Source organism: Actinomycetaceae bacterium MB13-C1-2, from assembly GCA_035621235.1.
GTDB lineage: Bacteria > Actinomycetota > Actinomycetes > Actinomycetales > Actinomycetaceae > Scrofimicrobium.
This window is the reverse complement of sequence record CP141731.1, coordinates 57,672-115,342: the sequence shown is the minus strand read 5'-3', so window position 1 is coordinate 115,342 and position 57,671 is coordinate 57,672. Positions and strand designations below refer to the sequence as shown.

The 57,671-nt window shown below is 57.3% G+C and carries 51 protein-coding genes and 1 tRNA gene (2 of these 52 cut by a window edge); 35 read left to right on the top strand and 17 right to left on the bottom strand.

Annotated elements, in window-relative coordinates; genetic code table 11:
* Nucleotides 1-573, bottom strand: the beginning of a protein-coding gene (locus U6G28_00485; protein ID WRS30205.1) for a LysM domain-containing protein. 606 nt of this gene lie to the left of the window's left edge; only the first 573 of its 1,179 coding nucleotides appear in the window; the start codon lies at nucleotides 571-573; the stop codon falls past the left edge of the window.
* 205 nt (nucleotides 574-778) lie between these two features.
* On the opposite strand from U6G28_00485, the gene U6G28_00480 reads away from it, so the two are divergent.
* Nucleotides 779-1,213 carry a hypothetical protein gene (locus U6G28_00480; protein ID WRS30204.1) on the top strand — a complete coding sequence of 145 codons (435 nt, stop codon included), beginning with the start codon at nucleotides 779-781 and terminating at the stop codon, nucleotides 1,211-1,213.
* A 6-nt stretch (nucleotides 1,214-1,219) separates the two neighbouring features.
* Here U6G28_00480 and U6G28_00475 read toward each other — a convergent pair whose 3' ends face one another.
* The gene (locus U6G28_00475; protein WRS30203.1) at nucleotides 1,220-1,951 is read right to left on the bottom strand and encodes a gamma-glutamyl-gamma-aminobutyrate hydrolase family protein; all 732 of its coding nucleotides are present in this window, start codon (nucleotides 1,949-1,951) and stop codon (nucleotides 1,220-1,222) included.
* Nucleotides 1,952-2,066: 115 nt separating this feature from the next.
* On the opposite strand from U6G28_00475, the gene hisN reads away from it, so the two are divergent.
* Nucleotides 2,067-2,885, top strand: coding sequence for a histidinol-phosphatase (gene hisN / locus U6G28_00470; protein WRS30202.1), 819 nt, complete (start codon nucleotides 2,067-2,069; stop codon nucleotides 2,883-2,885).
* 1 nt (nucleotide 2,886) lies between these two features.
* On the opposite strand, the gene rsgA is transcribed toward hisN, so the two are convergent.
* Nucleotides 2,887-3,921 carry a ribosome small subunit-dependent GTPase A gene (gene rsgA, locus U6G28_00465; protein WRS30201.1) on the bottom strand — a complete coding sequence of 345 codons (1,035 nt, stop codon included), beginning with the start codon at nucleotides 3,919-3,921 and terminating at the stop codon, nucleotides 2,887-2,889.
* A gap of 191 nt (nucleotides 3,922-4,112) precedes the next feature.
* Entirely contained in the window at nucleotides 4,113-5,513 is a 1,401-nt protein-coding gene (gene aroA, locus U6G28_00460) for a 3-phosphoshikimate 1-carboxyvinyltransferase (GenBank protein ID WRS30200.1), read from the bottom strand.
* A gap of 110 nt (nucleotides 5,514-5,623) precedes the next feature.
* On the opposite strand from aroA, the gene U6G28_00455 reads away from it, so the two are divergent.
* Nucleotides 5,624-6,250: a sigma-70 family RNA polymerase sigma factor gene (locus tag U6G28_00455; protein WRS30199.1), complete on the top strand. Its 627-nt coding sequence runs from the start codon at nucleotides 5,624-5,626 to the stop codon at nucleotides 6,248-6,250.
* Nucleotides 6,251-6,827: 577 nt separating this feature from the next.
* On the opposite strand, the gene U6G28_00450 is transcribed toward U6G28_00455, so the two are convergent.
* Nucleotides 6,828-10,718: a multifunctional oxoglutarate decarboxylase/oxoglutarate dehydrogenase thiamine pyrophosphate-binding subunit/dihydrolipoyllysine-residue succinyltransferase subunit gene (locus U6G28_00450; protein WRS30198.1), complete on the bottom strand. Its 3,891-nt coding sequence runs from the start codon at nucleotides 10,716-10,718 to the stop codon at nucleotides 6,828-6,830.
* A 391-nt stretch (nucleotides 10,719-11,109) separates the two neighbouring features.
* On the opposite strand from U6G28_00450, the gene U6G28_00445 reads away from it, so the two are divergent.
* The 5 genes from U6G28_00445 to U6G28_00425 all read left to right on the top strand — a co-directional run bounded on the left by U6G28_00445 (nucleotide 11,110) and on the right by U6G28_00425 (nucleotide 15,451).
* The gene (locus tag U6G28_00445; GenBank protein ID WRS30197.1) at nucleotides 11,110-12,465 is read left to right on the top strand and encodes a hemolysin family protein; all 1,356 of its coding nucleotides are present in this window, start codon (nucleotides 11,110-11,112) and stop codon (nucleotides 12,463-12,465) included.
* Nucleotides 12,462-13,520: a hemolysin family protein gene (locus U6G28_00440; GenBank protein WRS30196.1), complete on the top strand. Its 1,059-nt coding sequence runs from the start codon at nucleotides 12,462-12,464 to the stop codon at nucleotides 13,518-13,520. The genes U6G28_00445 and U6G28_00440 overlap by 4 nt, the downstream gene beginning before the upstream one ends.
* Nucleotides 13,521-13,663: 143 nt before the next feature.
* Nucleotides 13,664-14,521, top strand: a complete 858-nt coding sequence (locus U6G28_00435) for a M23 family metallopeptidase (GenBank protein ID WRS30195.1) — start codon at nucleotides 13,664-13,666, stop codon at nucleotides 14,519-14,521.
* Nucleotides 14,518-15,303, top strand: coding sequence for a glycerophosphodiester phosphodiesterase (locus U6G28_00430; GenBank protein ID WRS30194.1), 786 nt, complete (start codon nucleotides 14,518-14,520; stop codon nucleotides 15,301-15,303). Before U6G28_00435 ends, U6G28_00430 begins: the two co-directional genes overlap by 4 nt.
* Before the next feature lie 75 nt (nucleotides 15,304-15,378).
* Nucleotides 15,379-15,451: transfer RNA gene (locus U6G28_00425), tRNA-Arg, on the top strand.
* Here U6G28_00425 and U6G28_00420 read toward each other — a convergent pair.
* The gene (locus U6G28_00420; protein ID WRS30193.1) at nucleotides 15,444-15,644 is read right to left on the bottom strand and encodes a hypothetical protein; all 201 of its coding nucleotides are present in this window, start codon (nucleotides 15,642-15,644) and stop codon (nucleotides 15,444-15,446) included. The two genes, U6G28_00425 and U6G28_00420, sit on opposite strands and share 8 nt — an antisense overlap.
* Nucleotides 15,645-16,672: 1,028 nt before the next feature.
* On the opposite strand from U6G28_00420, the gene U6G28_00415 reads away from it, so the two are divergent.
* Genes U6G28_00415 through U6G28_00400 form a run of 4 tightly spaced genes read left to right on the top strand, consistent with a single transcriptional unit; the run spans nucleotide 16,673 to nucleotide 18,955 of the window.
* Nucleotides 16,673-17,002: a PadR family transcriptional regulator gene (locus U6G28_00415; GenBank protein ID WRS30192.1), complete on the top strand. Its 330-nt coding sequence runs from the start codon at nucleotides 16,673-16,675 to the stop codon at nucleotides 17,000-17,002.
* A gap of 2 nt (nucleotides 17,003-17,004) precedes the next feature.
* Nucleotides 17,005-17,388, top strand: coding sequence for a DUF1048 domain-containing protein (locus U6G28_00410; protein ID WRS30191.1), 384 nt, complete (start codon nucleotides 17,005-17,007; stop codon nucleotides 17,386-17,388).
* Between the two features lie 8 nt (nucleotides 17,389-17,396).
* Complete coding sequence (locus U6G28_00405; protein WRS30190.1) at nucleotides 17,397-18,185, top strand: ATP-binding cassette domain-containing protein; 789 nt, start codon at nucleotides 17,397-17,399, stop codon at nucleotides 18,183-18,185.
* On the top strand, nucleotides 18,182-18,955 hold the full coding sequence (locus U6G28_00400) for an ABC transporter permease (protein WRS30189.1): 774 nt from the start codon (nucleotides 18,182-18,184) through the stop codon (nucleotides 18,953-18,955). Before U6G28_00405 ends, U6G28_00400 begins: the two co-directional genes overlap by 4 nt.
* A 756-nt stretch (nucleotides 18,956-19,711) precedes the next feature.
* Here U6G28_00400 and U6G28_00395 read toward each other — a convergent pair.
* Nucleotides 19,712-20,056: a hypothetical protein gene (locus U6G28_00395; protein ID WRS30188.1), complete on the bottom strand. Its 345-nt coding sequence runs from the start codon at nucleotides 20,054-20,056 to the stop codon at nucleotides 19,712-19,714.
* 151 nt (nucleotides 20,057-20,207) lie between these two features.
* Between U6G28_00395 and argS the strand changes: the two genes are divergently transcribed.
* A complete protein-coding gene (gene argS / locus U6G28_00390; GenBank protein ID WRS30187.1) occupies nucleotides 20,208-21,887 on the top strand; it encodes an arginine--tRNA ligase in 1,680 nt (559 codons plus the stop codon).
* 11 nt (nucleotides 21,888-21,898) lie between these two features.
* On the opposite strand, the gene U6G28_00385 is transcribed toward argS, so the two are convergent.
* On the bottom strand, nucleotides 21,899-22,531 hold the full coding sequence (locus U6G28_00385; protein ID WRS30186.1) for an adenylate cyclase: 633 nt from the start codon (nucleotides 22,529-22,531) through the stop codon (nucleotides 21,899-21,901).
* Nucleotides 22,532-22,660: 129 nt separating this feature from the next.
* On the opposite strand from U6G28_00385, the gene U6G28_00380 reads away from it, so the two are divergent.
* From U6G28_00380 to U6G28_00275, 22 genes are all read left to right on the top strand, one after another.
* A complete protein-coding gene (locus U6G28_00380) occupies nucleotides 22,661-23,557 on the top strand; it encodes a hypothetical protein (protein ID WRS30185.1) in 897 nt (298 codons plus the stop codon).
* A gap of 261 nt (nucleotides 23,558-23,818) precedes the next feature.
* Nucleotides 23,819-25,558 (top strand): transcription termination factor Rho, encoded by a 1,740-nt coding sequence (rho, locus tag U6G28_00375; protein WRS30184.1) that lies wholly within the window; start codon nucleotides 23,819-23,821, stop codon nucleotides 25,556-25,558.
* A 158-nt stretch (nucleotides 25,559-25,716) separates the two neighbouring features.
* Complete coding sequence (gene rpmE / locus U6G28_00370) at nucleotides 25,717-25,935, top strand: 50S ribosomal protein L31 (protein WRS30183.1); 219 nt, start codon at nucleotides 25,717-25,719, stop codon at nucleotides 25,933-25,935.
* Nucleotides 25,936-26,013: 78 nt separating this feature from the next.
* Complete coding sequence (gene prfA, locus U6G28_00365; protein ID WRS31253.1) at nucleotides 26,014-27,105, top strand: peptide chain release factor 1; 1,092 nt, start codon at nucleotides 26,014-26,016, stop codon at nucleotides 27,103-27,105.
* A 37-nt stretch (nucleotides 27,106-27,142) separates the two neighbouring features.
* Nucleotides 27,143-28,066: a peptide chain release factor N(5)-glutamine methyltransferase gene (gene prmC / locus U6G28_00360; GenBank protein WRS30182.1), complete on the top strand. Its 924-nt coding sequence runs from the start codon at nucleotides 27,143-27,145 to the stop codon at nucleotides 28,064-28,066.
* Complete coding sequence (locus tag U6G28_00355; protein WRS30181.1) at nucleotides 28,066-28,689, top strand: L-threonylcarbamoyladenylate synthase; 624 nt, start codon at nucleotides 28,066-28,068, stop codon at nucleotides 28,687-28,689. Before prmC ends, U6G28_00355 begins: the two co-directional genes overlap by 1 nt.
* Nucleotides 28,690-28,693: 4 nt before the next feature.
* Nucleotides 28,694-29,938, top strand: coding sequence for an MraY family glycosyltransferase (locus U6G28_00350; GenBank protein WRS30180.1), 1,245 nt, complete (start codon nucleotides 28,694-28,696; stop codon nucleotides 29,936-29,938).
* Nucleotides 29,935-30,351: a hypothetical protein gene (locus tag U6G28_00345; GenBank protein ID WRS30179.1), complete on the top strand. Its 417-nt coding sequence runs from the start codon at nucleotides 29,935-29,937 to the stop codon at nucleotides 30,349-30,351. The genes U6G28_00350 and U6G28_00345 overlap by 4 nt, the downstream gene beginning before the upstream one ends.
* A 95-nt stretch (nucleotides 30,352-30,446) precedes the next feature.
* Nucleotides 30,447-31,424, top strand: coding sequence for a F0F1 ATP synthase subunit A (gene atpB, locus U6G28_00340; protein ID WRS30178.1), 978 nt, complete (start codon nucleotides 30,447-30,449; stop codon nucleotides 31,422-31,424).
* 28 nt (nucleotides 31,425-31,452) lie between these two features.
* A complete protein-coding gene (gene atpE / locus U6G28_00335; protein ID WRS30177.1) occupies nucleotides 31,453-31,656 on the top strand; it encodes an ATP synthase F0 subunit C in 204 nt (67 codons plus the stop codon).
* Nucleotides 31,656-32,237 carry a F0F1 ATP synthase subunit B gene (locus tag U6G28_00330; GenBank protein ID WRS30176.1) on the top strand — a complete coding sequence of 194 codons (582 nt, stop codon included), beginning with the start codon at nucleotides 31,656-31,658 and terminating at the stop codon, nucleotides 32,235-32,237. The genes atpE and U6G28_00330 overlap by 1 nt, the downstream gene beginning before the upstream one ends.
* Nucleotides 32,237-33,052: a F0F1 ATP synthase subunit delta gene (locus U6G28_00325; GenBank protein ID WRS30175.1), complete on the top strand. Its 816-nt coding sequence runs from the start codon at nucleotides 32,237-32,239 to the stop codon at nucleotides 33,050-33,052. Before U6G28_00330 ends, U6G28_00325 begins: the two co-directional genes overlap by 1 nt.
* A 55-nt stretch (nucleotides 33,053-33,107) precedes the next feature.
* Nucleotides 33,108-34,739 (top strand): F0F1 ATP synthase subunit alpha, encoded by a 1,632-nt coding sequence (atpA, locus tag U6G28_00320; protein WRS30174.1) that lies wholly within the window; start codon nucleotides 33,108-33,110, stop codon nucleotides 34,737-34,739.
* Between the two features lie 5 nt (nucleotides 34,740-34,744).
* Nucleotides 34,745-35,674 carry a F0F1 ATP synthase subunit gamma gene (locus tag U6G28_00315; GenBank protein WRS30173.1) on the top strand — a complete coding sequence of 310 codons (930 nt, stop codon included), beginning with the start codon at nucleotides 34,745-34,747 and terminating at the stop codon, nucleotides 35,672-35,674.
* A 38-nt stretch (nucleotides 35,675-35,712) separates the two neighbouring features.
* Complete coding sequence (gene atpD / locus U6G28_00310; protein WRS30172.1) at nucleotides 35,713-37,164, top strand: F0F1 ATP synthase subunit beta; 1,452 nt, start codon at nucleotides 35,713-35,715, stop codon at nucleotides 37,162-37,164.
* A complete protein-coding gene (locus U6G28_00305; protein ID WRS30171.1) occupies nucleotides 37,161-37,430 on the top strand; it encodes a F0F1 ATP synthase subunit epsilon in 270 nt (89 codons plus the stop codon). The genes atpD and U6G28_00305 overlap by 4 nt, the downstream gene beginning before the upstream one ends.
* A gap of 34 nt (nucleotides 37,431-37,464) precedes the next feature.
* The gene (locus tag U6G28_00300) at nucleotides 37,465-37,860 is read left to right on the top strand and encodes a DUF2550 family protein (GenBank protein WRS30170.1); all 396 of its coding nucleotides are present in this window, start codon (nucleotides 37,465-37,467) and stop codon (nucleotides 37,858-37,860) included.
* A gap of 84 nt (nucleotides 37,861-37,944) precedes the next feature.
* Nucleotides 37,945-38,643 (top strand): endonuclease NucS, encoded by a 699-nt coding sequence (gene nucS / locus U6G28_00295; GenBank protein WRS30169.1) that lies wholly within the window; start codon nucleotides 37,945-37,947, stop codon nucleotides 38,641-38,643.
* A complete protein-coding gene (locus U6G28_00290; protein ID WRS30168.1) occupies nucleotides 38,643-39,863 on the top strand; it encodes an amidohydrolase family protein in 1,221 nt (406 codons plus the stop codon). Before nucS ends, U6G28_00290 begins: the two co-directional genes overlap by 1 nt.
* A 468-nt stretch (nucleotides 39,864-40,331) precedes the next feature.
* The gene (locus tag U6G28_00285; GenBank protein ID WRS30167.1) at nucleotides 40,332-41,933 is read left to right on the top strand and encodes a hypothetical protein; all 1,602 of its coding nucleotides are present in this window, start codon (nucleotides 40,332-40,334) and stop codon (nucleotides 41,931-41,933) included.
* Nucleotides 41,934-41,936: 3 nt separating this feature from the next.
* The gene (locus U6G28_00280; GenBank protein ID WRS30166.1) at nucleotides 41,937-42,965 is read left to right on the top strand and encodes a hypothetical protein; all 1,029 of its coding nucleotides are present in this window, start codon (nucleotides 41,937-41,939) and stop codon (nucleotides 42,963-42,965) included.
* 25 nt (nucleotides 42,966-42,990) lie between these two features.
* Nucleotides 42,991-43,938: a tetratricopeptide repeat protein gene (locus U6G28_00275; GenBank protein WRS30165.1), complete on the top strand. Its 948-nt coding sequence runs from the start codon at nucleotides 42,991-42,993 to the stop codon at nucleotides 43,936-43,938.
* 275 nt (nucleotides 43,939-44,213) lie between these two features.
* Here the strand turns inward: U6G28_00275 and glgB are convergent, their stop codons facing one another.
* From glgB to U6G28_00230, 9 genes are all read right to left on the bottom strand, one after another.
* The gene (gene glgB / locus U6G28_00270; protein ID WRS30164.1) at nucleotides 44,214-46,403 is read right to left on the bottom strand and encodes a 1,4-alpha-glucan branching protein GlgB; all 2,190 of its coding nucleotides are present in this window, start codon (nucleotides 46,401-46,403) and stop codon (nucleotides 44,214-44,216) included.
* 34 nt (nucleotides 46,404-46,437) lie between these two features.
* Nucleotides 46,438-47,508, bottom strand: coding sequence for a LacI family DNA-binding transcriptional regulator (locus U6G28_00265; GenBank protein WRS30163.1), 1,071 nt, complete (start codon nucleotides 47,506-47,508; stop codon nucleotides 46,438-46,440).
* A gap of 75 nt (nucleotides 47,509-47,583) precedes the next feature.
* Nucleotides 47,584-48,417 (bottom strand): carbohydrate ABC transporter permease, encoded by an 834-nt coding sequence (locus U6G28_00260; protein ID WRS30162.1) that lies wholly within the window; start codon nucleotides 48,415-48,417, stop codon nucleotides 47,584-47,586.
* On the bottom strand, nucleotides 48,410-49,255 hold the full coding sequence (locus U6G28_00255; protein ID WRS30161.1) for a sugar ABC transporter permease: 846 nt from the start codon (nucleotides 49,253-49,255) through the stop codon (nucleotides 48,410-48,412). Before U6G28_00255 ends, U6G28_00260 begins: the two co-directional genes overlap by 8 nt.
* Nucleotides 49,256-49,342: 87 nt before the next feature.
* Nucleotides 49,343-50,842: an ABC transporter substrate-binding protein gene (locus U6G28_00250; protein WRS30160.1), complete on the bottom strand. Its 1,500-nt coding sequence runs from the start codon at nucleotides 50,840-50,842 to the stop codon at nucleotides 49,343-49,345.
* Nucleotides 50,843-50,993: 151 nt separating this feature from the next.
* A complete protein-coding gene (locus U6G28_00245; GenBank protein WRS30159.1) occupies nucleotides 50,994-51,617 on the bottom strand; it encodes a DUF624 domain-containing protein in 624 nt (207 codons plus the stop codon).
* A gap of 3 nt (nucleotides 51,618-51,620) precedes the next feature.
* Nucleotides 51,621-52,976: a phosphotransferase gene (locus U6G28_00240; protein ID WRS30158.1), complete on the bottom strand. Its 1,356-nt coding sequence runs from the start codon at nucleotides 52,974-52,976 to the stop codon at nucleotides 51,621-51,623.
* Nucleotides 52,969-55,071, bottom strand: a complete 2,103-nt coding sequence (locus U6G28_00235; GenBank protein ID WRS30157.1) for a maltotransferase domain-containing protein — start codon at nucleotides 55,069-55,071, stop codon at nucleotides 52,969-52,971. Before U6G28_00235 ends, U6G28_00240 begins: the two co-directional genes overlap by 8 nt.
* Nucleotides 55,072-55,231: 160 nt before the next feature.
* Nucleotides 55,232-57,671 carry the 3' portion of a glycosyl hydrolase family 65 protein gene (locus U6G28_00230; GenBank protein ID WRS30156.1) on the bottom strand. 203 nt of this gene lie beyond the right edge of the window, so the window shows 2,440 of its 2,643 coding nt (coding positions 204-2,643); the start codon falls outside the window, past its right edge; the stop codon is at nucleotides 55,232-55,234.

The following is a 57,671-nucleotide window of genomic DNA, read 5'->3' as shown; positions in this document are numbered from 1 at the left end:
CCACACTTCTTGCATGTCACTGGACGCTACCTCTAAAGTCTTGGTTGCCACCGGAGCACTGTCCCACAACAGATCATCGACCCCAGAGCCTAGGTCCTCGGCAAACGCGGTTGGACCCACTAGAGCTGAACCCGCGATCGCAGTTGAGACGAGCGCCCGAGAGGCAATGGTTCTCGCGGCGGCCGGCGCGTAGGAAATGACTGAGCCGGCTAGTTTTGAACGAAATCTGGTGGGGAGTTGGGGAACAGTAGAGAGCAATGCCAAGACACTCCACACCAGGAACCACAGGGCAATCGCTTCAATTACGACGGTAAAAATTAGCGCCAAACCCACAGGGCCATAAAACCCACCAACCGCGATGGCAGACAGCAGATGATTGCTGGCGAAAACTGTTAGTGACAGAGCCAGGGCCGGAGTTAGTAGTGCCCGGAGGCCCCCGAGGGATCTGCATCGGTTTTGAGTCGACGACTTCTGATGCAGTGGCGAGTATCGCCGTTCGGGAGGTGGCGTTGTCTTCCTTGATGCTAAAGAACTATGCTGCACGACCGCCATTGCCTTAGTTCTTGCGTCCATGGCTCACTCCTGTCACTGTCATTTGACCAGCATTTGGTCGGGGTTCTCGGTCCCCTGAGCGTGCCGTGTTTTCTTGGCAGACAGTGACAATAGCAACGTACCCGGGGGAGGAAGTTCAATCTGCAAGCCTGTGGAAAAAGTACCTAACTGGAGTCACCTGGAGAGGACTTCTCGGACCTCTAAATAGACGTGGCACACTGGTTCCATGCGCGCCTATCTTCCTCTCGCCCCTGACGAACTCTCGGATGTCAAGCCGCCGAAACGCCAGGTAATCAAAGCTGTTGTTCCCTTGGAAGCGAGGCCTGACGACCGTGAGACCATATTGGAGGATGCTCTAGACGAAGCTTCGTTCGCCTCGCTTCAGCTGATGCAGGAGGCGGTTATCGCGGGTCCTCGAGTAGTTGCAGTGGGAGACTTGCCGGACAATGCTGCGTTCTTTGAGGCATGGGAGCAAATAGATTCCTTGATGGCAGACGGGAGAGAAGGACTCGAGATCGTGCGTCAGGTCTTGAACTCCCGGGGTGAAGAAGATGCCAATGCCCTGGTGGAGACTCTGTTTGATGAACCTCTGGAGTGGTACGACATAACGGAGAGAACCCGGTTGTCCGAACCAATGACGCCAAACGCGACCGAAAATTAGCTCGATTTAAGCGGCGTATCGATCTGAGGAAAAGCGCTCCACAAAGTTGGTCAGAATCTTGTGTGCGTGGCTGACATCGACTCCGGTGACGCGAGCCTCCACCAGTGCTCGCTCCTCTGGCGGGTAGTAGCCGTAATCAGCGAAACTGTCGATCCGAACATTGATTCCGGCGAAGTCGAGCTCGGGATGGAACTGGGTTAGATATACGTTTCTCCCCACACGGGCCATCTGTAGCGGGGCAACCGCCCCGGTCACAAGTGGAACCATCTCTGATGGTGGAACAACCACGGACTCATGGTGTCCGACGTAAGCGTGGAACCGTTCCGGCACGCCCTCAAGAATGGGGTCTCGACGCCCTTCTGCAGTTACCTGCAGCACCGGGGCAGAGATGTCCTCGTGAATGTCGGAGCCGACGATGCCACCAAGGTTCTGAGCGACAATACCTAATCCGTAGCAGATTCCAAGCACCGGAAAATCCTGCTCAATGGCGCGCGTCGTTAACTCGCGCATGTTCCTCTCGATGTCGCGCTGGCGCAGAGACTTATCGTCTTCGCGCGCCGAGACATCAAATGAGGACCCACAGAGGATTACCCCATCCCAGTATCGGAAGTCGATCTGCGGAAATGGCTCACGTTCGAGGCGAACATTTACCAGATCGTCTTCGCCCATTCCGGTCAACCTAAGCATCGCTTCGCGTTCCGATTCGGCAACTGTTTCGATCGTTCGCGTAGTCATCATTAAGAAACGCCCGGCCATATGACCGATGGTAGTGCAGGTACCAAAAGCGCCGTCAACCTACTTGCGGGATTGGTCTGGCGACTCACACTGGAAAGGATCGAAGTAACCTGGATCCATGAGTCTTTCCCCACATTCCCCCGCCCACTCCCTCGAAGACGATCTGTCGCTGGCTCTGTCCCTGGCGGACGCAGCCGATCGGGTCTCAACCGAGCGATTCAGAGCCCTTGACCTGAAGATTCAAACCAAGGCAGACATGACCCTGGTATCGGACGCCGATAGGGCATGCGAAGCAGCGATCCGGCAAATCTTGCACAAGCAACGCCCGAGCGATGCGGTTCTTGGCGAGGAAGGGGGGCTAGAGGAGGGGTCGAGTTCGCGCCAGTGGGTCATCGATCCGATTGATGGAACCCACAACTACGTCAGGGGTGTACCGGTGTGGGCGACCCTCATCGGTCTGATCGAAGACGGCTCTCCGGTTCTGGGAGTCGTCTCCGCTCCGGCACTGGGGCGACGCTGGTGGGCAAGGCACGGAGGCGGCGCGTTTGCGTCCGCCTCATACGACCTATCTGGACCCAGGCCGATCCATGTTTCGGACGTTAGTGAACTGGATCATGCATTCATCTCTTACTCCTCGTACGAGGGATGGAGTGCGAAGGGCTTCGGAACCCAGTTTCAGCGGCTGATCGACGAATGCTGGCGCTCCCGCGGGTTCGGGGATTTTTGGAGCTATATGTTGGTCGCCGAGGGAGTGGTCGACCTCGCCGCAGAACCGGAACTTGCACTTCACGATATGGCGGCGTTGGCACCGATCGTGACCGAAGCGGGCGGCACATTCACCAACCTGCAGGGTGTCCCTGGTCCCTGGGGTCCGGGCGCAGTTGTCACTAATGGTCAATTGGAAGAGGCGGTCCTGAAGATTTTGGCTCAGGATTGAGTTACTCCCAGTGACTGCTGGGAAGTGCTTCTAACAGACTTCTGGCACGTTCGGCGCGTTCTTTCCGCGGTACCGGTCCCTCGTCTGGAGCTTCATGAACCCAGGCGTCAATGGCACACGAGGGCTCCGTTTCCAAGTGGCTGCAGTTCGGTAGACACAGTTCAGTAGCCTCGGTAACCCCCGGAAAAACCCCAAGTACGTCGGCTTCACTGACGTGTCCCAACCCGAACGACCTGACACCAGGGGTGTCGACTATCCAGCCTCCATCTTCCAGGGGAAGAGCGATGGCGCTGGTCGAGGTATGGCGACCTTTCCCAGTGTGTTGATTCACCTCACCCACCGTCCGATCGGCGCCTCGAACCAGAGCATTGATTAGCGTGGACTTTCCAACGCCCGAGTGGCCAATCAGTACAGAAAAACGACCTGTGACCAGCTCCTCGACTTCGTCGACGCCCGCAACTTCATCACCGGCAACCCTGGTCCGCACGGTAGTCAGGCCGAAGCCCTCGAAGTGCCTAACAAAGTCGTCGGAGCTGGCCAGGTCGGTTTTTGTCAGACACAGGACTGCCGGGATCTCTGCTTCCCGAGCTGCGACCAAGCAGCGGTCAACCATTCCGACACGCGGAGAAGGTGTGGCTGCCGCGACCACGATCACCATCAGGTCGGCGTTCGAGACGATTATCTTTTCCCCCCGCCCTTCGGCGGCTTCTTCTAGGCTCCGACGGAGAACGTTCTTACGTTCCTCAACCTGAGCAATGCGGGCGAGGGTACCCTCCCGGCCCGTGATATCCCCGGTCAATCTAACCCGGTCACCGATGACGACCGAGGCGCGAGGAAGCTCACGCGCCTTTACCGCTGAGACGATCAGTTCTTGGTCTGAGTCGAGGGAGACGGCAAAGCGACCACGATCAACGGCCACCACCCGGCCGGAGGGCCGGTCGGAATAGTCTGGGCGGCGTTTTGTGCGTGGACGCGAAGACTTCGGGGGCCTTACGCGTACCCTCCCGTCGTCCGTTCCGGTGTCGTATTTCGCCAAGAGTGCCTCTCGCTACTTAGTTGTTGCCCTCTAGTGTCTCGCGTTGCAACTTCGCTCCCGATCTGACGCACCGAGCCAGCGCTTCTCAGCGGCATCCTTGCTTGGCTTGCCCCCGAGAAGCTCTCGCTCGCCTGTCTTGGTAGGCGCACACTCCGGACTCGATCTAGGAAATGTATTTGCGACAGGGGACACTAGGGCTTGCTTCCAACGATAGACGGATCTTCTACGACCTGGGAGAGCCATAGCGGCTCGGGGGAAGCGGTCCCGTCAAGCATCGATCCCCATCTGCTCGGAAATTCAGGGAGGGTTTTCGCGGTCGTCTCAATATTCTGGACGGTACAGCCGGGAACACGTAGTCCCACCAGTGCTGCAAAGGTTGCCATGCGGTGGTCATCATAGGTGTCAATGAGCGTTGGCCTGAGAGGTGCGGGAATAATCCGAATTCCGTCGCGCAGAATCTTTGCCTGGCCACCGAGCTTACTGATCTGTTCGGCGAGTGCCGCAAGACGATCTGTCTCGTGTCCCCGAAGATGACCGATTCCGATGATGGTTGAGGCAGACGTGGCAAAAAGACACAGTGCTGCCACGGTGGGGGCGAGCTCTCCGCAAGGGGCCAGGTCGAACTCCATCCCCGGCCACTCAAGTCCTCGCGGGGCATGAGCTGTCAACCCCAACTCCGATAGTGCCACGGTGGCGCCGAAGCGAGGCAGAAGATCCAACCAGTACTTCCCAACCTGATCGGTGCTTTGCGGCCAGTCCGCCACGGTGACATTTCCCCCGCTCAGCAGCGCCGCCGCTAGGAAGGGACCGGCATTTGAGAGGTCGGGTTCGATGTTGATTGGGTTGCCATAAGGGCGAACCGAGTCGGTGAGCCAACTCGACGATGAGGTCCGCTTGATATCCACACCCTGATCAGCCAGCATGTCAATACTCATCTGCACGTAGGGCCAAGAGGGAATCCGTCCCTCGGCCCGGAGCACCGTCGGCACCGGGAACAGAGGGGAGGCTAACAGAAGGGCAGAAAGGTACTGCGATGAACTGGTGGTATCAACGGCAACGTCTGGGGCCGAGGGAGCGTCCCACTGGCCGTGCCCCAGTTCCTCGAAGGCCGAGGTGGGTCGTGTCGCGCAACCGCGAACCCGCAGAGGAAGGTAGCCCTCTTCCCCCTGATACTTCACCTTCGCCCCGAGGGAGATCAGCGCATTCATCAGAGGGGCGAGCGGGCGCTTTTGAGCAGCCTGGTCACCAATGAACTGGGTCTTTCCGTTTGCGAACGCTGCGAGAGCGGGAGCAAAGCGCATCACCGTTCCCGCGAGCCCGCAGTCGATGGTGCCGCCTCCCTTTAGCTCTGCGGGAGGGTGCACGGTGATCTCATTCGATAACCGGCTGTACTCGAACCGAGCCCCAAACTGCTCCATCGCTCTTGATGCAAGATAGCTGTCGCGTGATGCCAGGGCCCCTCGAATAACCGTGGGGTGGCGAGCAATAGTTCCAATGACCAGGGCGCGGCTGGTCTGAGACTTGGAGCCGGGCAATACGACCTCGGCGCTGAGTGGCGCAAGGGGTGTCGGGGCGGGCCAGTTGGTAGTCACCCTCCCATTGTGGGACCTGCTCCAAGTTACGTCTACAGTGCCCGCCCGCTTAGGTATCCAATGTCAATCGCGGAACAATAAGGAATCCTGTTGGCTGTAGCCTTGAGGTGATGAATGCACCACCAAGCGCGGCGGAGACGTTGCGACTCGAAGAGCTTGAGGCCAGGTTTGAGGCAGAGGCGTTGCCCTTCCTCGACCAGATGTACGCTGCCGCGCTGGGCCTGACGCGCAACCCAAGTGACGCAGAGGATCTAGTACAGGACGTGTACCTGCGGGCGTTTTCTAACTTCGCGTCATTTGAAGAGGGAACCAACGTCCGAGCGTGGCTTTACCGAATTCTCACCAACACATTCATATCGGACTATCGCAGCAAGAGACGAGACCTCGGAAGGATCGGTGATCCGCTCCCGGCTGACTGGCAACTCAGTAGCGCCGCTCAAGAATCCGGTGGTCCCGAGCAGTCAACGATTGCAAATGCTCCCGTTTCTCCATCCGCCGAGAGTGAAGCGATAATCCAGCTTGAGAGCGCTGAAGTGCTACGGATGCTTGAAGAGCTGCCGGATGATCAGCGTCGGGTCGTCTACCTTTCTGATGTCATGGGGTTCAGCTACAAGGAAATCGCAGAGCTACTTGAGGTTCCGATGGGTACTGTGACTAGTCGGATTCACAGGGGCCGCGAGAAGCTGAGAAGGTCACTGCGGACAGAAGCTGAAGCGCGCGGATGGGAGGTGGACTGATGCTTGAAGACAACTCGAGAAGCGAGTCTGTGGACCGCGGAGAAAGTCTGCCAGAGGAACACAGTAAAGACTGCCCCATTTGTTCGGACCACGCACCAAGGGAAGTGATTCAGTTGAGGGCACTGCTCCGAGCGTGCAGACCCTCCGTTTGTCCACCAACGCTCAGGGCGAGGATTGTCAGCGAGGTACGGTTTGTTGCACTGACGTTTGAAGAGCTGAACGAGGACTCTAGCGACAGCTAGCGTTCGGCGGCCAAGATGGACGGACGACGGAATCTTTTTCGAATCTCACACAGCCTCAGGTTCCGCTTAGACCCGCGATCCTGATAGTTTTCACTGGTAGCAGTACAAAGACTCGCGGATTGCGGGCGATACGGAGGCAGTAATGAGCACACGCGGACGCAAGAAGCGGGCACGTCGCAAGAACAAGGCAAACCACGGCAAGCGACCCAACACCTAAGCCGCGCGGGTAATCCGCGCAGGACCAGATTGGCCAAAAGCCAAGTAGTAAGAGCCCCAGACCAAGTTCGGCAACGTAACCGACAGGTCCGGGGCTCTTCCAATTGATGGACCTGGGTCTACATGAAGGAGCGGTCAAGGATTGAGGCTGCCTCTTCGCGATGGCGCCAACCTAAGCCGGTTGCAGGTGAGGCGGCGGCGTCGCGAGATACGACTGAGACCGTCGGGCACCTAGGTATTTTTCCGCTGGCGATAGCCGCTGAGGTCAGCGGAACCTTACCTAGTAGCGGGAACAGGTTCAGGGCCATGAACGGCCAGGCGCCCTGGTTCTCGGGCTCGTCCTGCACCCAAACCCACTCAGCGTTACTGAAGGGTTCCAGCGCCAAGATGAGTTCCTCAACGGGAAGAGGATAAAGCCGTTCAACGCGTACGATCGCCACGTCGCTGGCCCCCAACTTTTCCCGCTGCTTCGCTAGGTCGTAGTACACACGGCCGGTGCAGATCAGAACTTTGCGCACTGAGTTAGCGTTCGCCGTAACGTCAGGGTTCGTCTCACCGATAACGGGGAGGAACTCGCCTCGAATGAATTCTTCCCGGGAAGAACTTGCGGCGGACAGCCGCAGAAGCTGCTTCGGCGTGATCTCGATGAGCGGACTTCTCGGCCTGCGGTACGCCTGAGTGCGGAGCAAGTGGAAATGATTCGCGGGAGTTGAAGGCTGAGCTACCCAGAAGTTTTCCTCGGCCGCAAGCTGAAGATAACGCTCCATACGGCTTGAGCTGTGATCGGGTCCTTGTCCCTCATACCCGTGTGGCAGCATCATGACCATCGAGGTGGCTTGGCCCCACTTTTGTCCAGCGGACGAAATGAACTCATCGACAACCGTCTGAGCCCCGTTCACGAAGTCGCCGAACTGTGCCTCCCAGGCAACGAACATATCGGGACGTTCGACCGAGTAACCATACTCGAAGGCAAGCGGAGCATACTCGGACAGGGGAGAGTCATAAATCTGGAAACCGGCCTGGTCTTCTGTGAGGAAGTTAAGCGGAGTGAACTCTCGCCCGTCGACCTGATCATGCAGAACTGCGTGACGCTGAACGAACGTCGCGCGGCGGGAATCCTGCCCACTGATCCGTACAGGGGTGCCATCCATGAGCATGGTCCCCCAAGCGAGGAGCTCAGCAAAACCCCAGTCGATGGGAGTCTCTCCACGAGACATCGCAAGACGACGCTGCGAGAGCTGTTCAAGCTTTCTGTGGGGGGTAAAACCCTCGGGAAGTGAGGTATATGCCTCGCCGATTCGCTCTAGTTCCTGAGGTGAAACGGCCGAGGTCCAGCCGATCATCATTCCTGAACCCGGTAGTTGTGACTCAGGGACCTCCAGGCCGTGTCGCTCTGCCACGGGGTAGTGAGGGTCGGTGCTAGAAGCTTGACTTGCAGCTGTCTGGCGGTCGGGGATACCTCCTCGTTCGCGAGTCTCTTCAAGGATCTTTGCCAGTTGTACCTCGTAGTCCTGAAGGAACTGGTTTGCCTCGTCCTGGCTGATATCGCCGCGACCGATCAGGTTGCTGGTATAGACGGCGCGGGTTGAGGGAAGCTCGTCGATTAACCGATACATCAAAGGTTGGGTCATTGAGGGGTCGTCGCCCTCGTTGTGTCCGCGACGCCTGTAGCAGACCAGGTCGATGATGACATCCTTGTTGAATTCTTCGCGATAGCGGAAAGCGAGTCGGGCTGCTCGGACCACCGCCTCGGGATCATCGGCGTTGACGTGGAATATCGGAACCTGCATTCCCTTCGCAAGGTCGGTCGGATACCTGGTCGATCTTCCAGCGGTGGGAGCGGTGGTGAAGCCAATCTGGTTGTTAATGATCACGTGAAGAGTGCCGCCGGTACGGAAGCCCTCAAGTTGACTCATGTTCAGGCACTCATAGACAACGCCCTGGCCGATAAAGGCAGCATCGCCGTGAACTAGCACCGGAAGGACCGGCCAGGTCGGATCGCCCAACAGGTCGTCCTTGGCGCGGGTGATACCCAGTAGGACCCCATCAACCGCTTCAAGGTGCGAGGGATTTGCAGCCAAGTAGACCTTGGTTGCCAGGCCGTCTCCTGCTGAGTAAACCCCCTCGGTTCCTAGGTGGTATTTGACATCGCCCGATCCCCGGGTGCCGCGCATGTGCTCACTACCCTCAAACTCTGAGAAAATCTGCGAGTACGACTTCCCGGCAATGTTTGCAAGAACGTTGAGCCTGCCGCGGTGTGCCATCCCGATGGTGACTTCTGCAAGGCCCGCCTCAGCCGCGTCGTACATAACCGTGTCCAGGAGCGGGATCAGTGATTCTCCGCCCTCAAGCGAGAAGCGTTTCTGTCCGACGAACTTGGTCTGTAGGAACTCCTCGAATGCCTCGGCGTGAACGAGGGTTGAGAGGATCTGCTTTTGCTCTTCCGAACTGGGTTTTTGGTAGGGCGCTTCAATCTGTTCTTGAACCCAGAGACGCTGTGCCGGATCTTGGATGTGCATGTATTCGATCCCGACGCTACGGGTGTAGGTATCACGAAGACGCTGCAGCAGGTCACGCAAAACCATCTGAGACGAACCGCCGAATCCACCGGTTGGGAATGTGCGATCTAGATCCCATACTGTCAGACCGTAACGACCCAGTTCCAGGTCGGGATGGCGTCGCACCCTGTAGGCAAGCGGGTCGGTGTCGGCCGCTAGGTGGCCGCGGGAGCGGTAAGCATGGATCAGTTCAGTCGTTCTGGACTGTTTGCCCTTCTCCTGGGAAATGTCATAAACGCGGTCCGCCTCCCACCGGTACGGCGGGTAGGGAATTTCGAGGGCGTCAAAGACCCGGTCGTAGAAGTCGTCCTTTCCACCTAGTTTGTCAGCGAACTTCCGCAGAAGCGTTCCCGAGTCTGCCCCCTGAATCACCCGATGGTCGTACGTCGAAGTTGCGTACATAGTTTTGCCTACACCAAGTTCCGCAAGACGCTTGGGGGAGACTCCTGCCCACTCGGCGGGGTAGTCAGTGGCGCCGATACCGATGATGACGCCCTGTCCTGACATCAGACGAGGAACGGAGTGGGTGGTCCCCAGGGTTCCCGGATTTGTTAGGGAAACCGTTGCCCCCTGGAAGTCCTCGGCCGTGAGTTGGCCCTCGCGGGCGCGAGAAATCAGGTCGTTCATGGCGGCGACGAACTCAAGGAATGTGAGAGTGTCTGCGTTTCGTACTACGGGCACCAGAAGGGAACGACTTCCGTCGTCCTTGGGAATATCGACGGCGATGCCCAGGCCAACGTGAGCCAGTTCCTCGACCGCTGGCTTGCCGTCTTTCTGCGTATAGCGGACGTTTAGTTTGGGGAGTTCTGCCAGGGCCTCAACCAGGGCGTAGCCGAGCAGATGAGTGAACGAAACCTTGCCACCAACGGTATGTGCCAAATGGCTGTTAATGACGTATCGGTTCTCGATCATCAACTTCGCAGGGATGTCTCGTGCTGATGTCGCGGTCGGTACCGCCAGCGATGCTTCCATGTTTTTTGCAACCGCCCGACCGGCCCCGCGAAGAACTATTGTCTCGTCTTCTTCGTTCGAGGTGGTGCGCCTGGAGAGTCGAAGGCTCTGCTGGTGGGCGCGCACGTATGGCGAGGTTGCCTCGTTGATTTTCGGCGTGGGGGCCGGTGGTAGATCAGAGCGGGTAACCAGTTCGTCATGCGGCCTCACCGCCGGGGTTGCAGTGGGAACGGGAGAGGACGGATCAAGGTCCGAAGCGTTGAAAGCTAGTTCTGTCGAAGGCACTGCTTCGGAGGTCTGTCCCGCTTCGCTAAGTGTGCCTGAGAGTCCCCGATCCAGGGACTCAAGCGATTTAGGTCCGACCTGCGGGTTTGCCTCGAAGTACTCTCGCCATGAATCATCCACACTGCGCGGATCGGCAGTGAACATCTCAAACATATGCGCGATGTACCAGTCGTTTGGCCCAAGCTCTGCGTATGCAGACTGACCTTCTTCGCTCACGGAAGCTCCCTTGACTCCAGGACGGCCAGGCGGCCATCGATCCCGACTCAGTCTAGGTACATCCAGGCCCTAAGTCTCAGTTTGTTTCACAAGAATCGCCGGGTTTTACCTGCTTTTGTCCCGACGTTTACCAAGCAGATTCCGCTCCATCAGAGATCGGTGGTAATCGAGACTGAACTCGCTGGGCGCGTGGGTCCGCAGTCTCGGTATAGTTGGCTCACTATGGCTCGCGCACAGGATGACCCTCCACATTTACGCTCCCGTTGCGTCTGGCGCAGCGGGAGACAGAATCAAGTGGCCCTGGAACGTTGCATTTGGGGCGTTTCGACAGCATTAGACAGACCCGGATACAGGGGAACAATCAGTTCCGTCCCAAGGGGTTGGTACCGCCATGGGTGACATCCTTATGATTTTGCTGGGGATAGTCCTGACCTTTGGAACTGCGATATTCGTCGCAGCAGAGTTCTCTTTTGTTGCGCTTGATCAGGCGTCCGTTGAACGCAAGGCTCAGGAGGGGCAGCGTGGTGCCGCAGGAGTACTAAAGGCACTAAAACACCTCTCTACCCAACTTTCAGGCGCGCAGGTGGGAATCACACTAACCACCATCCTGCTCGGATACACCACTCAGGTGGCGCTTTCTGAGTTGTTCGCGGACCTCATGACTAGCGCAGGGGTAAGAACGGCGCTGTCGACGACCATTGGCGTGGTTGTGGCGCTGATTGTCGTGAACGCGTTCTCAATGCTCTTTGGCGAGCTGGTTCCAAAGAACATGGCCCTGTCTGATCCGATGGCTACCGCGAAACTAACCGCTCCGTTTCAGATGGGATTCACCTGGCTGTTTCGGCCGATCATCGCGGTACTGAACGGAACTGCGAACTGGATACTGCGTCTTTTTGGAATAGAACCGAAGGAAGAGATCTCCTCTGCTCGATCCGCCTCGGAACTGGCGTTCCTCGTACGACATTCCGCGGAAGAAGGAACCCTGGCCGAGGAGACAGCGGATCTGTTCACTCGCTCAATACTCATGGGCGAACTGACGGCGGTGGACGTAATGACTGACCGCGGGCGGGTGCGAGCGCTTCCAAGCGACGCGACTGCGGCGGACCTGGTTGATCTGGCGAGGGAGACGGGACACTCTCGATTTCCGATCCTTGACCACAGTGGCGAGGCTGTGGCGGCAATCGCTTCGCTTCGTAAAGCGGTCGCGATTCCCTATGATCGACGCGGCGAGGTTCCCGCGACCTCAAGTTCGCTGAGTGTCGAACCAGTATTTGTCCCAGAGACAGTCGGGCTTGCACCGCTGCTGGTTGATCTGCGTGGGGGGTTGCAGATGGCCGTGGTCGTGGACGAATACGGATCGACGGCTGGCATCGTCACACTTGAGGACGTCGTTGAGGAGTTGGTGGGCGAGGTTTCTGACGAGCACGACCGCAGACGAATGGGAATCAAGTCGACGCCCGGTGGTGGGTACATGGTTCCCGGGACTCTGCGTCCCGATGAGTTGCGCGCACAGACCGGGGTTTACGTCGGCGACGATGGTCCATACGAGACGCTCGCGGGTTTTGTGATGGATGAACTCGGGAGTATTCCAGAAGTCGGGGACGAGGTCGTCACGGACGAGGCGCGGATCGACGTTGTCGCCATGCGAGGTCGGCGAATCACGCGCCTGCATGTTGAGGCATTGAGCGAGGACGATTCAGCCTCGGACACCGATGCCGAATCAAGTCAGGCGGGGGAGAGACCATGAATCCCGTACTGGGTCTCGGAATCACCGTCCTGCTACTGCTGGTCAATGCGTTCTTTGTGGCTGCTGAGTTCGCGGTGACATCGTCGCGGCGCTCAGCCGTCGAGCCCCTGGTCCATGAGCAACGCCGCGGCGCCAAGCAGGCTTTCTACGCGCTTGAACATGTCTCCGTGATGCTGGCAATTTGTCAGCTCGGGATCACTGTGATGTCCACTTCGCTGGGCGTCATCGCCGAACCTGCTATCGCACACCTCATTGAGGGTCCACTCCTCGCCGTTGGTGCTCCGGCAGGGGCGGCACACGGAGTGGCGTTCGTTATCGCTCTGCTTCTAGTGCTTTTCCTTCACGTTGTTTTCGGTGAGATGGTTCCAAAGAACATTTCTATCTCCTCACCCGAGAAAGCGTTGCTACTGCTCGCTCCGATCCTTGTCGCTTTCGGGAAGATACTGCGCCCAATAGTCGTGGGACTCGACCATACGGCGAACTGGTTCTTACGGATCTTCGGAATGGAACCCAAGTCAGAGATTTCGGCAACGTTCACGGTGGAGGAGGTTGCATCAATCGTCGAGCTGTCCCGAGAGGAAGGCAAGCTCGTTGACGACTTGGGGCTACTGACTGGAACCCTTGAATTCACTGAAGAAACCGCTGGTTCTTTGATGGTTCCCCTCGATCAACTAACTGTCCTCACTGAGCCGGTTACTCCCGACTCGGTTGAAGCTCTGGTTACGAAAACGGGTTTCTCAAGGTTTCCCGTGGCAAATGATGAGGGGAAACTGGTAGGCTACGTGCACCTAAAGGATGTGCTGTACGCGACCGGCGACCAGAGAGATAGACCTCTTGAACCTTGGCGTATTCGTGAACTGGAGTCGGTGGACGAGAATGTTGAGGCGGAGTCCGCTCTCCGATCTATGCAAAAGGGTGCCAAACACATGGAGGCCGTTACGAGGTCTGACACCACCAGTGCAAAAGAGTCTGTGATAGGTGTGCTTTTTCTCGAAGATTTGCTCGAAGAGCTCGTTGGTCAGGTCAAAGACTCGTTGCAACGAGGTATTCAGTGATGCATTTTCTGTGAGATAAAAAATCTCTGTTGCCAAGCGCACTGTCCAATCCGTTTACGGGGCGTACAATCATTTTCATAGCGTGTTCTCGGGCCAATGATGGAGCGCGCTTAAAGAAAATTCGAGCAGGAAAGTTGGGATGGATGTCGCGGGAGAACGTGGGTGTACCGTTCCCTAGTCGGACGGAGCTTCGTGGCTCCCCTAAGACCCAAGTTCCTACCGCAAATGAGCCCAGTCGTGCTCAGTGGATCGGAGCGGGCGGAGTCGCTGCGCTGACCGGCGTGCTGGTAACCCTGCTTGTGAGCCCTTCGACGACCGCCACGGCGGCGGCAGATTCTTCGAATGAGCCCTCAACGGCGACAGGGAGCGTTCCTTTGTCGGGTGAGGATTCATGGGCCGATCTCGCGTCTGACAGTCTTCAGGACACGGGAGATTTCGCGGGCACTATGACTGCCGCATCTAGAGCCCGGGTCCGAGCCTCGGTTGTCGTGGATAGTTGTCTGGCGTTGCCCACCGCTGCGAACGGTTCGCGTAGTTTCACCGAAGCGGAGCGGGTCTATTTTCCTCTTCGTGAGGGAACGTACACGACATCCTCTCCCTACGGATACCGTTTCAGTCCGTTTACCGGAGCGTACGAACTTCATCAGGGTGACGACTATGCGGCACCCTTTGGAACGCCTATTCATGCCGTTGCGGACGGGACCGTGTCATTTGCTGGACCTCGTGAGACCTACGGGTATCTGACCATTATCGACCACATCGACACGGACGGGACAATGATCCAGTCCTGGTACCTGCACCAAGCTGAGGGAACTCAACTGGTCACTGTGGGCCAGAAGGTTGAGGCAGGAGAACAGATCGGTTCTGTGGGAAGCACCGGAAACTCAACCGGCCCTCACCTGCACCTTGAACTGCACCCAGCCGGTGGCACTGAAACAATAGATCCCAGCCCTTGGCTTCAAGCTCACGACGCCGTGTTCCTTGGCCAGGAGTGCTCGTGATACCCGTAGCCGCGAGTCCGTATCCAATTATCTTTGCGCATCGAGGTGGGGGCTTTGAAGCCCCCGAGAACTCGATGGCGGCCTTCCGGAGGCTCTCTGAGATCGGCATCAGATATCTTGAGACGGACGTACAGCTAACCGCTGACGGTCAGGTCGTCGTCTGCCATGACGAAACTCTCGACCGAAGTTACGGTGGCGAGGGCAAGATTTTCGATCACACCTACGAAGAGATCTCGCAGCTTCGTAACGAGGCGGGCGAAAAGATGCCACTGCTCTCTGAAGTGCTGACCGAGTTCCCAGATCTCTACCTCAACATCGACGCCAAGACGAACGAGGTGGCAGAGCCGCTGGTGGAGTTGCTCAAGGAGCACGACGCGATCGGGCGCACCATGATTGCGTCGTTCTCGGAACGTCGGCTTGAGCACATTCGCCTTATTGGCGGCCCGGAAGTCTCGACCTCCCTGGGAGTTAAGGCGATAGTGAATCTCCTGCTTGCGTCAGAGACCGTCTCGAACGCTGAGACATGGCGCGTCCCCGGTCCTAGACATCATGCGAGAGCGGCCCAGGTTCCCGAGAAGACGCGGGGAATCCGAGTGGTTAGTCCGCGTTTTGTTGCTACTGCTCACACTGCCGGTCTGGCTGTTCACGTATGGACGATCAACGATCCAGAGCAGATGGTCAAGTTGGTGAACATAGGCGTGGACGGCATCGTTACTGATGTGCCGGAACTGGCGAAACAGGTCTTCCAGGAAGAGGGGCTGTGGGACCCGGAGATGGGATGACCCGGCAAGCCTGGTAGAGTTTTTCTGCTTCCGTAAAGCTGGGACCGAGCGTCCAAAGACAGGTTTACGAAGAATGCCTTAGTAGCTCAGTGGATAGAGCGTCCGCCTCCGGAGCGGAAGGTCGCAGGTTCGAGTCCTGTCTAGGGCACGTTTGTGGTCGTAGTTGAACCTGAGCCGGGGGCATTGTTACTCACCAGCCCTGCGAATGGTTCGCCGAGACTTATTTCGGTGGTTTCCTCTTCGGTGATGTAGATCCGTTTGAGGAACGCCTGGTTTGCTAGGCGTTTTTCTTTATCGTCGGTGGCACGGTACGTGAGTTCGCCCTCGGTCAGGATCCGCAACGCTTGGTCGAGAAATCGTTCAGGCGCGGTCGAGTTGGTGAATGCTAACGAACACTACACCCGCTTGCGTGCATCGCTGAGCGCATGACGCTAGTGCACTGGGAGCATCCCGAAGCCATTAGTGGGTTCGATGATGCTGTCTACTGGTACGTTGCGTAGGAACCAGGTATCGGGCACAAGCTCATTGATCGCGCCCAGCAAACTAGGCGCGATATGTCCAAGTGGCCAGATGCAGGCCAACCGTTCACTACAGTCGATGATGGAACGGTGATTCGTAGCCGGTCAGTCGCGGCTACCCGTATCGCATCGTCTACATTGTCGAACCCGAACGGGTCGTGATTCTCGCCTACGCGCACGAGCGCCGAAAACCAGGGTATTGGCTCCACCGGCTCCACAACTAAGCACCTAGAAATCGGGCGTGTCTCGCGGTGGTGGTGAATCACCACCACCGTGCACTTTGGCTTGTTTTTAGGGGTGTGTGATTAACGCACCCCTGAAACTACGCGGATTTTACAAACTGCGGCCTGCCAATAATTGGCATCCTGTATTGCTTCTATACGGCCCCCAAAGAATCAGGATGCCGTGCTGCTCTACCCTGCGTCTCATGTTCGGGTGGATTTTAGACGGGGCACCGCAGACCTGTTCGAGCACGCGGGGTTCATGGCAAGATTCCGGTGTTCTAGCCAGTATTTCTCGTGTGCACTCACTGACTCTCTGGGCCTGAGACTGTGGATGGTCACCTGCCTACGCCGGGTTTAGAACTTCGCTCTCTATCCTAAAAACCCTCTATCCTCCCTGCGGGATTCGGACCTCTCTCAGATGTCGAGTGGTTATTCCGAGGTGAGGGTTGGATCGTATGAGAGACCTGATCGCCAGAAGCTGGCCTGGGAGGCTATGCGAAGTCTTGAGCTGATCTGCGAGTCCCGAAAGCTCGAAGCCGTCAGCTCACTATTCATTATTGCTATCTACTGGTATTCAGTGTTACTTTGTACCGGTAGTCAATGTCACTGAATAGTTGAGGTGGTGCTATGGGTCGTCAGATGACTGAGATGCTCAAGGGCACACTGGAAGGGATCGTCTTGGCGATCCTGGCTGCGAGTCCAGCCTATGGGTACCAGATCACTGCCCGGTTGCGGGAGCAGGGATTCTCCGACATCGCTGAGGGCACGATCTATGCCCTGCTGCTGCGCATAGAGCAGAGAGGGTTGGTCGATGTGGAGAAGGTGCCCTCGGAGAAAGGGCCGCCCCGCAAGGTCTACACGCTCAATGCGCAGGGGCACCGCGATCTCGACGAGTTCTGGGGAACGTGGAGTTTTCTCGCAGGACGGCTGGAACAGCTCTATACGGAAGGAAAATGATCATGCGCAACCCGATCGAACTGATCGTCGGTGATTTTGCCGACAAGAAGAAGTGGCGTGATTACAAAGCCCGCATCAAGCAACTGCCTCCTGGATACCGGGAAGCAGCGAGGGGGCTTGAGCGATACACGATGAACTTCGGCGCAGTTGATGATGGCTCGACGCTGGTGAGGATGTTCGAAGATCTCGCCGAGATACTCGAGCGCGCCGCCGCTGACGGACTGCCGATCCGCGAACTTGTGGGCGAGAACCCCGCCGATTTCATGGAGACGTTTCTCGACACCTACCGCGGAGGTGGTAAGAGTTGGGTCGAGCGGGAGCAGGATCGACTCTCCACCACGATCGACAAGGCGATCGCGGAGCAGGATCTCGAACAGGCGCAATGAGTGCCGTGATGAGCGAGCGTGGTGCGGCTATTCGCCTCAGAGGGGTGGAGAAATCATACAAGGAACTTCATGTTCTTCGGGGTGTCGATCTCGAGGTGGAGTGGGGGACCATCTTCGCTTTACTCGGGTCAAACGGTGCTGGTAAGACGACTGTCGTAAAGATCCTCGCTACTCTGTTGCAGGCTGACGCGGGCACCGCCATGGTCGCTGGCTTTGACGTCGGCGCGCAGGCGCTGAAGGTGCGAGAATCGATCAGCCTCACCGGGCAGTTTGCGGCCGTAGATGGAATTCTCACAGGTCGGGAGAACCTCATGATGATCGCGCAGCTGCGGCATCTAGCGGATCCCGGCGGGATCGCGGACGAGCTGCTCACACGGTTCTCGCTGATCGGCGCGGGCGATCGCAAGGTTGCGACGTACTCGGGCGGGATGCGCCGTCGACTCGACATTGCCATGAGCCTGATCGGAGAGCCGTCCGTGATCTTCCTCGATGAGCCGACTACGGGCCTCGATCCCGAAGCGCGCATCGAGGTGTGGCAGGCGATCAAGACCCTCGTAGAGGGTGGGACAACTGTGCTGTTAACCACACAGTATCTCGAGGAGGCAGAGAAACTCGCCGATCGCATCGCAATCCTGCACGAAGGCCGCATCATCGCCGACGGTACCCTGGACGAGCTCAAGAGGCTACTCCCGCGGGCGAAGGTCGAGTACGTCGAGAAGCAGCCCGGGCTTGAGGAAGTGTTCCTTGCCGTGGTCGCGGCAGATAACGCTAACCAAAGTGGAAGGAAGCTCGGATGAGCGTCCATGTCGTCGGCGATACCGCCGTACTCACCGGTCGCTCGCTGCGCCACATACTGCGCAGCCCCGACACCATCATCACCACGGCGCTCATGCCGGTCGCAATGATGATGCTGTTCGTCTATGTCTTCGGCGGAGCGGTCGATCTTGGGAGCGGGGCCGGTAACGAGTCATATGTGAACTACCTACTTCCCGGCATCCTGCTCATCACGATCGCCTCGGGGATCTCTTACACCGCGTACCGGCTCTTCCTTGATATGAGTGGTGGAATCATTGAGCGGTTCCGCTCGATGCCTATCGCGCGTTCAAGTGTGCTCTGGGCGCACGTGCTTACCTCGCTCGTCGCGATCCTCGTCTCGCTCCTAGTGGTCGTGGGTGTCGCACTGGTGATGGGTTTCCGATCGAGCGCCGGGCCGCTCGAATGGCTCGCGGTCGCCGGCATACTGATCCTGTTCACCCTTGCGCTGACATGGATCGCGGTGATCCCGGGACTCACGGCCAATTCGGGCGACGGAGCGAGCGCTTTCTCATACCCGCTGATTTTCCTCCCGTTCCTGAGTTCGGCGTTCGTGCCCACAGAGTCGATGCCGGGGCTGGTGCGATCGTTCGCGGAGCATCAGCCAGCCACGGCGATCGTCGACACGATCCGCAGTCTGCTGACGGGGAAGCCCGTCGGAGGTGAGATCTGGATCGCGTTGGCTTGGTGCTTCGGTATCTTACTCGCCGCCTATGCCATCGCCACGACTGTCTACCGGCGTAAGACGCGATGAAACACGGTCCCTCACCGATAGAGGCGTTTGCGCGGGAGTTAGGTCGCGATGTCGGACGCTCAACGTACTGATCAGGATGAGCAGACCTTGACACGTCTGACGATTATGGCAATACCGGTTACCAGGAAAAACAGAATGCGGACGCGGTCAGCCCCGACGGCCGATACTCGTACGCAACAATCACTACATGCCCTAATCCATATCGATAACTCAATCACAACACGACAATTTCGATGGCTATAGGTGGAGATACGTGCAGATAAGTATTGGGCAAATGCGCCTTTTGTTGCCGGATATCTCCGCCTATAGCCGATCCGCTTACGGTCTTGATAAACACCTTGACCGCATCGGTGACCATCAAAATGGCATTCCGACGACCTCAGTCGAGCACCTGTAGCTTTAAAGTGGCGTGATATAGGAGGTCGAAACCAGGTCGCATCAGGCCCAATAGTTCTTGCATGGCAGGTCGTGAACACACAAAGGGCTGGGAGCGTTTCACTAGAGAACTCGGAGACAACATAACCCGTGTTCGCGAAAGTAAGGGGTTGTCTCAGGAACATGTGGCGTTCGCTGCTGGCCTGTCAAGGCACACATACCAAAGGCTCGAAAAAGGCCTGAAGTCGCCCGACACTCCTACGAATCCCACGCTCTACACTCTTCTTGCTGTCTGCCGCGTGCTTGGGGTTCACCTGGAAGACATTCTTCCCTCGTACTCTGGATCGATCTTCACGCCCGCCAAAGAGATGGGAGTGGTGTTCAATATGGATCCGCTCCCGCTAGAACCGCGCCCAGGGCACGATATATACGGGAAGCGCTTTCGATAGTCACACACCAGCCGATGTCATCGTCACCTATGAAGACCCACTCTTCTTTGTCACCATGCCCCTGGTAACGGAGCACGTCGAACTCAGTTGGGTAGGCCTCCATCGGATCGCCTGAAGTGACCGCCCCGGCGATCACAGGCTGCAATCCGGCGCTCAGCGCGTGCGTGCGATCGCTGCCCTGCAACTTTCCGTTGAGGTCACGGTGCCTTCCCTCGCACCAGGGAGGACAATCATTGTCGGGGCGGGGGTTGGCGTCACCTGCTTGAATAGTTGGCATTATGCTTCCTTCGAACGATTCGACTCGGCACTTTAGCTAAGGATGTCGAAACCCCTCGTCATTAGCACCTCGCAGATCAGAGACCTGTGGGTCCGACCACGAAGCGGGATCTGTGTATAGAAGTGGGGTGTCTGGGCGATAGGCTCGTCCTGTGACTCCTCAAGAACTCTCAACTCTGGTACGCATGATCCTCGTTTCTATGGCGGAAACGGGCGAAGTCGAACTCGATATCGCCCAGATTCCGGAAGAGGTAACCATCGAGCGTCCGCGAGTCCGCGAACACGGTGACTGGTCCACCAACGTCGCGATGCAACTGGGGAAGAAGGCCGGAATGGCTCCCCGCGACTTCGCTGAGCTTTTAGCAAAGCGTCTGCGCGAGAACCCCGGTGTCCAAGAAGTCGACATTGCCGGACCGGGCTTCGTAAACATCCGACTCGACACGGCCGCCGCCGGTGAGATCGTCGGGAAGATAATCGAGGACGGTGGCGACTATGGTCGCGGAGAGTCCCTAGCTGGACAGACCATTAACCTTGAATATGTTTCTGCGAACCCGACCGGCCCCGTTCACCTGGGCGGTGCGCGCTGGGCAGCCTTTGGCGATGCGCTCGCCCGAGTTCTTGCCGCCTCTGGCGCGAGCGTTGTGCGCGAGTACTACTTCAATGACCATGGTTCTCAGATCGATAAATTTGCAAAGTCCCTGTTGGCGCGTGCTCGTGGAGAGGAAGTGCCCGAGGACGGCTATGGCGGGCAGTACATCGAAGAGATCGCGCAGCAAGTAACCGACGTCAATCTCGAGGGGGGCCTTCCTGCCCCGGCGACTCTGCCTGACGCGGAGGCTCTGGAAGCTTTCCGCTCAGGCGGGGTTGAGATCATGTTCGATGAGATCAAACAGAAGCTGCATGACTTTCGGGTTGATTTTGATGTCTTCTTCCACGAGGAGTCGCTGCACGAATCTGGCGCGGTCGATAGAGCGATCGACGTGCTTCGAGACAAGAACGTTGTCTTCGAGAAAGACGGAGCTCTCTGGCTACGCTCAACTGATTTCGGCGACGACAAAGATCGTGTCCTCATCAAGTCGAACGGCGAAGCTGCATACCTTTCCGGCGATGTCGCCTACTACCTCGACAAGCGTCTGCGTGGGGCTGACAACGCTATCTACCTGCTTGGCGCAGACCATCACGGTTACATCGGGCGAATGATGGCTGTGTGTGCGGCGTTTGGGGACGTTCCGGGCGAGAATATGCAGATCATTATCGGCCAGCTGGTTTCTCTGCTTCGTGACGGGGAGCCAGTTCGCATGTCGAAGCGCGCTGGAACCGTCGTCACGCTGGACGATCTGGTTGATGCAGTCGGAGTTGATGCATCCCGGTACTCGCTGGTACGAGTCTCGGCTGACACCCCGCTGACAATTGACCTCGATCTGCTTGCGAGCCGCTCGAACGAAAATCCGGTCTACTACGTTCAGTACGCCCACGCCCGCACTCGTTCCGTCGCCCGCAATGCCGAAGAGCACGGCGTCCACATGGGGGAGACGTACGATCCGTCCCAGTTGGATCATCCTGCGGACGAGGAACTGATTGCCGCTCTGGCCCGGTTCCCCGAGGTTGTCGCCCAAGCGGCCGACCTGCGTGAGGTTCACCGCATTGCCCGTTACCTGGAATCGCTCGCGTCGACGTACCACGCTTGGTACTCACAGTGTCGCGTGACTCCGCGTGCGGACGAGGAAGTGACCGATGCGCACACTGCGCGACTTTGGCTGAATGAGGCGACCTCGCAGGTGCTTAGGAGCGGCTTGGATCTGCTCGGCGTAACGGCACCGGAGCAGATGTAGGGGCCCGGCTGCTATTCCGGTGCCGGTTGGTTGGTTCCGAAGCTGTGCTCGAACCGGGGCGGATTCATCTGAAGTTGCCGCCTATACTGCGCGGACCACTCGGAGAACGGACGCCCGACCAGTTCGTCGTTTGAGAACCGGGCGTCCCCGCTGACCTCCTCGACGCAGAAAGAGGGGATCTCAAGGTCGATGACTGGTCCCGTGCGTTCACACTCGGCAATAACCAGGGGTTTGTTCGGCCCTAGAAAGCGGTCGATAACCCAACCGTCCTGCCCCATCCATAGCCCGTATCTCAGCTTCGCAAGAGTGTCTCCTCCCCGCAGACACATCTGCGCCCCAACCCCGATATCGAGCACCCGTTCGGCTTCGTACCTGGTGCCCCCGACATAGGGTCCCTTGACAGCGAGGATGCAGAGATCAAAGTTGTCCATGTATCGTTCCAGAGCGTCTTTCCCATTGATGTCTTCTGGAACTTCCAGGTCGAGTCCGGTCGCCTGGAGACGGACTCGAAGCGCGTAGCCTTCATCGGCGAGAAAGTATGTCTGCACGATCAGATCGGGGCGAGTGCCTTCAAGAAGTCTCGTCGGTATTTCCTCGACGAAGAACCGACGCTCAAACTCAAAGTCCGTTTCTAGGCTTTGCATACTTTCACCGTAGTCCAGGTCCGTGGCTACTGCATGTGTTACTGGCTGGTGTCGCAAGGTTTTCGGCCTGGCAATCACGAATTTCGAGGGTGGGACACTAGCATCGGATCAGAGCAAGTGGGGGTGAGCGTGAAACTGACTGCAGATCGCACCGACATCGTCGTACCCGGGAGCATCGTCGGATTCGGCACGGGGTACTCGATTCTTGCTGCAGCAATCATCCCTGCGGATCATGTCAATGTTCGTGCGGTGGCTGGAGCGGCTCAGGTCAGTGGCCTCGGCCTTGGTGCGAAGGCCCCGGATCCGACGCGGCATCCAACCGTAGTAGCTCTTCGATCCCTGCTGGACCATGTTGGTGCTCCACAGGTTGGCGTGCATCTCGCATTTCGATCGAAGATTTTGCGTGGTAGTGGACTGGGCTCGTTTGAGGCTGAGGTCATCGCGGGTTTAGTGGCGGCAACACGGATGCTGGGCTCGCCCGATGCTCTAGACGAAGAGTTCCTGCTGGACTTCGCCGAGAAATTAGGAGCGGATCGACTCAGGGCAATGGTTTCACTGGGTGGAGGCGCAGCCCTACGAGTGGGTTCCGAGCACCTTCGGAACCTGCCGGTGGACCCAAACTCGGGCCTAGAAATAACCGCGTTCGTTCCCAGCTTTACCTTGGATGAGCGTTCAGATCAGGATGCTGAGCCGCGGGCTATCCGCTATTCCCAGGCACAGCGCAGCGCTGCGAGCCTTGCCCTTCAACTCGGCCTGCTGGCCGGAACAACTGCGATCACCCCCGGAGTTCTCATGGATGCGACTGAGAACGCGATGAGGGCAGAGCAACTGTCGGTACGTTCACCGGCCTCCACGTCGTTAGTTACCTGGTTCCGAGATCAGCAGATACCGGCATTTGTGTGCGGATCGGGTCCCAGCGTCATTTGTTATGGGTCGGTGCCGGAAGCGATCGGCGATGCGGCGGTGCAGTCGGGTTGGAGCCAGCTACCGCTTGGTCTCACCGTTAGTGGGGCTTTGACGACTTGAGTCTATGACGTCGACGCTGTGAAATCTGACGCACGACGGATAGTTAGATCGATCTTTACGATGCTCCGGCACCCTCTGCCTGATATAGTTCATTCGACGGATCGGTAAAGGCGCGTGGATCCATACAGAATCCAGTTCAAGTCTTTGGTCAAGTCGTGAGACTCAATAGTCTCTCTGTACGACGTACTAATCCGTCAATCCACTTAAGCGGTGACCACCCTGCGGGTGTATCGGACACCTAAGTTAGGACCCAATCACAATATGGAAAACTCATCGGGTTCCAAGAGCGCTTCAGACCTGGGAAAGCTCAAGCTTGCCGACCTACAGGCCATGGCAAGCGAACGTGGCCTCAAAGGCACTTCGCGCATGCGTAAATCGGAACTGGTAAACGCCCTCTCTGTCGGCGATACCACTAATAACTCATCTTCGAAAAAATCCAGCGCGAGCACCGCTCCGGCGGGGGCTGAGAAGCCAAATGATGATAAGAGGCGCGGTGCTGCCAGCAAGAAAGGACGCGCGGCAAGCGAAGATGGCGGAGCTTCTAAAGAGACAAAGCCAAAGCAAGAGCTAGAACAAGACTCGAAGCAAGATCTAGGTGAACCAAAGCAAGAAGCTCTTGATGCAGTGGTCGAAGAACTGAAGGCCGCGCGGAAGAGCCGCCCAGAAAGCCGCGAGTCAGGATCGGCAACCGAGCTGGCTGAGATTGAGCTGCCGGAGGGCGGTGAGCCGGGCCGGTCACGCAACAGACGTGATCGAGGCCAACGCCGTCGCGGGCGCGGTCGCGACCGTGCGCCCCAGAGTGGTGGCCAACAAAACGGTAACCAGCGCGGTCAGCAGCGAGACTCGGAACCCGAGATCACAGACGAGGATTCTTTAGTTCCAATTGCCGGCATCGTTGATGTCCAGAACAACCACGCGTTTGTTCGTACCTCCGGCTACCTTCCCGGTGATAGTGACGTGTATGTGACGCTCGGCAACGTTCGCCGCTGGGGCCTACGCCCAGGGGACGCGGTCGTCGGGTATGTACGTCAGATGCGTGAGGGCGAACAGCGCCGTCAGCAGCAGAAATACAATGCGCTCGTCAAGGTTGACTCGATCAACGGGATGACTCTTGAGCAGGCGGCGCAAAGGCGTGAGTTTGCAAAGCTCACTCCCGAGTACCCGAAAGAACAACTGCGCCTTGAGACATCACCCAAGGCAATCACCCCCCGAATGATTGACCTGGTTGCCCCGATTGGTAAGGGACAGCGCGGCCTCATTGTCTCGCCACCGAAGGCCGGTAAGACAATGATCATTCAGCAGATCGCCAAGGCGATCGAGATCAATAACCCCGACGTCCACCTGATGGTGGTCCTGGTTGACGAACGTCCAGAAGAAGTCACGGACATGCGCTCGATCGTTAAGGGTGAGGTTATTGCCTCGACCTTTGATCGTCCTGCCTCGGACCACACAATCGTTGCTGAACTGGCTATTGAGCGGGCTAAGCGCCTGGTTGAACTGGGTCAGGATGTGGTCGTCCTTCTTGACTCGATAACCCGCCTCTCACGGGCGTACAACCTGGCGGCTCCGGCCTCGGGACGTATCCTGTCCGGTGGCGTCGATGCGGCAGCCCTCTACCCGCCAAAGAAGTTCTTCGGTGCTGCGCGCAACCTGCGTGAGGGTGGATCGTTGACCATTATCGCCTCGGCCCTGGTCGAGACCGGATCTAAGATGGACGAGGTCATCTTTGAGGAGTTCAAGGGCACCGGCAACATGGAGCTGCGCCTCTCGCGTTCTCTTGCGGACCGCCGTATTTTCCCGGCCATTGATATCAACGCTTCCGGTACCCGCCGTGAAGAGATGCTTTTCAAGCCGGAAGAACTGGCGATTATGTGGAAGCTGCGTAGAGTCCTTGGAAACCTGGATCAGCAGGCCGCACTTGAGTCGGTTCTTGGAAGGCTTAAGGACACACAGCAAAATGCCGAGTTCTTGATGCAGGTACAAAGAACCACAGCCGAATAGCTGTTTTATTGCCGCTGCGGGTGCATGATCTCACTGCTTTTTTGGGCACGGTGGACTAGCATCCGACGCGTCAGAGTGCCAAACTTAATCGCTGGTTCCGGTTCACCGTTAGGACACTTGCCTGCGGACCCGGAGCACCGAGAAAATAGGAGACCAAAATGAAGCAGGGAATCCACCCTGAGTACGTTGACACAGTGGTGACATGCACCTGTGGCAACGAGTTCACCACCAAGTCCACCATCACCAGCGGCCAAATGCGCGTTGATGTGTGCTCTGAATGCCACCCGTTCTACACCGGTAAGCAGAAGATTCTGGACTCGGGCGGCCGCGTGGCCCGCTTCGAAGCGCGCTACGGAAAGAAACCAGCCGCTAAGTAGCTTTCTCAAATGGGCACCGACGAACAGTTCGTCGGTGCCCATTTGCATTTATTACTGGAAGCGAACGACGGAGGAAAAATGGCAGCCCCGGGTGGACTGGAGGCGGTAACCCCGCTTATTGAGGAGTACGCACAACTCGAACGAGAGCTGGCGGATCCGAACCTGCACTCAGATCAGGCACGAGCTCGCAAGGTTGGGCGCCGTTACGCGGAACTGGGACGGGTAGTGAAACTGGCTAATGCGCTGGGCCGGATTGAAGAAGACCTCGAAGCTGCGCGAGAACTTGCGGTCGATGACCCCGACTTCGCCAGTGAGGTCGACTCTCTTGAGATCTCTCGCGAAGAGACATATCACCAGCTGGTGGCTGTTCTTGCACCGCGTGATCCCGATGATGCTTGTGACGTGATTCTTGAAGTTAAGGCGGGCGAAGGAGGCGAAGAATCGGCACTGTTCGCCGCTGACTTGGCTCGGATGTATGAGCGCTATGCGACCACTAAGGGCTGGACCACCACGGAACTATCAACCACCTACACCGGTCTTGGAGGACTCAAGGAGATCACTCTGGCGATGCGTGCCAAGGGTAACCCAACACCCGAAGAGGGAGTTTGGGCTCATCTCAAGTACGAGGGAGGGGTTCACCGGGTTCAAAGAATCCCCGTAACCGAGTCGCAGGGGCGAGTCCACACTTCGGCTGCGGGCGTCTTTGTAATGCCCGAGGTTGAAGTGGATGATGACGTTGAAATCGACCCGAACGATTTGAGGATCGACGTTTACCGCTCGTCGGGTCCGGGAGGTCAATCCGTCAACACGACTGACTCTGCCGTTCGTATCACCCACATTCCTACGGGGATCGTCGTCTCAATGCAGAATGAGAAGTCTCAGATTCAGAACCGCGAAGCAGCGATGAGAATATTGCATTCTCGCTTGGTGGCCGAAGCGCGTGCGCAGCGTGAGGCTGAAGCCTCTGCTCAGCGTCAGTCCCAGGTGAGAACCGTTGACCGCTCAGAAAGAATCCGAACTTACAATTTTCCAGAGAACCGGATTGCTGACCACCGCACCGGATACAAGGCTTACAACCTTGACCAAGTCCTAGAAGGAAGCCTTGACCCGGTAATTCAGTCTGCAATCGAGGCAGACGAAGCCGCTCGCCTTCAGGGCGACGTCAACTGAGGCCCTGGCAAGGAGTGATAGCGAGAGGAGGACGGTAGTGGATGCGGGTAAGATTAATGAGGAACCCATTACTGTTCGACCTCAGCGCGGCACAGACGCGACGATCGCGCTTCCGGTCCTTTTGGCGTGGGGGAGGAAGCAACTAGGCAGAGCGGGACTCCCACCGGTTGAAGCCGAATGGTTGCTCAAGTGGACGACGGGACACGAGTCGTTAATCCTCGCCCCCCAGCAAATGGGGATACGCGCCGCAGAGAACTATCGCAGTGCCATTGCACAGCGACGCGCTCGTGTGCCGTTGCAGCACATAACTGGACAGATGCAGTTCCGCGAACTGTCCCTGCTTGCCGGAAAAGGAGTCTTTGCAACCAGACCTGAGACCGAGATGCTTGTCGATCTGGCAAAAGAGGAAGTAGCCACGAATAGGCCTCGGATTGCAGACCTATGCGCGGGCTCAGGCGCGATTGGTTTGGCGCTCGCGGTTGAGCTTCCCTCGTCCAAGGTGTGGTTAGTCGAGCGTTCGCCGGAGGCGATGTCGTATCTGAAACGGAACGTGAAATCGATCGAGGTTGGGGATGACAGGGTGATCACCGTGCTCGCAGACGCGCTCGATGCTCTACCTGAGCTCGATGGCACGCTGGATCTAGTGGTTTCTAACCCTCCGTACGTTGGGCTGGCGGACAGACCAACCCAACCAGAAGCGTTGGCCGATCCTGAGATGGCCCTCTACGGTGGGGGAGAGGACGGACTCGTTATCCCGCGTGGCATCATCGGTCGCGCTTTTGAGTTGCTGAAAAGGGACGGAACGCTGGTCATGGAGCACGGGGAGCGACAGGGTCATTCTCTTTGTGAACACGCGCTGTCGGTGGGCTTCACCATCACTTCGACCCGGTACGACCTGGCTGGACGACCGAGGTTCTTGGTCGCAACGAAAGGGGCCGACATCCTGGAGGATCGTGAGTGATGGATTACGTGAGTTCCCGGCTGAGGAGTAGTTTTCGGGAAGCAGTCGAGGGGGGAGAACTCGTGGTTCTTCCAACCGATACCGTGTATGGAATCGGGAGCAGTCCGTGGAGTTCACGTGCTGTCACCGCACTTTTGTTGGCCAAGGGCAGGGACGAGGCGATGCCGCCGCCAGTGCTGGTTCCCTCAGTGGAATCACTGCTTGAACTGGGATGCTTTGACTCCGAGACGGCCCGCGAAGCGGCCCTACGAATTGCGCGGAAGTTCTGGCCCGGGGCGCTTACTTTGGTGGTCAAGGCGGCGCGTGATTTCGGCTGGGACATGTCGCAGAAAGGTGACACGGTTGCGCTGCGGATGCCCGATCATCCGGTCGCCCTCGAGTTGCTGAGAGTTGCGGGACCGCTTGCGGTGACCTCAGCCAATCGAAGCGGCCAGGCTCCCGCAGAATCTGTGTTTCGGGCACGCGAAATCTTCGGTGATGAAGTAGCTGTATACGTTGATGGGGGTCCCTCCCGAATCGGAGTTCCTTCGACAATCGCGGATGTTACAGGTGGAGAGATACGGGTACTGCGCGAAGGCACCGTAGGCTTAGACCAGCTGAGGGCGGTAGCGAGGAGGGGGTGAGGGAGTGAGACTTTACCTGTTGCTGCTACTTATCTCAACGGCGGCAACCCTCGTACTCACGCCAGTGGTCAGGCGAATTGCCCTGGGGTTCAACGTTCTAACCCCATTGCGCGAGCGCGACGTACACGCAACTCCAATCCCCAGGCTGGGCGGGATTGCGTTGACGGGCGGGATTACTCTGACGATTCTGGTCGGTTATTCGATCCCCTATTTCAAGCCGGTTTACTCGGCATCTCCTGCGCTGTGGGCCGTGCTTGTCGGATCGGTGGCAATCTGTCTACTTGGCGCAGTGGACGACATATGGGAACTGGACTGGATGACCAAGCTGGCCGGTCAGTTCTTGGTTGCTGGCGGAATGGCAACCGCCGGTGTCCAATTGATTAACATTCCGCTGTTCGGGGTCACTATCGGCTCCTCACGCCTCTCGATCCTGATCTCGGCCCTTATTCTTGTGGCGATAATGAACGCGGTGAATTTCGTTGACGGACTTGATGGGCTGGCTTCGGGCGTGATCGCAATCGGTTCGCTGGGATTCTTTGCCTATTCCTATATCCTGCAGCGCCTAATGGGGGAGCCTACGTACGTCACCGGCGCCGCCATCGTGACGATAGCGCTAGCGGGAGCCTGCATGGCATTCCTTTGGTTCAACTTCCATCCGGCCTCGATCTTCATGGGTGATTCGGGGGCAATGGTTCTTGGCCTAGTCCTGGGCTCGGCAGCCATCATTGTTACGGGACAGGTGAATCCCATGTTGCTCACCGACGATTCGGCGGCGGCAACGTGGATGCCGCTGATTATTCCGATGGCGGTACTGATCATTCCGCTTGCCGATTTGGTGATTACTCCGGCACTGCGAATGCTCCATGGAAAGAGTCCTGTTACAGCTGACCGTACCCACCTTCATGACAGGTTGCTGGTGCAGGGACACTCACATCGAGGCGTAGTCCTGATAATGTACGCCTGGACCGCCCTGGTATGCACCGTTGCGATCCTGGCACTTATTCTTCCGACGAACGAAGTTTTGCTCTGGGCATTACCGTTCTTGGTCGGGACGATCATAGCCACCGCGTACCAGTTTCCGGGCCACCGCAGGCGCAAAGCCGGAGTAAGGGGAACCGGAACTCCCGGTGGCAAGGTCGCTATTGACGACGGTGTGGAGGTTATTTCCCGTGCCGGTCTCGGTGTCTGGTATCCGCTAATGCGCTCAGAACATGAGCACTCACAAACAAAGAACGAGGACAAACAGTGAGTCAGGGTTTGCGTGTCTCTCGCAGTCTGCGTCGACTGACTAGTGGGCTTTTCTGGACTTCGATTGGATTCATTGCGGCGGCGACTCTACTAGGTCTATTTCTGCCGTCCCATCCCTGGCCTTCAGTCTTGGTCGGACTGGTAGTTGCGCTCGCCATGTTTGGCGTGAGTCTCGCCACGACCCGGGTTGCAGCAAAGACCGAGAGCCTCTCGGTCGGACCGATTGCACTCGACTACGTGGTCAAGATTGCTCTGGTTGCAGCTGGCCTGATAGCGGCGCGAAACCTTGATGTTCTGGACGTTAAGCTGGTTGCGTTGATGGCGGCCGCTGCCGTCCTGGTCGGAATGATTGTTCAGCTCTGGGCTTTTATGATCCCGGGACGAAAGTCCGATGATGGGAATACATTCGCCTGACCAATGTCCTAGATACTGCTAACATAATGAGGTCCCGAAGTGGTACAAGGCCCCAGTTTCTCCGGTTCTGACGGCCACGTTTTGACTTTGAAGATTTGACACCGGACATTCGACGGAGGTGCCCCCTGTCTTCCAGCGCGCTGGCTGTTAGTGAGGTCGAAACCTCAAGCACCCTGTCTAAAGAGAACCAGAATCGGGCGGGTAAGAAAGCTCCGAAACCCACATGGTGGTGGGTCGGACTAGGTGTACTGCTCGCCGTCATCGCAATCACCTTTGTTCCGGGTCTCCTTTCGCCCGCGAGAGATCCACAGTATGTGGTTCATCAGCCCGGATTGGGTGACTTCTTCCCGGAACCGGTGCTGTTCGAGGGCACTCCGTTCCAGATGAGCCGCCTCGTGATCGCTCGCCTGTTGGTTGCCGTGACCCTAGTAATCGTCTTCTACCTCATCGCGAGGAACCTCAAAATGCGTCCGGGTCGGACGCAGTGGATTATGGAGTTCCTGGCGGGATTTGTCCGCGACAGCATCGGCGTTGAGCTGTTGGGAACTAGCCGCGGGAAGCGATACTCGACGATTTTGGGTTTCGTGTTCTTTGGTGTTTTGGGAATGAACCTGACGGGAATCATCCCCGGAATAGACATCGCGGCTTCTTCCGTCGTTGCGGTGCCGATTACCTTCGCCGTGGTTGCTTACGTGACCTTTATTGTTGCTGGCATCAAGGCCCGTGGAGGCGCCAGGTTTCTTCGAGAGCAACTGTTTCCTCCGGGAGTGCCCTGGCCGCTGTATATCCTGCTAACTCCTATCGAGTTCATTTCTACTTTTGTAATTCGCCCGCTCACTCTGGCGATTCGTCTTCTGGCTAACATGATGGCTGGGCACATGCTGCTTGCTCTCAGCTACTTTGGGACGCAGACACTGCTGTTGGCGACAATGTTCATGAAGCCGTTGGCAATACTGACTTTTGGAGCCTCGATCGTCGCGACGTTGTTCGAGATATTTGTAGCTGCACTTCAAGCGTACGTTTTCACTATCCTCACGGCCGTTTATATCAAGATGTCCGTGGAATCCCACTGAACCCAACAAATAAAAGAAGGAACGCGAAATGACCGGTTCTATTACCCTCCTGGGCTACGGCCTGGCCACACTCGGCCCTGCCCTTGGCATTGGCATGTTGGTTGGCAAGACCCAGGAAGCTACCGCACGTCAGCCCGAGGTAGCGGGACGCCTGTTCACGAACATGATCATCGGTGCGTCACTGGTTGAGGCGCTAGCCCTGTTCGGCTTTATCCTGACCTTCATTATCTGATGATTCGCTCTGTTCTACTTCCTGCAGCCTCAGAGGCGGATGTTCGCGGAATGGAAGTTCTGATTCCGCCTCTGTACGAGATCTTCTGGGCAGCTGTTGCGGCTCTGGTGATCTGGCTGGTCATCGGTTGGGCGCTGCCCAAGATCTACGCCATGATCGACGAGCGTAGAGAACTGATCGACGAGGGACTTAGTGCAGCGAGCCGCGCTCAAGAAGACGCAGCCCTGGCGAAGCGTGAACGTGAAGATCTGCTTCGGGAAGCTGCCGAGAATGCGCGGAGCATTCGCGAAGATGCGAACGAGGATGCCAAGAGAATTGTCGCGGAGGCGCGAATGCAAGCGAGTGCCGAGGCGGCCCGCATTGCCGACACCTCAAAGCGGCAGATTGAGGCAGAACGTCAGGCTGCGTTTGTCTCGCTTCGAGCGGACGTCGGTGAACTGGCCACTGAACTCGCGGAGCGCATTGTCGGTGAACAGTTGAAGGATCAGGCGCTTTCGGCTCGTGTGATTGACCGCTTCATGGATGAACTAGAGAACGACCTAAAAGACGCCAAGTCGGACAGTCCGAAGGTCGGTGCGTAATGAGCCACATGCAGCGAAGCACCTATGAGACGGCTTACGAGATGATCGTGAAGGCCGTCAACAGTGGTGCCGATGGTAAAGAGATAGGCGAGGACCTTTTTGGTGCCGCCGATCTGCTAAATGCCAACTCATCGTTGCTTTTGGCCCTGACGGATCCCTCGCGAACGACCGAGGACAAACAGACGCTGGTAGAGAATGTTTTTCGTTCCTCCACCTCGTCCGCGGCCTTTGAGGTCATGAGTGCGCTGGTCGCGGATCACTGGTCTGTGCCGGCTGAGTACTCAGCGGCACTGGCCGACCTGGGGCTTGACGCGCATATCCTCGCTGCAATAAACGACGATAAGTACGATGATCTTTGCCAGGAACTGATAGATGCACAGGCGCTAATCGCAAACAACCGAGATTTTCGTGTGCAGCTTTCGGACGTTGGTGACGGCGACCCAAGGGCTCGCGCAGCGCTGGCCCGACGGGTGTTCAGTGGCCATGTATCCAAGGTTACTGAGAGGCTGCTCTCACGCGCAGCGTTCTCGACCCCGTACGGTCAGCTTCTTCAGACTCTTCGGAGCTACGCAGACAGAGCGGCGGCTGCGACCGGCAAACAACTGGTAGTTGCCTATACCGCCAAATCTCTGACCGAAGAGCAGTATTACAGGCTTGCCCGCCTCGCCTCTTTCAGGTGGAACTCGGCAGTGCAACTGGCAACGGTGGTTGAGCCTAGCCTGCTTGGCGGCTTCAGACTCGATGCCGGGGATGAATCGGTAGACACGACGGTTCGTAGAGACCTCATAGCGGCGAGGTCAGTTCTAACTCGCTGAGCGTTAGAGCAAGACAGAGACTTTTGAACAAAACTAAGGCGATTAGGAAAGCGTGATGGCTGATCTAGGGATTCGTCCGGAGCAGATCCGTGAGGCACTCGACTCATACATTGAGTCCTTTGCCCCTGCAGAGGTTGCGGTAGAAGAAATCGGGCATGTTACCGAGACTGCGGACGGTATTGCCAAAGTCGAAGGGCTGCCGGGAGCGATGGCCAACGAGCTTCTTCAGTTCGAGGATGGAACGCTCGGTTTGGCCATGAACCTCGATCCCCGTGAGATTGGCACTGTCGTCCTCGGTGAGTACTCCGGAATCGAAGAGGGGCAGGAGGTACGCCGTACGGGTGAAGTGCTTTCGGTCCCGGTTGGTGACGGGTATCTGGGTCGCGTCGTTGACCCCCTTGGGAAGCCGATTGACGGTCTGGGCGAGATTACGGACCTCGATGGGCGCCGCGCCCTCGAACTACAGGCTCCCGGCGTGATGTCGCGCCGTAGTGTCCATGAGCCAATGCAGACCGGGCTCAAGGCGATTGACTCGATGATCCCGATTGGGCGCGGACAGCGCCAGTTGATCATTGGCGATCGGCAGACGGGTAAGACCGCTATCGCGCTTGACACCATTATCAATCAGCGCGAGAACTGGGATAGCGGTGATCCGAAGAAGCAGGTCCGGTGCATCTATGTCGGTATCGGTCAAAAGGCCTCAACGATTGCTTCTGTGAAGAAGCAGCTCGAAGATCACGGTGCGATGGAGTACACGACTATCGTGGCTTCGCCCGCATCGGACCCGGCAGGTTTCAAGTACCTCGCCCCCTACACCGGCTCTGCGATTGGTCAGCACTGGATGTACGACGGTAAGCACGTCCTGATCGTCTTTGATGACCTATCAAAGCAGGCGGAGGCCTACCGCGCAGTCTCACTTCTACTTCGTCGTCCGCCCGGGCGCGAGGCATACCCCGGTGATGTTTTCTACCTGCACTCTCGTCTACTTGAGCGCTGTGCCAAGCTGAATGATGAGCTCGGCGGTGGTTCGATGACGGGTTTGCCGATCATTGAGACCAAGGCTAATGACGTTTCGGCGTACATTCCGACAAACGTCATCTCGATTACTGATGGTCAGATATTCCTTCAGTCCGATCTGTTCAACGCCAACCAGCGTCCGGCGGTTGATGTCGGTATCTCGGTCTCCCGCGTTGGCGGTGATGCACAGATCAAGGCCATGAAGAAGGTGGCTGGAACCCTGAAGATCACCCTCGCTCAATACCGGGCGATGGCCTCTTTCGCGATGTTCGCCTCCGACTTAGACGCGGTGACTCGCCAACAGCTAACCCGCGGCGAGCGCTTGATGCAACTTCTGAAGCAGTCGCAGAACAAGCCGATGAAGGTCGAGGAACAGGTTGCGGTGATCTGGGCCGGAACCAATGGTTACCTTGATGATCTTGAACTTTCTCAGGTGCTTCCATTCCAGGACGGGTTGCTCGATCACCTGCGCGCTCATTCTGATGTCCTAAAGAAGATCGCTGAAACCGGACAACTGGATGATGAGACTGAAGCTGACCTGAAGAAGGACGTTGAGACCTTCCACCAGACCTTCGTTATCGCAGACACCGAATCTGACGAGTCCGAAGACTCCGATGCGGACCGCACCCAAGAACAGATCGTACGTCGCCGCAAGGGTTCCAAGGGGTAGTTGCGATGAGTGGTCAGCAGAGGATCTATAAGCAGAAGATCCGCTCCACACAGACACTAGAAAAAGTGTTCCGTGCAATGGAGATGATCGCTGCTTCTCGGATTAGTCGTGCGCGGGTTCGTGCGACCCAGGGGGATTCTTATACGCACGCGCTCACGAAAGCGGTCGCGGCCGTCGCGGTTCACTCCGACATTGACCACCCTCTGACCGAAGAGCGTGAGGATACGAATCGCGTAGCAATCCTTGTGATTGCGTCCGATCGAGGCCTAGCTGGTGCCTACTCGGCAAACGTTCTTCGCGCAACTGAGCATCTGATGGAAGAGTTGATAGAGCAGGGAAAAGAGCCTGTCCTCTTCACCTCCGGTCGTCGTGCGGAGCAGTTCTTCCGGTTCCGCGGGCTGCCGATTGAGCGATCCTGGGAAGGATCATCGGATAACCCGTCCGATGAGATGATGCACGAGGTGGGAAGCACACTGCTTGAGTACTTCCTCAACCCCGACCCCCGGGTTGGAGTTGGAGTGGTAGAACTGGTCTTCACCCGATTCAAGTCAATGGTTCAGCAGGTCCCAGAGATCCGCCAGATGCTCCCGCTTACCGTTGTCGACGCCCCTCATGATGAAGACGAGGAAGCCGGGGAACTGGGGTTTGGCCCGGACGGTACCGGATACCCAGAGTACGAGTTCATCCCGGATGTAAACACGGTCCTCGATACCCTGCTTCCCCTATACGTAAGCAACAGAATCGGCAACGCGATGCTCCAAGCCGCCGCCTCGGAGCTGGCATCAAGGCAACAGGCGATGCACACCGCCACCGAGAATGCCGGGGAACTAATAAACGACTACACGCGTCTTGCCAATCAGGCACGTCAGGCAGAGATCACTCAGGAAATTAGTGAGATCGTCTCGGGCGCGGACGCGCTTGCAGCACAAGGCTAATAGCTTTTATCAACCGGGGAACACGAAGAGAGACAGAGATGGCTACAGAAGAAACGAAGACCGCCGAGGGTCGAGTTGCCCGCGTGGTTGGTCCCGTGGTCGACATTGAGTTCCCACCGGACGCGATTCCCGCGCAGTTCAACGCGCTCACCGTGGAAATCGACATGCGCGGACAGGGCGAGGGAGAGGGACTAACAACCCTGACGATGGAGGTTGAGCAGCACCTCGGCGACAACATGGTTCGCGCCATCGCGCTTAAGCCTACTGACGGTTTGGTTCGTGGCGCGCGAGTGAGCGACACGGGTGGCCCCATTGTTGTCCCCGTTGGTGACGTCACTAAAGGACACGTCTTTAACGTCACCGGCGAGTGCCTGAACCTGGAAAAGGGTGAGACCCTGAAGGTCGAGGAGACCTGGCCAATCCATCGCGAACCCCCAAGCTTTGACAAGCTTCAGGGCCAGGAAAAGATGTTCGAAACCGGCATCAAGTCGATCGACCTGCTTACTCCCTACGTGCTCGGCGGAAAGATCGGCCTGTTCGGAGGCGCTGGTACCGGCAAGACAGTTTTGATTCAAGAGATGATTCAGCGAGTCGCCCAGGACCACGGTGGTGTTTCCGTGTTTGCTGGTGTTGGCGAACGTACTCGCGAAGGCAACGACCTAATCCACGAGATGGAGGAGGCCGGGGTCTTCGACAAGACGGCCTTGGTCTTCGGTCAGATGGATGAGCCGCCAGGGACCCGACTTCGCGTTGCACTCACAGGCCTGACGATGGCCGAGTACTTCCGCGACGTCCAAAACCAGGACGTACTTTTGTTCATCGATAACATATTCCGGTTCACCCAGGCTGGTTCTGAGGTTTCGACCCTTCTTGGACGGATGCCGTCAGCCGTTGGCTACCAGCCAAACCTTGCTGACGAGATGGGTCTGTTGCAGGAACGTATCACGACTGCTGGCGGTAACTCGATTACCTCGATTCAGGCCATCTACGTCCCGGCAGATGACTACACAGACCCGGCTCCGGCCACGACGTTCGCGCACTTGGATGCTGTCACGGAGTTGAATCGTGATATCGCATCTCGCGGACTATACCCAGCGATTGACCCACTGACATCGACCTCGCGTCTTTTGGACCCGAAGGTGGTTGGGCAGGAGCACTACGACGTCGCAACTCACGTGAAGTCGATTCTCCAGAAGAACAAAGAACTCCAGGACATTATCGCAATCCTGGGCGTCGATGAGCTCTCCGAAGAAGACAAAGTCACGGTGGCCCGCGCCAGGCGAATCGAGCAGTTCCTCTCCCAGAACACCTACATGGCTGAGAAGTTCACGGGTGTTCCCGGCTCCACCGTTCCCCTGTCGGAGACCATTGAGGCCTTCAAGAGGATCGCTGAAGGATACTACGACCAGGTGCCGGAGCAAGCCTTCTTCAACATTGGTGGAATCGAGGATCTCGAGCGTAAGTGGCATGAGCTAGAGAAGTCGGCATGAGTAACGACAGGCTTCGAGTCGAGGTTGTTGGACTCTCCGGGCCACTGTGGTCCGGAGAAGCCGACTATGTCTCGATTCCTGCTATTGATGGTCGTTTGGGTATTCTTAGCGGCAGACAACCGGTACTCGCGGTACTTAGCCCTGGAACGGTAGAGATCCAGCGCGGTGATGGTGAGGACATCAAAGTAGAGGTTGAAGCGGGCTTTGCCTCTGTTGATGCAGATTTTGTGACGGTTGTGGTCGAGGGAGGGATGCTAGAGCAGTAGCTTGGCATCCTCTTGTTATCACGACGGGAGAGCGATGGATCAGCCGAGCCATATAGTGCTGTACATCGGCCCTATTGCGGTGGTTGTACTGGTCGTGCTTCTGGTGGTTCTGATTCGCATGACAGTTCTGAACGCCAGATCTGGGAGTTTTCCCGCCTTTCTACTGGTGAAGGGTCGATGGGTTCGGGGTATTGCTGAGTACGGTAGTTCGAATCTTTCGTGGCGGCGAAGGATAGGTCTGTCTTCCGCGCCTAGCGTCCTTTTGGCTCGCAGACACATCGACGTGGTTGACAGCCCTGAGCAGTGGTATCAGAGCAGTCTGGTGGTTGTAACGCTCAAGACTCCAACAGATTCAGTTAGCTTTGCTCTTAGATCTGGTGATGCGGCTGGGCTCATCGCATGGATTGACTCGAGTCCCCCAGGCACCTGACCACCGGCCGCAGAGTATTGCCGGGATGAATCGGAATAGACCTGAGAGTACGGTCAGTAGCAGAAGATACAGGGAAGGATCGGTGTGCGGCTTCTAATTGCGGACTGCTCAGTTGACTACTCGGGAAGACTCGATGCTCACTTGCCCCGGGCAAAGCGGGTCTTAATGATTAAGGCCGATGGATCCGTTCTAGTTCATTCCGACGGCGGATCATATAAGCCGCTCAACTGGATGAGCGCGCCCTGTAGATTGACCGAAATGGAGCCTCTTGACTCCGACATTGAAGCCGGAGTAGCTGAGGTGTGGAAGGTTGAGCCAACCAAAGTGGACGGCTCCCTCGTTATCCGTATTTTTGAGAAGATGGCTGACATTAGCGAAGAGCTGGGAGAGGACCCCGGACTGCAAAAGGATGGCGTCGAAGCTCACCTGCAGCAGTTGCTTGCCGAACAGGTCGAATCGATCTTGGGATCGGGATGGACTCTGTTACGACGGGAGCACCCGACTCCCATCGGTCCAGTTGACCTGGTTGTTTACGACCCCGAAAAGCGGCCCGTTGCGATCGAGGTAAAGCGGCGTGGGGGAATAGATGGAGTCGAGCAACTGACGCGCTATTTGGAGCTATTGGGGAGAGAGTCGCGCTACAAGAATATTCGGGGTGTCTTCGCCGCCCAAGAGATAGCGCCTCAAGCCCGTGTGCTCGCGGAAGATCGAGGCATAGAGTGTTTGGTGTTGGACTATGCCGCGATGCGCGGTATGGATAACGCTGAAGAGAGGCTGTTCTGATGGGCGATACGCGGCGAGAGTGGCGCGGTTTGGTGGTACTTCCGGATGAAGAGATCGCTGACGGGGTCGTAATAACCGAGAGCGATCGAATCATTTGGGTTGGACCCGCCGCTGCAATCCCCGACGAACTATCCGGCGTATCGAGTGAAGATTTGCCTGATGGGGCGATAATAATCCCGGGCCTAATTGACGTACATTGCCACGGCGGTGGTGGGGCTTCGTTCCCAGATTCTACCGATCTTGAGCAGATCAAGACGGCAGCGGGAGAGCATCTCAGAAACGGGACCACCACTTTGATCGCATCGCTTGTTACCGCTCCCGTCGAGATCCTCGAACAGAGGGCCGCGCTGCTAGCGGAAGCGGTTGTAATGGGCATCATTGAGGGGATTCATTTCGAGGGTCCATTCCTCTCAGAGGCTAGGTGCGGGGCACAGGATCCTCGATACTTAATCCCGGCAACCCCGGACGTTGCGCGCCGACTAGTGGCGGCCGCCAAGGGCAAGGCCGTTTCAATGACCATTGCGCCGGAGCGGGTTGCCGGAACGGTCGGACAGGAGGCGCTAGGGACGCTTGTCGCTGGAGACATCCTGCCATCGTGGGGGCACACCGACTCGGGGATACAGACCGCAGAGATCGCTGTGAGAACAGGGCGAGAGTTCATTGGTGACAAGACGACCCCAACTCGGGGCGGGCGAGCAACCGTGACTCATCTGTTCAATGGGATGCGACCCTTGCACCATCGAGATCCGGGTCCCATATCGGTTTTCTTGGCGGCGGCAGAACGAGGCGAAGTAGTCGTTGAGATGATCAATGACGGCACCCATCTCGATCCTCTATTGGTACACCAGGTTTTGGAACTGGTGGGTCGTGATAACGCTGTTTTTGTTACTGATGCCATGGCCGCGGCGGGAATGCCCGATGGTGACTATGTTTTGGGGCCCCAGGCGGTCAGGGTTGAAGGAGGTGTGGCTCGTCTCGCCGAGGGGGGTGCAATCGCGGGTGGAACCGCCAGGTTGCTTGACTGCGTGAGAACCGCAGTGCTGAAGAGCCATATCTCGCTCGTGGATGCCGTGTATCTGGGTACGGTACAAGGAGCGAGAATTCTGGGGCTGACTGACCGAGGCGAACTGGCGCCGGGTAAACGCGCAGATCTCGTTGTTTTGGGCTCCGGCAACCTGGACGTTCTTCGGGTGGTTCGTGGAGGAGAGCTGATCGACTAGTGGGAAAACGCTCGCGATCCCGGAGGCTTGGGCCAATGCACAGGCCGCTGAACCAGGCAGCTCTGCGGGGCATCGCTCTCAGCGAAGTTGGTCCGGACGGGAACAGCTATCAGGTTCAGCAGGTCGGGCCGTCATCCAAAACGTACACGTGCCCAGGATGTCTACACCAGGTTGGACCCGGGGTGGAACATGTGGTCGCATGGCCGGAAGAGGCTAGATTTGGGACCGAGGTGGGAGTCCAGGCGAGACGACACTGGCATACTGAGTGCTGGAGAAGAGGACTTCGACCGAGTTAGCTGATCTCGCTCTTGGAGCCCGATACGGTCATACTTTCTGAGAATACGCTGTGAATACTGTGACTAAAGAGCTCTATTGTGACTTGAATCCGTGGAAAGCCACGTGAAATACGAATAGTCTGAAGTGTTACTTGACGAATACGCCCCATGGCAGACAAGTAGGAGGAAGCGCGTGGAGAAACTCAAGCGCTACACACTACCCATCGTTCTTGGCGCCCTTGCGCTGATTGCGTTGGCGATTGGAATCCTTTCGATTACGGTGTGGAAGCCAGCGCAAGAGGTCGCGGCCGAACGTGACACGACGCAACCGTTCATAGCGACCCGGGCCGGTCTGCTGAGGCTTTACGAGCCGTATCAGGATTCCGCGAGCGTTCGGGTCGAGGCCACGGCACCGGAGGGTAAAACCATTTGGATCGCGCTCGGTGATCCCGACGATGTGGGTGCATGGCTTACAAACGACTCCTACGACGAAGTCGTTGGGCTGGAGAGCATCGACACCCTCAAGACCGTGGCGCACGACGGGAGCGAGGGACCTCAGTCTGAAGACCAATCTGCCAGTGCCGATGAAGTTCAGCAATCCGGGGAAGAAGGCGTTGCCGCTGAGAACCCCATTAACTCGGATATGTGGACAGCACTCAAGTATGGCAATGGTGCCGTCTCGATGACTCTCTCGGGTGACGAGCTTGATCAGGTACTGCTAGCAGCGACCGATGGCACCGGGCCAGCGCCGACGCTAAAGCTCACCTGGGATACTCCGCGTCCAAACGTTCTTGCAATGATTGCCTTCCCGTTGACCGGGGTCCTTGTGGTGCTAGCTCTCGGCGCGCTTATTGCGCTCTGGCGTACGCGGAACAAGTCATCGCTTCGAACTGAGGCTTCCACCCCTACGCTTGTGGCTCCCGCCAAAGCAGGAGATGAAGTCCCGGTGGAAGCAGTTGCGGGCCAGGCAAGCTCGGTTGAGGGCGGAGCGGCTTCGGAAGCCACCCTAGAAATGGAACCGAGCGAAGAGGTCGTACCCAACGAGCTTCCGGGGGGAGCCAAGGATATCTCGGTGGCCGAGGAGACCTTGGAAACCGAGGAATCTCCTGCCCCCGATGAAGTGTCTGCGGCCAAAGAGTTCTCACCGACCTGGGATACCCTCGAGAGTGGCGAACTCGCCCCGCACGATGAAGGGCCGACCGAGGGGGATATTTCGGTGGCCGAAGAGACCTTGGAAACCGAGGAAGTACTCTCGCCCGACGAAGTTGCCGCGGCTGAAGAGTCCTCGCCGACCCGGCAGACTTCGGCGGTTGAGGATGTTACTCGACCAAAGACTGAGGACGCTGTCGAGGGGAGTATGCCGTCTCCGGAGTCCTCGTACGAGGATGAAGACGCCGAAGCGGCTCTGATTGAGGGCGATTCCATTGCGGCAGAGACCGCTGAACCCGGCCCCGACGCAGAAGAGCGCCCAATCGAGCAGTCGGAACCCGGGGTCGAGGAGACGGTCTCAACTGATTCTGGCATGATCAACCTCTCGTCGCTCAGTGCAGGACTGAGCTTCCCAACCCGGCGCGCACTGCGTGAGGCCGAAATGAGGGGAGTCGACACCCTGGTGGTCGGAGAGAGACGGTTCTCGACGAAGACCGGTCAGATCCCAAAGATATCCCTCGATGACGCACTAGAACAGAAGAAACGTGAGCGTTCCGGACATACTTTGTCGTGGGCTCAGTTGATGGACCGAGCGAGTAGAAACTCCTCGTCAACGCCTGAGGACCCTGAGAACAAGGGAGAATAGACCTTGAACCACAGAAAACCACTTATTGCCGCCGCTTCCGTTGCCGCGTTGCTCGGGCTTTCCGCATGCTCGCCGCCTGTTCTGGAGGTCGAGGAGTCGGGATCTCATCTTCAGTCGGGGCCGGATCAATCGGGTTCCCAGTCTGGCGCGCAATCGGGGGAGTCAAGTGTCGCCCTGACTGACGAACAGACCGAGCGAATTGTCGCCGAGGTCCAGGCGGCCGTTGATCTGTCAGACAAAGAAAAGAGCGCTGAGCCCTTGGCAGAGCGCCTGGTCAATCCTGCTTTGGACATGCGAGCGGGACAACTGACTCGTGCCGAAAAGACTTCGACGGAGCTCGCTCCTTTGATCATTGGTAACGCGGTGCACTCGGCGACTGTTGGAAACTCATTTCCGAGAGTCTTGGTAGTGGCATCTGAGGCTTCGGGGGACGATCCTGCTGAGGTGTTCTTCCTGACGCAAAAGGACGCGAAGTCCGACTACATGCTTGAGAACTGGGCCCGCCTAATCGGTGGAACTCCGGTGAAGGGTCTATCGGTTCGTGATGGCTCCACAGTGGTCGACGGGAGCACGACTGGTCTGAAGGTCACTCCGTCAGATGCTGTGGCTACCTACGTCAATTTCTTGAACAATCCCGATAACGAGGAGTATCAGCTCTTTGAGGACAACTCATTCGAGCCGCGCTACCGAGAAGAACGCTCCGCGTTGAGCGACGCAGTGAAGGTTGCGGGAACCGTTAGCACTCAGGCCAGGGAGTGGGATGCGCCGGTCATTGGGGTTTTGCTGGAAACTGGTAATGCTCTAGTGTCTTCCTCGTTCAAGTACACCGAGACGTACACCAAAACTGTAGAAGGCTCGACATTCGAGCTCTCGGGGACTCCCGCAGCGTTTATGGATGACCCGAAGGTTGATTCGACCGTCACGGTCGACTACCAGGTGAATATCTTCTTCCTCATCCCCCCGGAGGATAGCGATGATCCGATCGCGGTTGTCGGAGCTGAGCGAGTCATCCAGGGAGTAAAAAAGGGTTAGCTAGACAGGTCGAATAGGAGTTACGTTGAGCGAGGGCCAGGTTCCAGCGAGTTCAGGTGCGGTAGATCTTTCATCAATGGGGCATCAGGGGAGCCCAGAAGCAGCGAGTGGACCCACCGGTTCACCAGTTGCTTCAGGTTTTGCTGCGGCGTCGAGTGCCACGGCTCCTCCAGTAGATCCGACGGCGCCCGCTATCGCCGCCCCGCTTATCACCGAGGTTACTGAGCGTAGTTTTGAAGACGTAATGGCTCTGTCCCAGACCGTTCCTGTCGTTTTGGTGCTCTACACTCCCGGTTCCCTTACCTCCAAACAGGCGATTACCGTTATGGAGGACGTAGCCAGGCGCAGCAAGGGCGCGTTCCAACTTGGAAAGATCGATGTCGAGGCAAACCCAACTCTTGCGTCGGCGTTCCAGGTCCAGGCGGTTCCTGCGGGGGTGGCGGTTGTCGCACGCCGTCCGGTTCCGTTGTTTGAAGGACTTCCAACGCCGGGTCAGGTCGAGCAGATTCTGGCGGAACTATTCCAGGTCGCGCCGCAGTTGGGTGTTGTGGGTCGTATAGAGGTCCGCGACGAGGACCTCGAAAAGCCGATGCCTCCTGAACACGCCGCTGCCCGTGAAGCGGAGGAAAGCGGCAATTGGGAAGAGGCGATCGCTGCCTGGAAGAAGGTCCTGGCTAACGATCCTACCGATCACGAAGCGAAAACGGCACTGGTCAGAGCCCAGTTCGAGGCACGTCAGGACGAAGATGAGACATCTGCTGACGACTCGGTTGAGCATGCCGCAGACGAGCTGTTCGCCAAAGGCGCGGAGTCTGAAGCTTTCGACCTGCTGCTCGAAATGATCTCTAAGAGCACGGATGCGGAAGAGCGCGACCAATTTCGGTCGCGACTGGTGGAACTGTTCCAGATCGCCACCGACAAGGACGCGGTCAAGACGGCACGCGGACGTCTTGCGACAATCTTGATGGTCTAGGTGAGTTATTCCAACAGCTCATAGCTCTCAGCTGTATATGGATACCTGCCGGTGTGGCCCGCTGGTTTAGCCCGTTCCTCGTACCTAGGCAGGTATCTGCCGATGTGGCTGGTTCGAACTTCGGGAACCGCACGGTGTTCACTCGATGGTGGCCACTGTGGCAGATACTCTGCCGTGGGGCCCAGGATGGTGACCCGTAAGCCCATAGTATCTGCCGATATGGCCCGCCGGACCCACAAACGTCACCCCAATTTTCCGCGCCGACGGAGGTTTCCCTACTTGCGGTCAGACCTCGGGCGAAGGAAGACAGCTCCGAGCGGCGGAACCCGCAACGAGATAGAGCTATCGCGCCCGTTCCAGTCGATTTCCTCAGAGACAATCACTCCCGGATTTGTCACCCCTGATCCGCCGAAGACGGCGTCATCACTGTTTAGGACTTCTTCCCATTCACCCGGGAAAGGAACTCCCACCCGATAGTGCTCGTGAGGATTGCCCGCAAAGTTGATGACGCACAGCAGATGCTCAAGTTCACCATCTTTGCCCGGACCCTGGCGGACGTATGAAAGAACGTTGTGGTCGGCATCGCCGGCATCGATCCACTCGAATCCGGTGTAGTCGTCATCCCACAGCGCGGGGGAGGAGGTGTAAATCTGGTTCAATGCCTTCACCAGTTCAGCAACGCCCTCGTGGTCCTCGTAATCCAGTAGCCACCAATCAAGGCTGTAAGACTCGCTCCATTCGCCCTCTTGAGCGAATTCTTGGCCCATGAATAGGAGCTGCTTACCGGGGTGAGACCACTGGTAGGAGTAGAGAGCACGGAGGTTGGCGAGCTTTTGCCACTTGTCGCCCGGCATCTTCGCGATGATGGAACCCTTACCGTGCACAACTTCGTCATGCGAGAGTGGAAGAACGAAGTTCTCGGAGAACGCATAGACCAGCGAGAACGTGAGTTCTCCGTGGTGCCATCGCCGGTTAACCGGATCCTCTTTCATGTAGCGCAGGGTGTCGTTCATCCATCCCATGTTCCACTTGAGACCGTATCCGAGGCCGCCTCCCGTTGTTGGGGCAGTCACGCCGGGCCATGCGGTGGATTCTTCCGCGATCATCATGATCCCGGGGTTTCGCTTGTACGCGGTTGCGTTCGCTTCCTGAATGAACTGAATCGCCTCAAGGTTCTCGCGCCCCCCGAACTTGTTAGGGGTCCACTCTCCGTCCTTGCGTGAGTAGTCCAGATAGAGCATGGAGGCCACGGCATCGACGCGCAGACCGTCAACGTGGAACTCCTCAAGCCAGTAGAGTGCGTTAGCGACCAAGAAGTTACGAACCTCGTTGCGCCCGTAGTTAAAAACCAATGTGCCCCAGTCTGGATGCTCACCGCGCTGTGGGTCCGGGTCCTCGTACAAATGAGTGCCGTCAAACAACGCTAGGGCCCAGAAGTCCTTGGGGAAGTGAGCAGGAACCCAGTCGAGAATGACACCGATGCCTTCCTGATGCATTTTGTTCACCAGGTAACGGAAGTCATCAGCGTATCCGTAGCGTGAGGTGGGTGCGTAATAGCTGGTTACTTGGTATCCCCACGAGCCGCCGAAGGGGTGTTCCATGACGGGCATGAACTCGACATGGGTGTACCCCATCTCCTTGAGGTAGGGTACCATCTGATCGGCTATCTGCCTGTAAGAAAGCCCCTGCTTCCACGACCCCAGATGTGCTTCATAGATGGAGACGGGTCCCTGGTGCGGGTTGGCCCCTGCTCGTTTGTTCATCCATCGCTTATCGGTCCACTTGAAATCACTGCTGGTGACAACTGATGCGGTCGCTGGGGGAACCTCGGTAGCACGTGCCATTGGGTCAGCTTTTTGGAACCAGTTCCCTTCTGGCCCCTGAATCTCAAACTTATAGCGGGCACCGATTTGGACACCGGGAACAAAGAGTTCCCACACGCCAGAGTGGCCCAGGGAGCGCATAGCGGTTCCGGTGCCATCCCAGAAGTTAAAGTCTCCAACCACACGAACTGCCTGGGCATTGGGCGCCCAAACCGCAAATGCAACGCCATCAGCCGTGCCCATTGGACCTGAGAACGTCATCATGTGGGCACCCATGACGTTCCAGAGCTCCTCGTGGCGACCTTCTGAGAAGAGGTGTAGGTCCAACTCGCCGACGGTCGGCAGGTAGCGGTAGGGGTCATCCACGGTGGTTTCGGATTCGCCGTATCGCACGCGGATCCTATAGTCGGGAACGGTTGCGCTGGGTAGCACGGCAACCCAGACACCACTCTTTTCGTGCTCCGCAGGGTACTCGTCGTCAGCGGTGACGACAGTAACCTCATCTGCGAGGTGGCGGACGGTGCGTATGGTTACGGAATCCTCAGCAGGATGTGCACCGAGCACGGAGTGGGGCGAGTGGTAGTTGCCGTGAGCTACGGCCTCTAGCAGGTCATCTGTGACAGGAAGCGGCTCAAGTTTCATAGTTTAAGTATCTCACGTCACAAAGGTTCGTGCGTCACCGCGAAGAACCCTGAGTTGATTCTCCGAGCCGTACGGCTCCCTCGACCAGATGCCAGGTTGGAGTGTGTTCAGGGTTAGTAACGGCATCAAAAATGATCTCAGCGCTGGCGGCGGCGATCTTTTCTAGTGGTTGGACGATGGTTGTCAATGATGGGATTGCGTATTCGGAGAGTTCAAGTCCATCGAATGCGGTGATTTCGATGTCCTCGGGAATCCTGAGTTCTCTATCTCTAAGCGCGCGGACGGTTCCAAGACCCACGGCATCGCAAGAGGTGACGATCGCGGTGAAGTCGGGGTTTGTCGATTCGAGCCAGTTCGTGACAGACGCGTATCCGGTCGCGGCAGAGTAGATGTCCACGTTGTCCGTCGCGGGGATGATTAGTTCCGGATCTAGCTCAAGGCCAGCTTCTTCTAGAGCTTCACGGTATCCGCGGAATCGGGTTGCCCAAATATCCTGGCCTTCAAGAGCGACACCCTTTTGTGCGACACCGAAAGCAATCCGAGTGTGTCCTCTGTCGATAAGTAGGTTTGTTAGTGTCTTGATTCCGCTGAGATCATCAACCGATATAGCGGAGTGACGGGATTTTGGTCCGGCGGCGGGGGTGGCGGTGCAGAAGATTACAGGTACTTTGAAATCTTCAATGGCGCGGTTAATCTCGTCCCCACTACCGCTATCAGTCGCCCCAAACCTTCCAAGGAACACTACTCCGGCCGGTCTGCGCTCGGTGATCATTTGGGTGAGCGTTTGAAGACTCACCTCTTCATCGGGAACGTGCTGCAAGAAAACATCGAGTCCTAGCGTTGACAGGCTCTTTTGGAGGTGTCCCAGAATCTCGATCAGCAGCTCGCTAGTACGTCCTTGGATGACGACTGAGACGGTCTGAAGATCTGAGATCTTCAGACCGCGCGCGTTGGCATTCGGGACGTACCCTAGCTCGTCGGCTACGGAGAGGATTCTCTCACGAGTTTCAGGGGAAACCTCAGAGCGGTTGTTCATCGCCCTTGAAACGGTGCTTACGGAGACGCCGCATTTGTCGGCGACCTTTTTGATTGAGACGGTTGGCATCTTTTCTGGTTCTGTTGGTTCTGATTCCCGGGAGACGACATCTACGTGATCGGCCCCCGGGACATTGGATCAGATCTAGCCCTTGACGGCTCCGGCGACCACGCCCTGAATAATATGCTTCTGGGCAAAAAGGTAGAAAACGATAACAGGAATCATCGCTAGCACCAGGACACCCATCAGTGCGCCCATGTCGACGGCACCATAGCCGCCACGAAGGGATTGCACTGCGATCGGGATCGTCGAGTACTTCTTGAGGTCCAGGGTGAGGTAGGGGAGCAGGTAGTCATTCCACAGCCACATGACCTCCAGGATCGTCACGGTCATGATTGCCGGCTTTAGGACGGGCATTACGACGCTGAAGTAGGTCCTCACCGGGCCGCAGCCGTCGATTAGTGCCGCCTCCTCTAGTTCCCTCGGAACGCTCTTCACGAATCCCGTAAAGATAAAGACCGCTAGACCAGCTCCGAATCCCAGATAAATGATCCATAGTCCAAAGGGATTCCCAAGATTCAGGAAGTCAGCAAACCAAGAAAGGGTAAACATGACCATCTGGAAGGGCACTACTAACGAGAAGATGAATGCCATGTAGAGGAACTTCGAGTACTTGCTATCAACGCGCGTGATCCAGTACGCAGTCATCGACGTGCAAAGAATGATCCAGAACGTCGCTCCGATAGTGATCACCAGCGACCATCCGAACGCCGAGAAGAAGTTAGTGCGGAATATGCCCAACTCGTAGTTGGCGAGTCCAACCCACGATCTTGCATCAGGCAGGTTGAAGGGCATGCGTGCGATGAAGATCTTGTTCTTGAATGAGTTGATAAGGACAAGGAAAATCGGATAGATCCATGCCAGTGCTAGGACTGCAAATACCGTTGACCAGATCCAGGGTTTGCGTGGCTCAGACATTGGCCGACTCCTTTGAACGCGTAAACCAGTTCTGAAGCAGGACGACGGTTGCGACGAGGATCAGGAATACGACGGCTTTTGCTTGGCCAACGCCCTCGAACCCAGGCCGTCCGTAGAAGGTGTTGTAGATGTTTAGTGCGAGCATTTCTGACATTCGATTTGGAGCGCCGTTTGTCAGGGCCAGGTTTTGATCAAACATCTTGAACCCGTTAGAGAGGGTAAGGAATGTACAGACAGTGATTGAGGGCATCACCAGCGGCAGTATTACCTGTGTCAGTGTTTGACGACCTGAAGCTCCATCAACCTTGGCTGCTTCAAGTACGTCCGTCGGGATTGACTGCAATCCGGCAATATAGATAACCATCATGTAGCCGATCTGCTGCCAGGCGGTGACGATTATCAGGGACCAGAGTGCGTACCCGGAACTGTAGACGACATTCTTTCCCCAGTTTTCGAAGACACCATTTAGCAGGATCAGCCAGATGTAGCCAAGGACAATACCGCCGATCAGGTTTGGCATGAAGAAGGTGGATCGGAAGATGTTCCGACCGCGGATCGCCTTGACCAGCATGTAAGCAATGAAGAACGCGGCGATGTTGACGATGATCGTGGTGATGATTGCGAATGCCGCCGTATACCAGAAGGCATGGATGAAGATCGGGTCACTCGCTAGCGAGGCGTAGTTAGACAGCCCGACCCACTCTGCATCGGTAATTACGTTGAAGCGGGTGAAGGAGAGGTAGACGCCCAGGACAAACGGGATTACGAAGCCGATTATGAAGGCCGCGACCGTGGGACCCGTGAACAACCATCCCCACCGTGAGAGGGATTTATTCATTTGCTTCTTTCAGTTAGACAGCGGTCCCGGAACGCATCGTGTGCTCCGGGACCGCAAATCAGACATTACTTGGAGCTTGACTCCAGACTAGCCCTCGTCCCCGGAGTTGGCCTTCACAAGCTCAACTTCCTTGGCCCAGTTGTCGACGTAGGCGGACTTGACACCGTCCCAGTCACCTGTGCCCTGAGCATAGGACAGCAGTGCCTGGCCAACGCCGTTCTTCCACTCATCAGAAGGCATCATGGTGAAGAACCATGCGACGGAGTCCTTGCCGGCGGCGCGGGACTCGTTGTCGGCGATGATTAGCGGATTGGTCGACTCGTAGCCCTCAAATGAATCGAAGGGAGTCACGAAGCCCATCTCGTTAGTGAGAGACTCACGTCCCGTGTCAGAGGTGATTGCCCAACTCAAGAAGTCAATGGAGGCCTTCTGATCTGCCTCGGAGACATTCTTGTTGATCATCCAGTAGTTCTCAGAGCCAGTGGTCAAGCCCTGGTTCTCTTCGCCTTCAGCGCCGATGTAGATCGGCAGCATTCCTAGATCTTCATCAGGCATTCCAGCTGCGGAGAGGTCTCCGTAAGCCCAGGTTCCGTTCTGCAAGAACATTGCCTCACCTAGAGCGAACTCAGCCGTTGCATCTTCCATGGTCTTGCCTGCAAGAGTGCTTGGCTCAACAGTGGAGTTGTTGATGTACAGGTCAAAGATGTTCTTGTAGTTCTCCATGTAGGTGCCCTCAATGGACTCAGGCTGGCCCTCGATGTCTACGTCTTTCAGTTCGTAGTAGAGAGGCAGGTTAGCCAGGTGGGTCTTGAAGCGCCAGTCCGACGAGGCGTCAAAGCCGGACGAGGTGAACGCGCCCTTCATGCCGAGTTCATCCTTGTGCTCCTGGATGCTCTCTGCCACTGCCTTGAGAGTTTCAAAGTTGTTGATTTCGTCAACGTTCTTTACGACTGCAAAAGGTTGCTCGATGTAGTTGGCCATCAGGGCCTTGTTATAAATCAAGCCATAGGTCTCAATAACGTAGGGAATCGCGAGAATTTCGCCGTCCGCGCCGCCTAGAGCCATGTTCTTGTCCTGCAGGTGCTCATAGAGCGGAGTGTCTTTCAAATCTGCCCCGTAATCTTTCCAGGTAGCGAGGCCAACCGGGCCGTTAACCTGGAAAATGGTGGGCGGATTCGACTTCGCCATCTCAGACTTCAGCACGGAAGCATAGGTGCCGGATGCGGCGGTTTGGACCGTTACCGGTACGCCAGTCTCCTGCTCGTAAGCCTCACCTAGAGCAACCCAGGCATCTGCCTGCTCGGGCTTGAAGTTGAGGTAATAGACCTGACCCTCTGCCGCCGCATCGCCGCCGCCCTCAGTTGAGCTTCCGGACTCTTCGGTGCCGGTGTTGCCCCCTGAAGAGCATGCAGCCATTGTGCCTGCGAGAGCTACAGTCATAGCGCCCGCAAGCAGAGTCTTATTGAACTTTCGTAGTGCCATGTCCCTGTTTTCCTCCGTTGGATCCGATAGGACTACTTGTTTTCGAGGACCATATAGGACCTCAGGAATCGGCCCGGAAACGTTTCCGTCGATCTCAATGGACACACTACGCTGGCTACGACCGGGGCCGCAACCGTTGAAGATAACGAATTGGCTTCGACCATGTTCGACTCGGCCGAGAACCGTCCGAAGCAAGGCGCCATCCGAAGTGTGAAGAGGCTAGTTTGGCTCTAGTTCAGAGTCCCTATCTCGCCGCCTAGTTCTCCTCTGTGCTCTTGGTCCAGAGTTCGACCGATTTGTTAAGCACCGGCACCACCCCGTAGGCATAGAGACCGAAGCCGCATAGCAATAACGGCGGTAACAACTGCGGAATGTAGATGCCTGTTCCCACCACCACCGCTACCAGAATCAGCATCACTCCGAGCGCAGCGAGAGCATATGGCAACCGGGTCAGTGGAATGAGTAAAGAGTTTCTTAATGTGCCCGCAACCGAGTTGTCGAAGCGCGCCTGGAGAAAGAAAAAATAGGGGAACATCAGTAGGTAGAACAGAGTTAGCAAGATGCGTATCGCTAGCATTTGATCCGCTGGCACAAGGAACCATCCGGCCAGAACTCCCAGTCCCAATGGTCCAACAACGGCCCATATCGCAGTGGAGCGACCGAAATTCGACTTGAACGAAGCCCAGAACGTCCTTGTCACCCCACTACCGCGTTCCTGAAGAAGCTTCCCGGCCGTGTCATAGAGCGCGGTGAATGCTGCTCCACCAGTAACGACTGGAATCAGGCCCAGTAAGAACAGGACGTTTAGTACAACCAGGTCGGCGACTCGTGTCATGCCCTGCCAGAATGCATTCTCTGAGTTGAAGACGCTTGAGGACATCGATTAGCTCTTATCTGCCGTCCGGCCTGTCAAACTGCGCAGTGCGCTCATAGGAATTCTGACCCAATTGGGGCGGAACTGAGCCTCGTATTGCAGTTCGTAGAGGGCCTTATCAAGCTCGTATGCCCTAATGGTCAGTAATTCGGAGTCACTGATCGGCCGCACGCTCTGGTACCCGTCGACAAATGAGGCGCGTGCCGTTGCGAGCCAGGAGGGCCTGGCGAGCCCGTCTGAGTCCGAGGCATATCCGAAGGAGCGAAGCATTCCGGCGATGTCCCGGGCAGGGGAGTCCGGCATCCGTCGCTCAGATAGCATCCGGAGCGGTTCTCCCTCGAAATCTACTACGTTCCATTTGCCGTCAGCGCCGCGTAGCAACTGGCCGAGGTGAAGATCACCATGGACGCGGATCGCCTTTGGCTCGGTGGCATCTTCGCCCTCGCTTGTGGACGAGGGGTACTTGGTCAGTTCCTCAATCGTCGCTCGTAGCGCCCCGACATCGTCTGTTGAAAGGGCATCTGTTGTCGCCATTGTTGTGCGAAGCGCAGTTTCGAGGCGGTCCTTCATTTCGGCGTTACTTGGACCCGGGGCGGCTCCCAACTCGGCTTCGAGGCGATTGTGCATATCGGCTATCAGCGCCCCGATTTCAAAGGCGACGTTGGAAGGATCTTCTCCTCGGTTAGCCATCGCTCTTAGTGTTACTGCACCGTCTTCTGCGTGTTCGACCGCGTCGGTAACGACGGCCGAACACGTGGGTTTCGTCAGACCTTTCGGTTCTAGGTTGTAGTACGCCCAGAGCCGGGGCACTCCCCGCCAGCCATCAAGAGCCAGGGGAATTTCGATCTCTGGATGCAGTCCGCCCTGCAATGCCCGATACACCTTTGCAATCAGAGGACGATCCGCTCCGAGCAGCAATACCGAACTGTTTGATTGCTCGACTCCCAATGGCTGAACGATCCTAACAGCCGCTCGAAGAAACGATCGCGACTCTTCTTTGGTCGATCCCTCGGGCGCCATAACAGAGGCGTTATCAGCCCAAGCGGTCCAGAACTCCGGTTCGGCGACGCCATCGACTACGCGATAGTCGCCGACGGTTCCGATGACTTCCCCGCGAGGGTCGTGGTTGTCACCGAGCAGTAGGAGAGGGACCTGAATTAGTAGATCAAGGCCTTCGGGTCGCAAAAGAGCGATGATGACGTGGGAATCGCCCGACGACGAGGAGGAAGACAGGGACAGTACCTCGCTGACCGAGGCCGTCGCCTCGCTACTGGTCGGCCACCAGCGCTTTTGCTTGGCCCAGGGCAACAGGGTTTCGCCGAGGCGGGTGTTCGATAGTTCCACTGCAGATTCGGAACTACTCAACGTGGTTCGCCGATCTCACCCAAAAGACGTGCCCCATCCGTTCCCAGGGCGAGAGCTTAACGAAGTTCGCTGGACCCCACTGGTAAGTCTGACCATCGAGTTCATCAACAAGCTCCAGTTGCAAGGGCTCATTCGCCCAGGCTGACGCTGGATTTCGTGGGTCGCGGGTGTCCGGGGCCCACAGTCCAGCAGCGTCGAGATAGATGGTGCCACTTACTTCAGAATGAGGATCGAGGCTTACCACCACAATCACGGTATCGTCTTGACCGGTTGGCGAGAAGCGGGCGGGTACGTGCTTCGAGTAGCAGACGATCTGCTCTGACGACGTACCGTGAACTGTTATCTGATGCAGCTGCTGGAGGGCCGGATGCTTCGCTCTTGCCCCATTCAGCTTCTCTAACAGCAATGAGATACCAAAGAGGTCAGCATTCTCCCAGTTGCGTGGTCTGTACTCATACTTCTCGTTGTCAATCTGTTCCTCAAAGCCAGGCCGCTGCACGTTCTCGACAAGCTCATATCCCGTGTAGATACCCCAGGTGGGGGACCCGGTCGCCGCCAAGATCGCACGGGTTGCAAAGACTGCCGTTCCGCCCGTTGTCATCTGCGGTGTGAGGATGTCGTGCGTCGTCGGCCAGAACGCGGGACGGATTAGGTGTGCCGTCTTGGTTGCAACCTCGTCGAAGTACTCCTCAATCTCTGGCTTCGTGGTCCGCCAAGCGAAGTACGTGTACGACTGCTGGAATCCCACCATCCCCAGTGTTCGCATCATCGCCGGGCGGGTGAAGGCCTCGGCCAGGAACAAAACCCCGGGATGCTTCTGGTGCATGTACGTCAGGAAGCGCTGCCAAAACGGAATCGGCTTCGTATGAGGGTTATCCACACGGAAAATCCGCACTCCGTGGCTGATCCACTTCTCAATTAGGTCGACAATGGCCTGGTAAATGCCCTCTGGGTCGTTGTCAAAGTTAAGCGGATAAATGTCCTGGTACTTCTTGGGCGGATTCTCTGCGTAGGCGATTGATCCGTCGGCGCGGGTCGTGAACCATTCCGGATGCTCCTTAACCCACGGATGGTCCGGTGAAGCCTGAAGGGCGATGTCTAGGGCAATCTCCATTTCCTTTGCTCTAGCGGCTTCAACCAATGCGTCAAAATCGTCCCAGCTTCCGAGTTCGGGGTGCAGAGCATCGTGTCCGCCCAGTTCAGACCCAATTCCGTAAGGTGAACCCGGATCGGTCGGCCGCGCTTCAAGGGCATTGTTGCGCCCCTTACGGAAGGTGGTGCCTATCGGGTGTACGGGAGTGAGGTAGAGAACCGTGAATCCCATGTCTGAGATGCGCTCTAGGGAGTCTGACAGGTCTTTGAACGTACCCGATTTCCATGTCCCGTCTTCGTTCTGGAAGGCACCGACTGACCGAGGGAATACCTCGTACCACGATCCGTAGAGCGCCGCCCGGCGATCCACTTGGAGGGGGAATTTCTCGGTCGCCTCAATCAGATCCCGCAGGGGGTATTCGGTGACCACTTCCTCAACAGGAGACGATGTGGCTATCTGGAAGCGGGCAATTGGGTCTGCCGAGGCATCCCGTAGTGCGTTGATACCGATCTGCAGTTGCTCTGCCGCTGTCTTGCTCGGTTTGGTGCGAGTGTAAGAGGGATTGCGCGGAGGACGTTTCGACACCCTCGCTTTGCCATCTCGGATTCGTTCGAGGAGCAGCGCGCCTTCCTCGCACATTAGCTCGGCGTCCACCCCTGAGGTGATCTTGATACCAGCGTCATGAAGCCATGTCGCCCAAGGATCGGACCAAGTTTCGATACGGAACGTCCAGTTGCCCGGTTTATCTGGCATTGCCCAGGCTTCCAAGAGGTCCAGGCCCGGGGCAATGTCGTACATGCGAGTTCGCGAGAACTCTTTTCCGCCCGGAGTGATCAGAACCGCGTCGGCGCCATATTGATCGTGTCCCTCGCGGAACACAGTAGCTCTTATGGGGAAGGCCTCAAACTCGGTGGCCTTCGCGGGCAGGCTCGCGTACTCGACGACCGGGAAAACCTCGATCGCGGGGATTCTGTTCAGCAGTCGCGCATTCTTAGGGCTCACGAGGTTAGCTTATCTGGGATGAGACCGGCGGGGGACCAGTCAATTTGATGCGTACGGGAGCCGGGCGCGGTCGGAGGAGTGGTGGAAGGGGGCGTCCGTCAGTGCGTGGCAGACATGGCTGACCGGCCGTGGTTGGGGCGTGCTAGAAGAAGAAACCCAGTCAGTTTCGCACGTAGGGCGGACCGATCCAGGTTTGGTCTGGTATGTCAAGCACGACTTCGTGGTCCGCTGGGTCTTGATCCTCGCCCGCCGGAAGCTCAAGCGGCTCAAGGTCGGCAAATCTACCCATCGGCTCTTCTGAGTCCTCTGCTGAGAGGTCCTCGGGGCGTAGTCTCACATCAACCGTTCTTCCAGGGAGCAGCGAGAATGGGCGGTTGCCGATCACCATGGAAAGTTCGCTCGCAGACTCCTCGTCCAAGGTGACCTCTACAGAATCACGCTTTGCTGTGACGGTTATCCACTGACCGTGATACTTGAGCCGGAACCGCAGCGAATCCCACTGCGGGGGAAGACTGGGGTTGACCGTGAGGCGGTTATCGTTCAGTCGTACACCGCCAAATCCCATAACTGCAGCAGACCAGACTCCCCCGAGGGAGGCGAGGTGCAGACCCAAATTTGAGTTACCATGCAGGTCGGCTAGGTCGACGTAGAGCGCGCGTTCGAAGTAGTCGAGCGCCAGTTCCGTGTAACCCACATCGGAGGCAACTATCGCTTGGGATGCTGCGGACAGTGAGGAGTCTCCCGTAGTAAGCGGATCGTAGTACTCGAAGTCGGCCCGCCTTTGCTCTAGCGAGAACTCCTCACCTGACAGATGCAGGGCCAAGACCACGTCAGCCTGCTTCAACACCTGATGACGGTAGATCACCAGCGGATGGTAGTTGAGAAGAAGCGGGTAGTTCTCCCGGGGAACTGAGTCGAACTTCCATTTCGGTTTACTGAGAAAGCTTCGGTCCTGGGCATGAACACCGAGGTCTTGGTCGAATGGAATATGAATTCGCTGTTCGACGCGGCGGAACTCGGTCATTTCTTCATCGCTGATGTCCAAGCGTTCGCGCAGGTCCACGTAATCCCTGTGCCTGTTACGGTCTAGCCAGGACGCCCAATAGAGCAGGTTGCGCAGATTTATCCGCGCCATCACGTTGGTATAAAAGTTGTCATCGACCACGGCCGTGTACTCGTCCGGTCCGGTGACGCCGAAGATGTGGAACTCGCGTTCATCCTCATCTAGATTTTGGTCCTCATCCCAGAATCCAAGATCCACCCAGAGTCTGGCAGTCTCAACCAGGATTTCGAAGCCCTCCTTGGCGAGGAACTCCGTATCATCCGTGACGCGGGTGTACTGGTCAACCGCGTAGGCAATGTCGGCGTCGATATGATACTGCGCGGTGCCAGCCGGATAGTAGGCGGACGCCTCATGCCCGTTGATAGTGCGCCAGGGGAATAACGCACCCTTCTGGCTCATGATCTGGGCGCGATTCCTTGCCGCGTCCAGTAGCAAGTATCTGTAATGGAGTGCCTGACGAGCCGACTCCGGTGCGGTGAAGATAAGGCCGGGAAGTACATAGACTTCGGTGTCCCAAAAGTAGTGGCCGTCGTACCCAGTTCCGGTCAGGCCCTTGACGCCGATGCTGGTGCCATCCAACAGTTGACTTGCTTGGATCAGGTGAAAGATGGTCCAACGGAGAGCCTTCTGTGCGCTGGGGTCACCCTCAAGCCTTACATCGTGGTTGTCCCAGATCGCCTCGAAGTTCGTGGCCTGAGTATCGAAGAAGTGTTCCGCGCCAAGTTTTGTGTACTCGGCCAGTTCGTCACGACTGCGATCCAGGATCGCCTGGACTCGCTCAGCCACTGTCTGAGAGACCTCGGCCACGCCACGAGGTTGCCAGCCAGAGCCCTCGCCAAGTACCTCGGTTCGTGTGTATGCGAGACCCTTGGAGACAGTCAGCGATTGGTTGCCGTTAAGGTCGGCGTCGAAATGTGTCAGAACGGCCATGCCGTCGTGGCCTTCAGAGATCTCGATTTCTACGTTTGCCTCTTGTCCACCTTCACGGACGGAAGCTCGGTGCGTGTACGCGAGCGCGGCGAGCATCTTGGAGCGCTCAGTACGGAAGACGACCGATCCCTCTCCGTCCGAGTTATCGCGGTACATGACCGTTAGGAACGCTGCAGCACCGGCAGCTCCGACACGCGGATCAGACATGCCCGTGACTTCGGCCAGGCGCTCCGCTCCGGGTTCTGTCGGTTCCTCGGCTGACTCTTCGACGATTGAGGTTATTCGTACGTGTGCCGGCCCGTCCACGGACTCTACGTTTAGTTCGAAGGCGGCGAGCGACTGATTGGTTATGGAAACCGCGACCCTTTCAGTGAAGCGGATACGCCGTCCGTGGGCACTCTTCCAAAGGATCGTCGAGTAAACGATCCCCTGGTGCATGTTCAAGCGACGGTCGACCTCTTCGATGTGTCCTTGCTCAAGGTCGATGCGGACCCCGTCAACGAATACCTTGAACCCGGTCGCGTCAGGGAAAGTGAGTAGTGTCTGCCCTGTTCGGGCGAAGCCGTAGGCATTTTCCGCGTGGACTATTGGCCAGGTTTCGTGGAAT

Excerpts from the sequence above, each read along its gene's own strand:
- U6G28_00355 (WRS30181.1), top strand. The coding sequence starts at position 28,066 with ATGGATTACGTGAGTTCCCGGCTGAGGAGTAGTTTTCGGGAAGCAGTC.
- U6G28_00410 (WRS30191.1), top strand. The coding sequence starts at position 17,005 with ATGCGCAACCCGATCGAACTGATCGTCGGTGATTTTGCCGACAAGAAG.
- U6G28_00415 (WRS30192.1), top strand. The coding sequence starts at position 16,673 with ATGGGTCGTCAGATGACTGAGATGCTCAAGGGCACACTGGAAGGGATC.
- U6G28_00480 (WRS30204.1), top strand. The coding sequence starts at position 779 with ATGCGCGCCTATCTTCCTCTCGCCCCTGACGAACTCTCGGATGTCAAG.
- U6G28_00325 (WRS30175.1), top strand. The coding sequence starts at position 32,237 with ATGAGCCACATGCAGCGAAGCACCTATGAGACGGCTTACGAGATGATC.
- U6G28_00395 (WRS30188.1), bottom strand. The coding sequence starts at position 20,056 with ATGCCAACTATTCAAGCAGGTGACGCCAACCCCCGCCCCGACAATGAT.
- U6G28_00385 (WRS30186.1), bottom strand. The coding sequence starts at position 22,531 with ATGCAAAGCCTAGAAACGGACTTTGAGTTTGAGCGTCGGTTCTTCGTC.
- U6G28_00315 (WRS30173.1), top strand. The coding sequence starts at position 34,745 with ATGAGTGGTCAGCAGAGGATCTATAAGCAGAAGATCCGCTCCACACAG.
- U6G28_00475 (WRS30203.1), bottom strand. The coding sequence starts at position 1,951 with ATGATGACTACGCGAACGATCGAAACAGTTGCCGAATCGGAACGCGAA.
- U6G28_00305 (WRS30171.1), top strand. The coding sequence starts at position 37,161 with ATGAGTAACGACAGGCTTCGAGTCGAGGTTGTTGGACTCTCCGGGCCA.
- glgB (WRS30164.1), bottom strand. The coding sequence starts at position 46,403 with ATGAAACTTGAGCCGCTTCCTGTCACAGATGACCTGCTAGAGGCCGTA.
- prfA (WRS31253.1), top strand. The coding sequence starts at position 26,014 with ATGGCAGCCCCGGGTGGACTGGAGGCGGTAACCCCGCTTATTGAGGAG.
- U6G28_00255 (WRS30161.1), bottom strand. The coding sequence starts at position 49,255 with ATGAATAAATCCCTCTCACGGTGGGGATGGTTGTTCACGGGTCCCACG.
- U6G28_00435 (WRS30195.1), top strand. The coding sequence starts at position 13,664 with ATGTCGCGGGAGAACGTGGGTGTACCGTTCCCTAGTCGGACGGAGCTT.
- U6G28_00330 (WRS30176.1), top strand. The coding sequence starts at position 31,656 with ATGATTCGCTCTGTTCTACTTCCTGCAGCCTCAGAGGCGGATGTTCGC.
- U6G28_00260 (WRS30162.1), bottom strand. The coding sequence starts at position 48,417 with ATGTCTGAGCCACGCAAACCCTGGATCTGGTCAACGGTATTTGCAGTC.
- hisN (WRS30202.1), top strand. The coding sequence starts at position 2,067 with ATGAGTCTTTCCCCACATTCCCCCGCCCACTCCCTCGAAGACGATCTG.
- U6G28_00405 (WRS30190.1), top strand. The coding sequence starts at position 17,397 with ATGAGCGAGCGTGGTGCGGCTATTCGCCTCAGAGGGGTGGAGAAATCA.
- atpA (WRS30174.1), top strand. The coding sequence starts at position 33,108 with ATGGCTGATCTAGGGATTCGTCCGGAGCAGATCCGTGAGGCACTCGAC.
- U6G28_00300 (WRS30170.1), top strand. The coding sequence starts at position 37,465 with ATGGATCAGCCGAGCCATATAGTGCTGTACATCGGCCCTATTGCGGTG.
- U6G28_00455 (WRS30199.1), top strand. The coding sequence starts at position 5,624 with ATGAATGCACCACCAAGCGCGGCGGAGACGTTGCGACTCGAAGAGCTT.
- rho (WRS30184.1), top strand. The coding sequence starts at position 23,819 with ATGGAAAACTCATCGGGTTCCAAGAGCGCTTCAGACCTGGGAAAGCTC.
- U6G28_00400 (WRS30189.1), top strand. The coding sequence starts at position 18,182 with ATGAGCGTCCATGTCGTCGGCGATACCGCCGTACTCACCGGTCGCTCG.
- U6G28_00445 (WRS30197.1), top strand. The coding sequence starts at position 11,110 with ATGGGTGACATCCTTATGATTTTGCTGGGGATAGTCCTGACCTTTGGA.
- U6G28_00245 (WRS30159.1), bottom strand. The coding sequence starts at position 51,617 with ATGTCCTCAAGCGTCTTCAACTCAGAGAATGCATTCTGGCAGGGCATG.
- rpmE (WRS30183.1), top strand. The coding sequence starts at position 25,717 with ATGAAGCAGGGAATCCACCCTGAGTACGTTGACACAGTGGTGACATGC.
- U6G28_00440 (WRS30196.1), top strand. The coding sequence starts at position 12,462 with ATGAATCCCGTACTGGGTCTCGGAATCACCGTCCTGCTACTGCTGGTC.
- U6G28_00290 (WRS30168.1), top strand. The coding sequence starts at position 38,643 with ATGGGCGATACGCGGCGAGAGTGGCGCGGTTTGGTGGTACTTCCGGAT.
- U6G28_00265 (WRS30163.1), bottom strand. The coding sequence starts at position 47,508 with ATGCCAACCGTCTCAATCAAAAAGGTCGCCGACAAATGCGGCGTCTCC.
- atpD (WRS30172.1), top strand. The coding sequence starts at position 35,713 with ATGGCTACAGAAGAAACGAAGACCGCCGAGGGTCGAGTTGCCCGCGTG.
- atpE (WRS30177.1), top strand. The coding sequence starts at position 31,453 with ATGACCGGTTCTATTACCCTCCTGGGCTACGGCCTGGCCACACTCGGC.